At 38.0% G+C, this 57,671-nt stretch carries 54 protein-coding genes, 1 tRNA gene and 2 pseudogenes (2 of these 57 only partly in view); 44 read left to right on the top strand and 13 right to left on the bottom strand.

Features of this window, described 5'->3' with window-relative positions:
• The 11 genes from A3223_RS03795 to A3223_RS03750 form a co-directional block, all read left to right on the top strand.
• Positions 1–470 carry the end of a formate dehydrogenase subunit gamma gene (locus tag A3223_RS03795; RefSeq protein WP_021090567.1) on the top strand. It extends 478 nt beyond the left edge of the window, so 470 of the gene's 948 nt are visible here — the last part of the coding sequence; its start codon lies off the left edge, out of view; the stop codon is at positions 468–470.
• Positions 471–620: 150 nt separating this feature from the next.
• Positions 621–1,223, top strand: coding sequence for a sulfurtransferase-like selenium metabolism protein YedF (gene yedF / locus A3223_RS03790; RefSeq protein ID WP_084109074.1), 603 nt, complete (start codon positions 621–623; stop codon positions 1,221–1,223).
• Entirely contained in the window at positions 1,220–2,242 is a 1,023-nt protein-coding gene (gene selD, locus A3223_RS03785; RefSeq protein ID WP_374057430.1) for a selenide, water dikinase SelD, read from the top strand. The genes yedF and selD overlap by 4 nt, the downstream gene beginning before the upstream one ends.
• Positions 2,243–2,544: 302 nt before the next feature.
• The gene (locus A3223_RS09910; protein WP_002949057.1) at positions 2,545–2,712 is read left to right on the top strand and encodes a hypothetical protein; all 168 of its coding nucleotides are present in this window, start codon (positions 2,545–2,547) and stop codon (positions 2,710–2,712) included.
• Positions 2,713–2,721: 9 nt separating this feature from the next.
• Positions 2,722–4,269, top strand: coding sequence for a disulfide bond formation protein B (locus A3223_RS03780; RefSeq protein WP_084109071.1), 1,548 nt, complete (start codon positions 2,722–2,724; stop codon positions 4,267–4,269).
• Positions 4,270–4,433: 164 nt separating this feature from the next.
• Complete coding sequence (locus A3223_RS03775; RefSeq protein ID WP_084109068.1) at positions 4,434–5,063, top strand: NAD(P)H-dependent oxidoreductase; 630 nt, start codon at positions 4,434–4,436, stop codon at positions 5,061–5,063.
• A gap of 146 nt (positions 5,064–5,209) precedes the next feature.
• Positions 5,210–9,304, top strand: a complete 4,095-nt coding sequence (locus tag A3223_RS03770) for a diguanylate cyclase domain-containing protein (RefSeq protein ID WP_084109066.1) — start codon at positions 5,210–5,212, stop codon at positions 9,302–9,304.
• Positions 9,304–10,170 carry an ATP phosphoribosyltransferase regulatory subunit gene (locus A3223_RS03765; RefSeq protein ID WP_084109063.1) on the top strand — a complete coding sequence of 289 codons (867 nt, stop codon included), beginning with the start codon at positions 9,304–9,306 and terminating at the stop codon, positions 10,168–10,170. The genes A3223_RS03770 and A3223_RS03765 overlap by 1 nt, the downstream gene beginning before the upstream one ends.
• A gap of 2 nt (positions 10,171–10,172) precedes the next feature.
• Complete coding sequence (locus A3223_RS03760; protein WP_084041659.1) at positions 10,173–11,423, top strand: adenylosuccinate synthase; 1,251 nt, start codon at positions 10,173–10,175, stop codon at positions 11,421–11,423.
• Entirely contained in the window at positions 11,420–11,842 is a 423-nt protein-coding gene (locus A3223_RS03755; RefSeq protein ID WP_084109060.1) for a flagellar export protein FliJ, read from the top strand. Before A3223_RS03760 ends, A3223_RS03755 begins: the two co-directional genes overlap by 4 nt.
• Positions 11,842–12,405, top strand: coding sequence for a MotE family protein (locus A3223_RS03750; RefSeq protein ID WP_084109057.1), 564 nt, complete (start codon positions 11,842–11,844; stop codon positions 12,403–12,405). Before A3223_RS03755 ends, A3223_RS03750 begins: the two co-directional genes overlap by 1 nt.
• A gap of 120 nt (positions 12,406–12,525) precedes the next feature.
• On the opposite strand, the gene A3223_RS03745 is transcribed toward A3223_RS03750, so the two are convergent.
• Positions 12,526–13,527 carry a TerC/Alx family metal homeostasis membrane protein gene (locus A3223_RS03745; RefSeq protein ID WP_084109054.1) on the bottom strand — a complete coding sequence of 334 codons (1,002 nt, stop codon included), beginning with the start codon at positions 13,525–13,527 and terminating at the stop codon, positions 12,526–12,528.
• A 17-nt stretch (positions 13,528–13,544) separates the two neighbouring features.
• A complete protein-coding gene (locus tag A3223_RS03740) occupies positions 13,545–14,744 on the bottom strand; it encodes a molybdopterin molybdotransferase MoeA (RefSeq protein WP_084109051.1) in 1,200 nt (399 codons plus the stop codon).
• Positions 14,745–14,879: 135 nt separating this feature from the next.
• Between A3223_RS03740 and yedE the strand changes: the two genes are divergently transcribed.
• Complete coding sequence (yedE, locus tag A3223_RS03735) at positions 14,880–15,938, top strand: YedE family putative selenium transporter (protein ID WP_084109048.1); 1,059 nt, start codon at positions 14,880–14,882, stop codon at positions 15,936–15,938.
• A 29-nt stretch (positions 15,939–15,967) separates the two neighbouring features.
• Here the strand turns inward: yedE and A3223_RS03730 are convergent, their stop codons facing one another.
• Positions 15,968–16,333, bottom strand: a complete 366-nt coding sequence (locus tag A3223_RS03730) for an ATP-binding cassette domain-containing protein (RefSeq protein WP_180378690.1) — start codon at positions 16,331–16,333, stop codon at positions 15,968–15,970.
• A 136-nt stretch (positions 16,334–16,469) separates the two neighbouring features.
• On the bottom strand, positions 16,470–17,300 hold the full coding sequence (locus tag A3223_RS03725) for a peptidylprolyl isomerase (protein WP_084109042.1): 831 nt from the start codon (positions 17,298–17,300) through the stop codon (positions 16,470–16,472).
• Positions 17,301–17,370: 70 nt separating this feature from the next.
• On the opposite strand from A3223_RS03725, the gene gltX reads away from it, so the two are divergent.
• From gltX to A3223_RS03695, 6 genes are all read left to right on the top strand, one after another.
• Positions 17,371–18,750 (top strand): glutamate--tRNA ligase, encoded by a 1,380-nt coding sequence (gene gltX, locus A3223_RS03720; protein WP_084109284.1) that lies wholly within the window; start codon positions 17,371–17,373, stop codon positions 18,748–18,750.
• Complete coding sequence (locus A3223_RS03715; protein ID WP_084109039.1) at positions 18,747–20,000, top strand: malic enzyme-like NAD(P)-binding protein; 1,254 nt, start codon at positions 18,747–18,749, stop codon at positions 19,998–20,000. The genes gltX and A3223_RS03715 overlap by 4 nt, the downstream gene beginning before the upstream one ends.
• Positions 20,001–20,089: 89 nt before the next feature.
• Complete coding sequence (upp, locus tag A3223_RS03710) at positions 20,090–20,716, top strand: uracil phosphoribosyltransferase (protein ID WP_004317747.1); 627 nt, start codon at positions 20,090–20,092, stop codon at positions 20,714–20,716.
• A 9-nt stretch (positions 20,717–20,725) separates the two neighbouring features.
• Positions 20,726–21,232 carry a ribonuclease domain-containing protein gene (locus A3223_RS03705; RefSeq protein ID WP_084109036.1) on the top strand — a complete coding sequence of 169 codons (507 nt, stop codon included), beginning with the start codon at positions 20,726–20,728 and terminating at the stop codon, positions 21,230–21,232.
• Positions 21,229–21,501 (top strand): barstar family protein, encoded by a 273-nt coding sequence (locus A3223_RS03700; protein ID WP_084109033.1) that lies wholly within the window; start codon positions 21,229–21,231, stop codon positions 21,499–21,501. The genes A3223_RS03705 and A3223_RS03700 overlap by 4 nt, the downstream gene beginning before the upstream one ends.
• Positions 21,498–22,178 carry an MqnA/MqnD/SBP family protein gene (locus A3223_RS03695; protein WP_084109030.1) on the top strand — a complete coding sequence of 227 codons (681 nt, stop codon included), beginning with the start codon at positions 21,498–21,500 and terminating at the stop codon, positions 22,176–22,178. Before A3223_RS03700 ends, A3223_RS03695 begins: the two co-directional genes overlap by 4 nt.
• A 39-nt stretch (positions 22,179–22,217) precedes the next feature.
• Here A3223_RS03695 and A3223_RS03690 read toward each other — a convergent pair whose 3' ends face one another.
• From A3223_RS03690 to A3223_RS03680, 3 genes are all read right to left on the bottom strand, one after another.
• Positions 22,218–22,850, bottom strand: coding sequence for a DUF6803 family protein (locus A3223_RS03690; protein WP_084109026.1), 633 nt, complete (start codon positions 22,848–22,850; stop codon positions 22,218–22,220).
• Positions 22,851–22,931: 81 nt separating this feature from the next.
• Positions 22,932–23,645, bottom strand: coding sequence for a TorD/DmsD family molecular chaperone (locus A3223_RS03685; protein ID WP_084109023.1), 714 nt, complete (start codon positions 23,643–23,645; stop codon positions 22,932–22,934).
• Positions 23,638–25,311 carry a 4Fe-4S binding protein gene (locus A3223_RS03680; RefSeq protein ID WP_084109020.1) on the bottom strand — a complete coding sequence of 558 codons (1,674 nt, stop codon included), beginning with the start codon at positions 25,309–25,311 and terminating at the stop codon, positions 23,638–23,640. The genes A3223_RS03685 and A3223_RS03680 overlap by 8 nt, the downstream gene beginning before the upstream one ends.
• A 154-nt stretch (positions 25,312–25,465) precedes the next feature.
• Here A3223_RS03680 and selA point away from each other — a divergent pair, with 154 nt between their 5' ends.
• From selA to A3223_RS03600, 16 genes and pseudogenes are all read left to right on the top strand, one after another.
• Positions 25,466–26,791, top strand: coding sequence for an L-seryl-tRNA(Sec) selenium transferase (selA, locus tag A3223_RS03675; RefSeq protein ID WP_084109017.1), 1,326 nt, complete (start codon positions 25,466–25,468; stop codon positions 26,789–26,791).
• Positions 26,788–28,608, top strand: a complete 1,821-nt coding sequence (gene selB, locus A3223_RS03670) for a selenocysteine-specific translation elongation factor (RefSeq protein WP_084109014.1) — start codon at positions 26,788–26,790, stop codon at positions 28,606–28,608. The genes selA and selB overlap by 4 nt, the downstream gene beginning before the upstream one ends.
• A 53-nt stretch (positions 28,609–28,661) precedes the next feature.
• Positions 28,662–29,402 carry a thioredoxin domain-containing protein gene (locus tag A3223_RS03665; protein WP_084109011.1) on the top strand — a complete coding sequence of 247 codons (741 nt, stop codon included), beginning with the start codon at positions 28,662–28,664 and terminating at the stop codon, positions 29,400–29,402.
• A gap of 302 nt (positions 29,403–29,704) precedes the next feature.
• Positions 29,705–29,911 (top strand): twin-arginine translocation signal domain-containing protein, encoded by a 207-nt coding sequence (locus A3223_RS03660; RefSeq protein ID WP_009294906.1) that lies wholly within the window; start codon positions 29,705–29,707, stop codon positions 29,909–29,911.
• Between the two features lie 11 nt (positions 29,912–29,922).
• A pseudogene (locus A3223_RS09995) lies at positions 29,923–30,183 on the top strand (hypothetical protein); the annotation flags it as partial.
• A 60-nt stretch (positions 30,184–30,243) separates the two neighbouring features.
• Complete coding sequence (locus A3223_RS03650; protein ID WP_374057433.1) at positions 30,244–32,898, top strand: formate dehydrogenase subunit alpha; 2,655 nt, start codon at positions 30,244–30,246, stop codon at positions 32,896–32,898.
• An 11-nt stretch (positions 32,899–32,909) separates the two neighbouring features.
• A complete protein-coding gene (gene fdh3B / locus A3223_RS03645; RefSeq protein ID WP_084109006.1) occupies positions 32,910–33,470 on the top strand; it encodes a formate dehydrogenase FDH3 subunit beta in 561 nt (186 codons plus the stop codon).
• Positions 33,471–33,738: 268 nt separating this feature from the next.
• The gene (locus A3223_RS03640) at positions 33,739–35,679 is read left to right on the top strand and encodes an FTR1 family iron permease (RefSeq protein WP_084109003.1); all 1,941 of its coding nucleotides are present in this window, start codon (positions 33,739–33,741) and stop codon (positions 35,677–35,679) included.
• Between the two features lie 20 nt (positions 35,680–35,699).
• Entirely contained in the window at positions 35,700–36,221 is a 522-nt protein-coding gene (locus tag A3223_RS03635; RefSeq protein WP_084041674.1) for an iron transporter, read from the top strand.
• Positions 36,222–36,271: 50 nt separating this feature from the next.
• Positions 36,272–37,651, top strand: coding sequence for a Fe-S-containing protein (locus A3223_RS03630; RefSeq protein ID WP_084109000.1), 1,380 nt, complete (start codon positions 36,272–36,274; stop codon positions 37,649–37,651).
• Positions 37,648–38,940: an ABC transporter permease gene (locus A3223_RS03625; RefSeq protein WP_084108997.1), complete on the top strand. Its 1,293-nt coding sequence runs from the start codon at positions 37,648–37,650 to the stop codon at positions 38,938–38,940. Before A3223_RS03630 ends, A3223_RS03625 begins: the two co-directional genes overlap by 4 nt.
• Positions 38,927–40,069, top strand: a complete 1,143-nt coding sequence (locus A3223_RS03620) for an ABC transporter permease (protein WP_084108994.1) — start codon at positions 38,927–38,929, stop codon at positions 40,067–40,069. Before A3223_RS03625 ends, A3223_RS03620 begins: the two co-directional genes overlap by 14 nt.
• Before the next feature lies 1 nt (position 40,070).
• A complete protein-coding gene (locus A3223_RS03615; RefSeq protein WP_054196145.1) occupies positions 40,071–40,760 on the top strand; it encodes an ABC transporter ATP-binding protein in 690 nt (229 codons plus the stop codon).
• A complete protein-coding gene (locus A3223_RS03610; RefSeq protein WP_084108991.1) occupies positions 40,750–41,244 on the top strand; it encodes a TlpA family protein disulfide reductase in 495 nt (164 codons plus the stop codon). Before A3223_RS03615 ends, A3223_RS03610 begins: the two co-directional genes overlap by 11 nt.
• An 8-nt stretch (positions 41,245–41,252) precedes the next feature.
• Positions 41,253–41,831 carry a hypothetical protein gene (locus tag A3223_RS03605; protein ID WP_084108988.1) on the top strand — a complete coding sequence of 193 codons (579 nt, stop codon included), beginning with the start codon at positions 41,253–41,255 and terminating at the stop codon, positions 41,829–41,831.
• Between the two features lie 31 nt (positions 41,832–41,862).
• Positions 41,863–43,115: pseudogene (locus A3223_RS03600) on the top strand (DUF2920 family protein).
• Positions 43,116–43,168: 53 nt separating this feature from the next.
• Here A3223_RS03600 and A3223_RS03595 read toward each other — a convergent pair.
• The 6 genes from A3223_RS03595 to der all read right to left on the bottom strand — a co-directional run bounded on the left by A3223_RS03595 (position 43,169) and on the right by der (position 50,503).
• Positions 43,169–45,538: a tetratricopeptide repeat protein gene (locus A3223_RS03595; RefSeq protein ID WP_084108985.1), complete on the bottom strand. Its 2,370-nt coding sequence runs from the start codon at positions 45,536–45,538 to the stop codon at positions 43,169–43,171.
• A complete protein-coding gene (gene serS / locus A3223_RS03590; protein ID WP_084108982.1) occupies positions 45,538–46,782 on the bottom strand; it encodes a serine--tRNA ligase in 1,245 nt (414 codons plus the stop codon). Before serS ends, A3223_RS03595 begins: the two co-directional genes overlap by 1 nt.
• A gap of 9 nt (positions 46,783–46,791) precedes the next feature.
• The gene (locus tag A3223_RS03585; RefSeq protein ID WP_021090475.1) at positions 46,792–47,232 is read right to left on the bottom strand and encodes a hypothetical protein; all 441 of its coding nucleotides are present in this window, start codon (positions 47,230–47,232) and stop codon (positions 46,792–46,794) included.
• Between the two features lie 12 nt (positions 47,233–47,244).
• Positions 47,245–48,207: a tryptophan--tRNA ligase gene (gene trpS / locus A3223_RS03580; protein ID WP_084108979.1), complete on the bottom strand. Its 963-nt coding sequence runs from the start codon at positions 48,205–48,207 to the stop codon at positions 47,245–47,247.
• A 405-nt stretch (positions 48,208–48,612) separates the two neighbouring features.
• Positions 48,613–49,134, bottom strand: coding sequence for a shikimate kinase (locus A3223_RS03575; RefSeq protein WP_084108976.1), 522 nt, complete (start codon positions 49,132–49,134; stop codon positions 48,613–48,615).
• A complete protein-coding gene (gene der, locus A3223_RS03570) occupies positions 49,115–50,503 on the bottom strand; it encodes a ribosome biogenesis GTPase Der (protein WP_084108973.1) in 1,389 nt (462 codons plus the stop codon). The genes A3223_RS03575 and der overlap by 20 nt, the downstream gene beginning before the upstream one ends.
• Before the next feature lie 152 nt (positions 50,504–50,655).
• Between der and A3223_RS03565 the strand changes: the two genes are divergently transcribed.
• The 10 genes from A3223_RS03565 to A3223_RS03520 all read left to right on the top strand — a co-directional run.
• A complete protein-coding gene (locus A3223_RS03565) occupies positions 50,656–51,546 on the top strand; it encodes a DMT family transporter (RefSeq protein ID WP_072593874.1) in 891 nt (296 codons plus the stop codon).
• A gap of 10 nt (positions 51,547–51,556) precedes the next feature.
• Entirely contained in the window at positions 51,557–52,363 is an 807-nt protein-coding gene (gene kdsA, locus A3223_RS03560; RefSeq protein WP_084108970.1) for a 3-deoxy-8-phosphooctulonate synthase, read from the top strand.
• Complete coding sequence (locus A3223_RS03555) at positions 52,353–52,682, top strand: DMT family transporter (RefSeq protein ID WP_084109283.1); 330 nt, start codon at positions 52,353–52,355, stop codon at positions 52,680–52,682. The genes kdsA and A3223_RS03555 overlap by 11 nt, the downstream gene beginning before the upstream one ends.
• Positions 52,679–53,002: a DMT family transporter gene (locus A3223_RS03550; protein WP_084108968.1), complete on the top strand. Its 324-nt coding sequence runs from the start codon at positions 52,679–52,681 to the stop codon at positions 53,000–53,002. Before A3223_RS03555 ends, A3223_RS03550 begins: the two co-directional genes overlap by 4 nt.
• A 10-nt stretch (positions 53,003–53,012) precedes the next feature.
• Positions 53,013–53,483 (top strand): 6,7-dimethyl-8-ribityllumazine synthase, encoded by a 471-nt coding sequence (gene ribH / locus A3223_RS03545; RefSeq protein ID WP_084108965.1) that lies wholly within the window; start codon positions 53,013–53,015, stop codon positions 53,481–53,483.
• Position 53,484: 1 nt separating this feature from the next.
• The gene (gene nusB, locus A3223_RS03540) at positions 53,485–53,880 is read left to right on the top strand and encodes a transcription antitermination factor NusB (protein ID WP_084108961.1); all 396 of its coding nucleotides are present in this window, start codon (positions 53,485–53,487) and stop codon (positions 53,878–53,880) included.
• The gene (gene pyrF, locus A3223_RS03535) at positions 53,877–54,557 is read left to right on the top strand and encodes an orotidine-5'-phosphate decarboxylase (RefSeq protein ID WP_084108958.1); all 681 of its coding nucleotides are present in this window, start codon (positions 53,877–53,879) and stop codon (positions 54,555–54,557) included. Before nusB ends, pyrF begins: the two co-directional genes overlap by 4 nt.
• Positions 54,558–54,706: 149 nt before the next feature.
• The gene (locus A3223_RS03530) at positions 54,707–54,886 is read left to right on the top strand and encodes a Pathogenicity locus (RefSeq protein ID WP_257639237.1); all 180 of its coding nucleotides are present in this window, start codon (positions 54,707–54,709) and stop codon (positions 54,884–54,886) included.
• Between the two features lie 107 nt (positions 54,887–54,993).
• A tRNA-Ser gene (locus tag A3223_RS03525) sits at positions 54,994–55,084 on the top strand.
• A 495-nt stretch (positions 55,085–55,579) separates the two neighbouring features.
• Positions 55,580–57,671, top strand: partial view of a retention module-containing protein gene (locus A3223_RS03520; RefSeq protein ID WP_084108955.1) — the beginning only. Its footprint extends 2,936 nt past the window's final position; 2,092 of the gene's 5,028 nt are visible here — the first part of the coding sequence; the start codon lies at positions 55,580–55,582; its stop codon lies off the right edge, out of view.

The following is a 57,671-nucleotide window of genomic DNA, read 5'->3' as shown; positions in this document are numbered from 1 at the left end:
CAAAGAGAATGCTTCCAGCAATTTATGATATCAGATGGATGATGATAGTTGGTGGCTATTTATCAAAGAAAAAGAGACCTGTTCCGGCTGGTAAATTTAATGCTGGTCAAAAAGCATGGTACTGGATTGCTATCCCTGGTGGTATCGTTATGATAATTACTGGCGCGATTATGTATTTTACGGACTTCAAAGAGCCAGCGGTTGCTTCTTGGTTTGGTCTTACACAAATTGATCTTTTAAGATACAGCGTAATTATCCATAACTGTCTTGGCATTGCATGTGCAGTATTTTTCTTAGTTCATATTTATATGGCAGCTATTGCTATTCATGGTGCTATTTGGTCGATGATTACTGGATATAAAGAGGAAGAAGAAGTTTATGTTCTTCATCACTACTGGTATCAAGAGCTTGTTAGAGAGAATAAAATTCCAGTATCTGATTATGAAAAGTCTTACACAAATTTAAAATAATTAACTTTACTCTGACCTTGCTAGTAAGCGAGGTCAAAGCTCTCTTTTATCTCAAATTTATACATTAAAATTTTTAAAATAATTAATATTTTTTTGGCTATAATCCAAACTAGTTTCAAGGTTTGAAATACTAATTACAAAGGAAAAACAATGACAAGAACAATTAATTGCAGAAATTTAGAGTGCCCAAAACCAGTCATCATGACTAAAAACGCACTTGAGGGTTTAAATGAGGGAGAGAGCCTAGAGATCATCGTAAATGCCCTAGCTCCAAAAGAAAATATCTCAAGATTTTTAAAAAATCAAAATATAGAATTTAGCCTAGAAAGCAACGGTAATGAGACTAAAATTTTAGCTACAAAAGGTAAAAATGCGCTTGAGTTTACAAATTTTGATGAGTTTATCTGCGACATAACACCAAAAAATAATAAAGTACTCTATCTGAATGAAGAGCGCGCGGGAAGTGGCGAAGTGGGAATAAATTTACTATCAAAATTCTTAGGAGCATTTCTTCAAGTTGAGAAAAAACCAAAGATAATAATCTGCGTAAATAACGCTGTAAAGATGACAACAAACCGCTCACACCCAAGCTTTAAGCCGCTTAAAGATCTTGAAGCTGCTGGTGTTAAAATTTTAAGCTGCGGAAGCTGCTTGGAGGCTTATAAGCTAGTAAGTGATCTTGCGATTGGCGAAATTTCAAATGCTTATGAGATCATCGACATACTCTCAACTCACGAGCAGATCAAACTATGATCTACCACGACAAAAAGCTTACGCAGTTCGTTAGAGCTGCTGGCTGAGCTGCTAAGCTTGACCCGTCGGGTCTACACAAAACGATTAGTAGTTTAAATTTATCTCATCCAAATCTGCTCTCAAGCACAAATTCTAACGAGGATGCGAGTGTCTTTAAAATTTCAAGTGATCTTGCACTTGTTCAAACGCTTGACTTTATAACGCCTGTGGTAAATGATCCTTTTATTTACGGTCAAATCGCTGCTGCAAATAGCCTAAGCGACGTCTTTGCAATGGGTGGTGAGGTGATAAATGCTCTAAACATCGTAGGCTTTGATAGTTGTAACTTGGCACCTGAAATTTTAGGTGAAATTTTGCAAGGCGGAGCCGATAAAGTAAAAGAGTGTGGTGGCATTATAGTTGGCGGGCATACGATCGAGACACAGCAGATGTATTATGGGCTTAGCGTTACTGGAAGGGTACATCCTGATAAATTTTGGGCAAATAATACAGCTATAAATGGCAATGTTTTGATACTTACAAAGCCCCTTGGAAGCGGCATTTTAAGCACAGCAATAAAGGCTGATTTATTAAGCATGGAGCAGATAAAAGAGGCTGCAACTATCATGGCACAGCTAAATTTTTATGCATTAAAAGCACTTGATGGCATCAAAGTCTACGGCGCTACTGATGTGACTGGATTTGGCTTTTTGGGGCATTTAAGCGAAATGCTAAATGAAAAGATCAGTTTTGAAATTTATGAAAAAAACGTGCCAATCATTGCAAGCGCAAAGGAATTTGCAGATATGGGCATTATTCCAGAAGGAAGCTATAAAAACCGCGAATTTGCAAAGCATTTTGTAGATAAAGAAGCTGACATTTTACTATTTGACGCACAAACTTCTGGTGGGCTTTTGCTCGCAGTTGGCGAAAAGGACGCGATGCTTGCAGTAAAACGCTTAAAAGAAGTAGGTTATGAGCACTCAGTGGTAGTTGGTATGGCTATAAGTAAAGGCAAATTTGGCATAAATTTGCGCTAATATACTTTAAATTTTAGCTTGTAAAGACTTGGTTTTTAAATTTGAGATAGTTTGAAGTAAGCCAAAGGCAAGCTATAAATTTAGCCAAATTTGCTCTTTCCAAATTCTTAAAAATAAAATTTAATAAAATAGCAAATTTACTTTTTATCTTACTTTTAAAAAGATACATTTTTTCGTACTTTATAGTAGTAAAATTTAAAATAATCTGCAAGACATTATCAATAATATTTTAAATTTAAGTAAAAATATAAAATAATTAAATTAAAATGACAATCTAATATTAATGATACAAAGGAGATAAAATGGAGTTTTTATCGTTTCTCTTTCTGGCTATAGCCGTTTTTATAGCTTGGAAAAAGCCTGAAAAAGAGGGTTTGGCATTTGGTGCATTTGCCGTGGGGACGGCGATTTGTTTTATTATGTTTTTCATCGCCAGCTGGACGTCCCTGCTGCCTTACGCGGCGTACTAGGAGGGCTAGATGAGTTTTTTTAACGAAAAAAATTTTGACTTTGTTATGGCCACCGCGGTCTTGCTCGTGCTTGCTATCCCAGTCGGTATCGCAAACATTTATCTTGGCTACGTTATCGGCGAGGGCCCTTGCACGCTTTGCTGGTGGGAGCGCATAGATATGGTCGTGGTCGGCGTTGCTGGTATCTTGATACTGCGCTACGGACTAAAAGCTCGCTACATAGCCGCCGTGCTTTTTGGCGCTGCGTATGGTATTTTCATGACGCTTAGGCATGCGAGCTTTAGTTTATATAGAGACGTAGGTATGGGCTTTGGCGGCGATATATTCGGTGCGCACACCTATACGTGGGGCATTTTGGTGTACTGGGTCGTGGTCGTGGCAATGGGACTCATGATGCTTTTTGCCAAAGATAAGGTCGTCTCGAGCGATATCGCACGCGCTGATACCAGGATCAAGTCTCTTAACGCGTATTCAAAATTTGTGATAGCTTTGAGCCTATTTGTCATTCTATCAAATGCCGTTCAGGCGCTCATCTCGGCAGGTATCCCGCCGTATAGCGGCAAGGGCGATCCAGAGCGCATCAGCCTAAACAACACTTGGACAGCGGGCGTTTGGAAAAGATTTGAAAAGCCGTTTTCATTCACCGGCGCAAACGTCGTCGAAGATCCGTTTATAGCGGGCGAGCCAAAAGATATAAGCGTCAAATTTAACTCCGATCCAAGCGGCGGCGCGTTTACGGACGTGAAGCCCGCGCTTAGCGTGAAAAACAGCTTCCCGCTCCCTTTTGAGACAAAAGGAATTTTCGGCAAAGGCGTAACGAGCGGACTAGCGTATAACGCTAAAAACGATACTTTCGGCATCTCAAACACCGAAGGCGGCGTTTATTTTACGGACGCGAATTTTAAAGAGATCGCTCATGCTATCATCGACAAACCAAACGGTCGCAATATCAAAAAGGCTGTCGCATCGACCTTTGTCGGCGACATGCTGGTAACTACAGGCTTTAACAAAACGACATTTGCCGTTAAGCCTGTCCAAAAAGTAGACGCGTATCACGAGTGGAGATATTTTAGAGAGAGCACCGGCGGGCTCGAGTCTGCGTGGAAGTTCGACCGCCCGGCACTTTTAACTATAAGGGCGAAAAAACAATACGTCCTAACGCTCGCAAAAGATCCGCAAAGCACCTATATGTATATGATCACGGTGCCAAACGAGCGCGCTAAGAACTTGATTCTCATCAAAGTCGATAGTAAAGATAAGATGCTGAGTGGCGAAACTATCGTGACGTCAGCCCTCGCGCTAAAAGATAAACGCGATCTAAAAGACTACTATGTCACGGCTGGCGACGTCGCGGGCGGTAAATTTTTGGCCTACTCCAAAAACTACAACACCTTACTCGTGATCGACCTTGCGGACGCGAAGGTAGTCGATGCCTATGCGATGCCGCAAATCGGCGACATCTCCGGACTAGCGGTAAAGGGCGGTAGCATCTACGCTCTAGCGCATAAGGACGGCAAAGTAAACGTAGTAGAGCTAAATAACCCTCTGGGTGAGTAAATTTAGCCCAAACCAACGTAAATTCGTCCGCGTAAAGCGGGCGAATTTGAGATGACTCATAGATAAATTTTAACTGCAAGTCGGCGTCTTTGCGCCGGCTGCTAAATTCCTTTTAATTTACCTAACCGCTTTATAATGTTAAAAAATTTAACAAAGGAGATATGATGAACTATCTTGAAATTTTAAAATTTCGTCACGCGTGCAAAATTTTTGATGAGAACAAAAAGATCGGTGCTGGAGAGTTTGATTTTATACTAGAAGCTGGTAGATTAAGCCCTAGTTCAACCGGTCTTGAGCAGTGGGATATCTTAGTCGTTCAAAATAAAGAGCTTAGAGAAAAAATAAAAGCTCTTTCATGGAATCAAGCGCAAATCACATCTTGCTCGCATTTAGTTGTCGTTTTAGCTAAGATCAAAGAGGTGAAATTTGGAAGCACATACGTTAATAAAATGATCGCTAGAAATACCAATAAAGATCCTGAAGCCATTGCTGCAAGGCAAAAATTTTATCACGACTTTTTGCTAGCAAATTTTAAAAATGATGATGAGCTAACATTTCAGTGGTCACATGAACAATGCATGATAATCGCCACAAATATGATGAATGCAGCTGCAAGTTTGGGCATTGATAGTTGCCCAATAGAAGGCTTTGACAGACACGCTTTAAATAAACTTTTGGGGCTTGATGAGAGCTTTCAAAGAGTGGCTATTATGGTGCCATTTGGCTACCGCCTAAATCCACAACCAAAAAAACTTCGTAGAGAAATTTCTGATATCGTTACTTGGATTTGTTAAGATATTTGAGCCAAATTTTAAATAAATTTTTGGCTCGATTTTAAATAAATCAATAAATTCTAAATAAATACTTATCTTTATAAACCCAAATCAAGTAAAAATGGGATAAAATCAGAGCCAAAACCTAAACTAACGAGGTGTCTATCGTGCTTGATAAACAAAAAACCAGCCTTCAAATAGTAAAAATGTTTTATACAAAGGCTATTTTACTTCTACTCTCATTTATATTTTTAGCATTATTTGTAGTTTGTGCCGGTACGAACGATATAAAGTATGATCTTAGCTCAACTAATTCAAATATAAAATCATCAATCTCAAATAGCTTTTTTATAATAAAAAATGATCTATTTTTAAAATCAAAAATGGTTGAAGCAGGTCTTAGTGATATGCTATTTGATAAAAATTCAACAAAAAACGATCTTTATATAGCTTTTTATGTTTTTGATAAAAATAGAAATTTACTCTATTCAAAGAGATTTTTAGGTGCTGATGACATAGCCGAAAAGGATCTATCGTGGCTTAGTTTAAACGAGACAGATGCTGGGAAATTTACAGTATCGGATCGAGTTTATAAAAACAGTCGTTTTAGAGACATTTATGCATCTTATGGACTAAAAAATGGAGGCAGCATTTTAGTTCAAATTGATATAAAATTTTTGCAAAACTACACCAATGTAGATTACGATGATAAAAGCAAAACTTATGCTTATCTAGTAGATAAATATGGAAATTTATCAAGAGATGAGTTTTATAAAAAATTTGATGAATCGATGTTTTTGCCTTATGTGAGTCTTGGCGACGAGTTTAAAGAGGATAAAATAATATTTTCTTTAAGTCATATGAGCTTTTATCTCATAAGCTATATGCCAGAGTATAAAATTTTTGTTATTACTGCTTCAACGAAGCATTTTCATATCTTTATGCAGCTTGTTTTATTTTGGCTATCGATCTTTTGTTTTATATCTTCTTTGATTTTATGGGTTAGAGATGTGAAATTTATAAAAAATAGAATAATGCCAGCTTTAAAAGAGGTAAGAGATACTTTGGATGGCGATGAATACGAGATAAGACGAAGTTTAAATGTAACAGAATTTGAAGATATAAAAAATGGAATAAACAAGCTAAAGATAGAAACCAAAAAAGCAACTGATGGGCTAGAAGAATACAAAAGTAGATTTGGCTATATTTTTGAGCAAAGCTTTTTGAAAATAGTAGTTTATGATGCTTATAGCGGCGATATTATTGATGCTAGTAATGCATTTTTATCTTCTGTTGGCTACACAAAAGATGAGATTATAGAGCTAAATTTAAATGATTTAATAGATGACGATTTTGCATTGTTTATGCAAATGAAACAAGATGCTCAAAATAGCGATATGAGTTTTAAAATCAAGCTAAAAACAAAAGATGGCGGCACTAAAGAGGGATTTTTACAAGAGTCGCAGATCGAACTAAGGGATTCTAGGCTAAATTTTATGCTTATACACGAGCTTGACGATGGAAAATTTACGAAAAAGGATAACGAAGCAATAAATGATTATTCGTTTTTATCGCCAAATGTAATATCAGAAGCTTTAAGCAGCGATCCATTTTCTATCGTAAGAAGTACACAAAATATCGATAGTGTCTTTAAAGTCCCGCAAGATAAGAAGCTTATAAATTTAAAAGATCTAATAAGCCCTGAAAGTTTAGATGAGTTTGCTGTAAATGTTTCTAATGAATCTAAAAAATTCTTTGAAAATGGCGGCAAAAATAGCGAAATCAATCTCGTAGCCAATATGCAAACAAATGAAAACAACAAAACGCCATTTAAAATAAAAGTAAAATTTATAGATAATGGTGCTGATAAAGAGCGAAAGATCATATACTTTTTTAATGACTTAAGTGATATAGCGAAGTTGCAAGAAAAATATGATGCTGAATTAAAATATTTTCAAGGCATACTTTGGGCAAGCCAAGCGCTTGTCTTTTCATGGGATAAAAAAAGCGACACCCTTTATATCCCAAATGCTATCGCTAAGTCGCTCGGATATGCATTAAATGGGGATATGAGTATAAATTTTGAACGTGCAAAAACTATATTTGTAGATGAATTTGTAAGCTTTAAGGACTTTTTTGACCTTATAAAAAAAGGTGAAGTATATGATGGCGAAGTGCGTTTTTATAGGGCTGATAAAGAGATTATTTATGTTAGGATTAGAGCAAAAGCAATAGCTTTTTATGATGGTGAAGTAAGTGTCATAAAGGGCACAATGCAAGATCTTAGTGTGCAAAATAGCTTTTTTTCTTATCAAGACCTTTTAGCAAAAATTTTCTCATACGCAAAAGAGCAAATTATTATGCTTGATGATGAGTTTAGGATCATAGATGCTAATGACGCTTTTTTCGATACGCTTGATATTTCTAGAGATAAAAATTTTATAGAGAAAATTTACTCAAAAGATATAATAAATTTTAAAAACGGACTAAAAGATATTAAAGATGAAATTTTAAATTCACTTAAAATAACTGGCTTTTGGCAAGGTCTTATTCATGATGTTCGAAGCAAAAATAGACTCGAAGTCATAAGTATAAGCAAGCTTTTAAACGCGTTTGGCGATCAAGAGGGATATATTTTGTTAGCTTCAAGCGCAAATGATGATTGCTACAATAAAGAATATCTTGAATTTATCGCGTATCACGATACGCTAACTGGACTACCAAATAGATTTTTACTTTTTAATAAGCTAGAAAATCTACTAAAACAAGCGAAAAAAAGCTTAAAAATAGCAGCTTTTTATGTCGATTTTGATAATTTTAAATCGATAAATGACGGATACGGACATCAAGTAGGTGATAAAATCCTAATAGAAATTTCAAAAAAAATAGATGAAATTTTTCCAAAACAAGGAATATTTGCAAGAATAGGCGGAGACGAGTTTATAGGTGCTATGCCTTATGAAAATTTGGGAGAAATTTACGAAACTGCTGAAAACATCTTAAGAGTGGGTCAGAGTAAAATTTCTATTGATGATGATGAAAAAAAACTTAGCGTAAGTATTGGTATTAGCTTAAGTGGCGATGCACTTAGTGTTGATGATCTAATTGAAAGAGCTGATTGGGCTATGTATCAAGCAAAGCTTAATGGAAAAAATAAATATTATGTATTTAATTCAAAAAAAGATACGTATTTTAAAAATGAATATAGAGATGACTCAAAGATCATTGAAGCTATCGATGCTGGCGAGATGTTTTTACTATATCAGCCTGAGATTGATATAAAAAGCGGGGAAGTTAGCAGCTTTGAGGCATTTATTAGATGGAAAAATGGCGATAAGATATTAAGGCCATCAGACTTCTTACCGCTTGCAAAAGGCTCAAAAGCAGTTGTTGCTATCGCACTATTTACACTAAAAGATGCTTTAAAAGCTAGGGCTGTATGGCTAAAAGAGGGAATAAATGCAAAAGTTAGAGTAAATTTGTGCATTAAAAAGCTAATGACTTCTGAGTTTTTTGAGAAATTTAAAAAGCTTTTAGAAGATGAGCAGCTAGATGCAAATGGGCTAATCATAGATATTGTTGACTCCGCAAGTGGCGTAAATTTAGATGATGTTGTTAGATATATCGATGCTTATAAGGAACTAGGCGTTAGCTTTTCGCTTGATGATTTTGCATCTTATTCAGGCTCGGTAGAAGCTTTAGGCATGTTAAAAACAAATAGATTTAATATAGATAAAAGATTTTGCAAACAGATTTTTGATTCAGTAGAAGCACTAAAGACCATACGCATGATAAAGTATGTATCAGATACATTTGATTTTGATGTCATGATAAAAAATTTAGAAGATAAAAGCATGCTTGAAATTTTTGTTGGATTTGGCTTTAGTAGATTTCAAGGACGGCTTTTTGCGCCAGAGCTTAGTCTGGATGATGTGCTCAAATTTAAATTTGCTCTATCATCTCCGCTAAATGTAAGAAATTTTCAAGATGATGAGAACTACAATATGCTTTGCAAAATAGTAGGCGTAAAAGAGCTTATGATTCGTTTGATAAATTTGCTTAAATGCGATGAAAAAGTAAGCGAAAAATTAAAAATCGAAATAGCAAATCAAGTAGATGATATCAGAACAATAAATGAAAAATTAGCTGAAATTTTAGATACGATTCTTGTAAAAATAGACAAAGAGAACGTAATAAATTTAGCTAATGAGGCAATTTTATTATGTGATAATGATCTAAATTTGAGTGGAGCGAATAAATAATGAATGAAAATGCTTTAAATGTTTATGAGCATGAAATCCCAAATGGAAGCAAGCTATACTTTGCTAGTAGCGCAAAGCTAAAGAGGCAGATTGAACAAAAAGCTAGTGAAATTTTAGAAAATGAAGGCTTTAGCGAGATCGTAACACCATTTTTCTCATATCACCAGCATTTAAGTGTAGATGCTACAAATCTTTTACGTTTTAGCGATAGTCTAAATCACGAAATAAGCCTAAGAGCTGATAGCACGGTAGATACTGTAAGGATCGTGCTTAGAAGGCTAAAGGCAAACGAATCAAAAAGATGGTTTTATATCCAGCCAGTCTTTCGCTATCCAAGTCAAGAAATTTATCAAATCGGAGCTGAGCTAATCGATGAAAATGATGTTTTAAAAAGCATAAATATCGTAGCAAAGCTTCTTAATGAGCTAAAAATGGATACATTTTTGCAAGTGAGCAATATACAAATTCCAAGAGTGATTTGTGAAATTTTGAGTGTGCCTATTGAAATTTTTGAAAATGGGCAAATGGAGAAAATTTTATCTCAAAATGTTCCATGGCTAAGCGCTCTTGCTCTTTTAAAGTCTGTTGATGAACTGGATAAAGTGATTAAAATTTCTCCAAGCAAACTAAAAGAACCGCTTGAAAATTTGAGAAATTTAGCCAGCGCTTTAGAATATAAAAATTTAAGAATAGTTCCGCTATATTACTCGAAAATGAGATATTACGATAGTTTATTTTTTAGATTTTTAAGAAATAACAGCATAATAGCAAGTGGTGGCAGCTACGAAATAGACGGAAAAATAAATAGTGGTTTTGCTGTTTATACAGATGCATTGATAGAAGAAAAAATTAATTTAAGGAAGTAAGAATGAGAAAGGCTGATTTAGTAGTTGGAGTTCAATGGGGTGATGAGGGCAAAGGCAAGATAGTTGATATGCTAGGACTAAACTATGACATGATCTGTCGCTCACAGGGCGGCCATAATGCCGGCCATACGATCTGGGTTGATGGTGTTAGATACGCACTTCACCTTGTTCCAAGCGGAATTTTGCATAAAAATATCATAAATATCATTGGCAATGGCGTTGTTGTTTGTCCAGAAGTGTTAATCACTGAAATGGCTCAGTTTGAAAATTTGGAGGGAAGGCTTTATATTAGCGATAAAGCACATTTAAATCTAAGCTACCATAGTCAAATCGATCAAGCAAAAGAGAGACTAAAAGGTGAAAAAGCAATCGGTACGACTGGAAAAGGCATCGGACCAACTTATGCTGATAAAATAAGTAGAAGTGGCCACAGAGTAGGCGAGCTACTTGAGCCAGAGCGTTTATGCGATGCTTTAATGCATGACTTTGAGACAAACAAATGTGTATTTGACGCACTTGGCGTAAAAATTCCTAATGAGAACGAATTACTTGAAGAGCTAAAAAGATATAAAGAGGTTTTAGCTCCATTTATCGCAAATACTACAAACCTAGTATGGAAGGCGCTTGATGAAAATAAAAAGGTATTACTTGAAGGCGCTCAGGGCACGCTTTTAGATATTGACCATGGTACATATCCATATGTAACTAGCTCAAATACCATAAGTGCAGGTGCTTGCACAGGTCTTGGGCTAAATCCAAAAGAAATCGGTGAAGTAATAGGTGTCATAAAGGCATATACGACTCGTGTTGGCTTTGGCCCTTTTCCAACAGAAGATAAAGGCACGAGTGGCGATAAGATGTGCGATATCGGCAAGGAATTTGGCACAACAACAGGTCGCCGCAGACGTTGTGGCTGGTTTGACGCTGTGAGTGTAAAATATGCTTCAAGACTCGATGGCGTCGATACTTATGCGCTTATGAAGCTTGATGTACTTGATGGATTTGAAGTGGTAAAAATTTGCAAAGCTTATCAATATAATGGCGAAACTATCGATTATATGCCAACAGATCTTGAAAATGCAACTCCTATCTATGAAGAACTTGCAGGCTGGGATAGCGTAAAAGGCATAAGCAAATATGAAGATCTGCCAGCAAATGCAAGAGCTTATATCGAGCGAATAGAAGAGCTAACTGGCGTAAAGATCGGCTATATCTCAACAAGCCCCGAAAGAAGCGATACGATCATTAGATGAAAAGCAAATTTACCTCTATCGTCCGTGTAAAAAAACAAGAGATGGATAAGGTAGAGGCAAAGCTTGCCGTTGCTAGGCTTAATGTAAGAAATTTTGAAGAAAATTTAGTACATTTAAGAGCAAGGCTTGAGGAGTTTTGCTTGCCAAAAAGTGGCAATATAGGCGAACTAAAGGAAAATTTAGAGTTTATAAAGATAGCAAGGCAAGAATTAAATGCCTGCAAAGAGAGCCTTGAAATAGCTAAAAAAGAGGTTTCGCATTACGAACATAAATATAAAAATGCAAATTTAGAGTACGAAAAGATGAAATATCTAGAAAAAGAAGAGTTTAAAAAAGAGATAAAACGCATACAAAAAGCCGAAGCGCTTGCGCTTGATGAGTTTGCGGTGATGAAATTTACAGCTAAGAGCGAGTTGTGATGAGAGCGGTTTTATTACTCTTAACTATTTTAAATTTTGCATTTTGTTTTGAGGTACCAGTTGATTGTACGCAAATTTTCGAAGCTAGAAAAGAAGAAATTTCAAAGGAACTTGAGATTATAGATGAACAGCGCCAAGCTTTAGAGGTATTTCGCGCAAGCTCAGCAGCAGCCTATGAAGAAAATAATAAAAAGCTTGCCAAAAAAGAAGCTGATCTAAATGCGACAATGAAAGTAATCGAGCAAAAACGTAAAGAGATCGATGAAGTGGTCGCCAAAAATGAGAAAATTTTAAAAGAGCTTCGCACAATGACTAGTGATAAAGTCAATGAGTCGTATTCTAAGATGAAAGATGGCGCGGCAGCTGAGGTGCTCTCTAAAATGCCTAGATCAAACGCAGCCACCATACTTTATGCTCTTGATGCTAAAAAGATATCAACCATCATGGCGAAAATGGATCCAAAAGTGGCATCCGAGATCACCACTTTGCTTCAAAAAGGGCCACCATTTGCTGATGAAAAAGGTGATATGCCAACTCCAGCCGGTAGCATAAATATACAGTAATCAATCTTTTACACAAGCAAGTAAAATTTTAAAGAATTTAGACACCAAAATATAAAGCACCTGCTTATAAATTTTTAATTTTAAGCTCACCTAACTTTAGCTTGTATACTTTTGTGGTAGTTATTTTTTAACCAAACCTACTACGACCCCAACTCCAAGAATGGCTAGAATGATAAAAAGGCTAATTTGTGCAGAAATTTCAAAACCATGATGAAAGATATGAGCAGTCGCATTTACGGCTAGCTTTACTGCGATAAAAAATAAAAGTACGATCACAGAAATTTCTAAATATTTTAAAAAATTTTTGAGTGCTTCAAGCACAAAATAAAGCGTTCTTAGCCCAAGTATCGCAAATATCATCGCTGAATAAACAATCACAAGATCTTTGCTCACAGCAATGACAGCTGGAACGCTATCAAAAGCAAATATCACATCGCTTAGCTCAATCACGCAAAGACACAAGAATAACGGTGTTGCTATCCAAGTGGCTTTTAGCCTTAAAATTTGATCGTTAAGAGTAGTTTTTTGACTATCTGAAATTTGTTTAGAAATTTCGCTAAATTTAACAAAAAAACTATGTCCAAAAAGCTGTGGCAAAACCGGAAAAAAGCGATAAACTGCCCTATAAGCTATGTGGTTTGAATAATCTTTTATATCTTCATCACAGTTATCTTTTTTTATCATCATTACGGCACTATATGCGACTATTGCCGCAAATATTAGCTCCATCCAAGGTGAGATAGCAAAAAGCATCGTACCTACGGCTACAAAGATGAGCCTAAATATCATAGCTCCTATAACGCCAAAATAAAGCACTCTGTGGCGATAAATTTCAGGTATCTTAAACCATGAAAAAATCGCCATCATCACAAAAAGATTATCTACTGAGAGCGACTTTTCTAGCGCATATCCTGCAAAATAAAGACTTGCTATTTCGCTGCCTCGCTCAAAATATAAATATATGCCAAAAAGTACCGAAACTCCTATCCAAAAGATAGACCAAATACCGGCTTGTTTTAGTGAAATTTTCTCATCATGCTTATGAGCAAAAAGATCTATTCCAAAGGCAAGTGATGTCATTAGCAGAAAAACTATAATTGTTTGAATTTCTGACGTGTTCAACTTTTATCCTTAAAATTTTAGTAAGGCATCATCAAGACTTCTACTATCTCGCCTTTTTTAAGAATTTCTTTATCCATTGGGATCATTAAAAGTGCAGCTTTGTTTGTTAAATTATTTACGATTGCTGAACTGCCAAGCTTTTTGCCATTTAGATTTACAAAATTTTTTCCTTCACGATTTTCTAAATTTACAGCCGTAAATTCTAAAAATGGTGAACGCTTTTTATAGTCTTCGTCCATTATTGCCGTGATCTTTGGCTCTTCTTGACCAAACCACGCATTTATTAAGACCCTTACGTAAAGCACACACATAACCATTGCCGAGTACGGAAATCCTGGCAGTGCAAAGATATATTTATCGCCTGACTTTGCCACTCTGATGTGACGGCCCGGTTTTATGGCAGCACCTTCGATGATAAGACTAAAATTTTCATTTAAAGCGCCTTTTACAAAGTCGTAATCACCCATGCTTATGCCACCAGTCGTCACTAATATATCAGCTGATTTTAGTGCGTTTATGATCGCTTTTTCGACAAGCTCGGCCTTATCTCTTACGATCTCGCAAAGGACCGGCTCTGCACCCATTTTGCGTATCTGCATAGCGATGCCTACGTGATTTGAGCTGTGAATTTGCGCTGGATTTTCTAATGGCTCGCCAAGGTCTTTTATCTCGCTGCCAGTCGCTAGTATCGCAACTCTTGGACGGATAAAGACGCTTATGTGAAAGTGGCCAAGCTCTGCTAGAAGTGCGATTTCAGCGTAGCTTAGACGTGTGCCTTTTTTGATCAAAATTTCACCTTTTTTGTAGCTTTCTCCTACTTCGCGCACGGCAAAACCCTTTGGCACGCTTTTTTTAATGAGTATTTTTGATCCGACAACCTCGACATTTTCTACCGGCACAAGTGTGTCAGTGCCTTCGCTCATTAGTGAGCCAGTGAAAGTTTTTACACATTTACTACCCTCTATGACTAGTCCTTTGTCGCTTCCAGCAGGCAGGTCTGTGATGAGCTCAAGCTCGCTTAGGCCATCTTTAAAGGCAAAAGCGTATCCGTCCATTGCTGAAACTGGCTTTGCTGGGTAATTTTCGGCGGCTGTCACATCGTAGGCGATATTTCTATCAAGTGCGTCCGTGATGGCTACTTTTTCGACCTTTTCCCATGCATTTATTGTATCTTTTAAAATTTTTAGGCTATCTGCGTAACTCATAAAATCTTTCATTTTTATCCCTTTTATGAAATTTTTGCATATTTTATCTACTTTGCTCTTAAAAAAATTAATCTTTGTTTTATTTAATGATTATTAAAATGTCGTTTAAGAAATCAGTTTGATTTTACCCTATACACAGGAATATTCATGAATAAAACAGTGCTTTACATCATTGCAGGTGCAAGCCTTGGCATTCTTGGCCCAGTGCTTGTTTATTTTGGTAACCCAGCAAATATGGGTGTTTGCGCGGCTTGCTTTTTAAGAGATAGCGTAGGTGCTTTTGGCTTTCATCAAGCCAAAGTGGTACAGTATCTAAGGCCTGAAATTTTAGGGCTTATCATCGGAGGCTTTTTAGCAAGCATGCTTTGGAGCAGAAATTTTACTCCAGTATCTGGCAGTGCGGCTTTTTCTAGATTTTTCTTAGGCGTGTTTGCTATGATTGGTTGTCTTATCTTTTTGGGTTGTCCATGGAGAGCGTTTTTGCGCCTTGGCGGCGGAGATATGACTGCTATTGCTGGTCTTGTCGGTCTATTTGCTGGCGTTTTTGTTGGACGATTTTTCAAGAAAAATGGTTACGTCATACCTGAAAATGATGTCACAACAAAACCAGTTGCGTTTTTGCCATTAATCATTGCTATTTTGCTTTTAATAGCCCTTGTCTTTGGTTTAAAACTTGGCGATAATGGTGCATTATTTAGCTCAGAAAAAGGCCCAGGTTCACAGCATGCAAATATCTTTATCTCACTTATTTGTGCCATTGTTATTGGCATTTTTATGCAAAGAAGTAAATTTTGCTCAGTTGGAGCGATTAGTAAAGTTTTTGAGCGCGATCTTTCAATGTTTTATGGCATTGTATCTATCATCGTTTTTGCAAGTATCACAAATTTAGCTCTTGGACAATATAAATTTGGCTTTGAGGCTCAACCTATCGCTCATAATGACGTCCTTTGGAATTTCCTTGGCATGAGCTTGGCTGGTCTTTGCTTTAGTCTAAGTTATGGCTGCCCAGGCAAACATTTAGTGCAAATGGGAGCTGGAAATTTAAGCTCAGCTGTATTTGTTTTAGGCATGGGGGCAGGCGCTGCGATAAGCCATAACTTCATACTTGCAAGCTCTGGAGCTGGCATCACTCCTTACGCTCCATATGCCGTAGCGATCGGCTTTATCTATGCTATTTATGTCGGAGTTTTTACTAAAAAAGCATAATATAAATTTGGCTGCCTTTGCAGTCAAATTTACTCACTTTTTATATCTATCACCTCATCAAAAAGTTCAAAAAGCTCACGTTGATGTGTGATCATCATCACGCCAAGTTCCTTAAAATCGCTCTTTAAATTTTTCAAAATTTTAGCTGCTGAAGTATTATCAAGTGCCGAGGTTGCCTCGTCTAAGAATAAAAATTTAGGCTTTGCAAGATAGACTCTGGCAAAATTTAGCCTCTGAGCCTCGCCTTCACTCATGATCTTAGGATAGTCTAAAATTTCATCTAAATTTTTAAATTTGTTAAGGCCAACTCTGGCTAAAATTTTATAAATTTCACTATCATTTTGCTCATTTTTGTTCGGATAGGAGATGAGTTCTCTTAGGCTAGATCTAACCAAATATGGCTTTTGGGATAAGATTTGTTGCTTTTAGGTAGCTTATGCTAAAGCTAAAATGTATATTTATGGGAGTTAAAATTGAAAAAAGTTTAATTCTATTGAGAGGATTTAGCCGCCAAATGACGGCTAAGAGAAGTTATCTTAAAATTTGAATCTTTGCTTTTGCGCGGAGTTTGTCAAAATAATCAGCCATAAGTTTTTCTTGCTCACCTTGATAAAGCTCGTTTATAACATTATCCTTAACGTCTGCAAAGCTTGGAGTGTATGAGCCTATTTTTTCCTTTACATAAAACATATCAAAACTATCAGCGCCTTGTAGTATTTGGGTAAATTCTCCATTATTTGTACCAGCTATGATGGCAGCTAGTCTTGGATCTATGCTCTGATAGTCTAGGCTAAGCTCTTGTGTTCGTACGCTGTTAAGTAGTGATGGACTTGTTTTTTGAGCTTCTAGCTCTTCTGGATTCTTTGCCTTATAAAGGACCACTTTAGCAGCGCTAAAGACCTTAAATTTATCAGGATTAGCATCAAAATACATCTTTGCTTTTTGCTCATTTACATTTTTACCAGCTTCAGCCAAGATGCTTTTATAAAGCTTTTCTTGAAGCATCTTTTTTTCTATGTTGTTTTTAAACTCCAAAAAGTCCATGCCTTGAGCTTGGATAGAGCTTCTAAACTGCGAATTTGTCATGCCATTTTGCTTTGCGATCGATTCGATTCTATCGTTTAGCTCAAATGGCGTTACACTAATGTTTAAATTTTTTATCTGAGCATCTTCGAGCCTATCTCTTATGAGTAAATTTAAAGCATCTTGTTCGCTAGCTCTTAGCTGTTCTTTCAAGCTATAAACTTCATAAAGCGTGATTGGTTCGTTCTCTACAATAGCTGCGATACCGTTTATCATCTGAGCCGAATATAAATTTAAAGCACTTAGCATGCCAGCAGCCAAAAAGAGCAATTTTTTCATAATAAAACCTTTATTTAAGTATTTAGTAAATATAATTTTGGGCAATTATAACATAAAAATAAGGCACAAAATGATAGTTACTAGATTTGCTCCGTCGCCTACTGGATACCTACATATAGGCGGACTTAGGACAGCCCTTTATAATTATTTATATGCAAGAGCTAATAATGGAAAATTTTTACTTCGTATCGAAGATACTGACCTAAAACGAAACTCAGAAGAGGCCACGCAAGCCATAAAAGAGGCATTTGCTTGGTGTAAGCTTGATCACGACGGCGAAGTGACATATCAGTCAAAGAGGTTTGATCTTTACAAAGAGTATGTTAAAAAATTACTTGAAGAAGGCAAAGCATATAAATGCTATATGAGCAAGGATGAGCTTGAGGAGCTTAGAGCCAGCCAAGAGGCTAGAAAAGAGCGCCCAAAATATGATAATAGATATAGAGATTTTACTGGCACGCCTCCAGCTGGCATCGAGCCAGTCATCCGTATAAAAGCCCCGCTTAGCGGCGAGATCGTCATACATGATGGCATAAAGGGCGAGGTTAAATTTAAGGTTGAAGATATCTTAGATGACTTCATCATCGCAAGAAGCGACGGCACACCAACTTATAACTTCACGGTTGTGATAGATGACGCACTAATGGGCGTAACAGACGTCATCCGTGGTGACGATCACCTCTCAAATACTCCAAAACAGATCGTTCTTTACGAGGCACTTGGCTTTAAGGTACCAAAATTTTATCACGTCGCTATGATAAACGGAGAGGATGGTAAAAAGCTTAGCAAAAGACACGGCGCAACTGACGTTATGGAGTATAAAAAGATGGGCTACCTGCCTGAAGCGCTCTTAAATTTTCTCGTTCGTCTTGGCTGGAGCCACGGCGATGATGAGATTTTTACTATTGAGGATATGCTTAAATACTTCAATCCAAACGATATCAACAAAAGCTCAAGCACTTACAACGCTCAAAAGCTTGACTGGCTAAATTCTCACTACATTAAGACCCTGCCTTACGAGAGACTAGCTCACGATATGCTCGAGTTTGGCGTTGATTTTAAGGCTTTGGTAAAGGGCGAGCTACTGCTAAATTCGCTCCGTGAGAGATCAAAGACATTAATTGAAATGGCAAATAGCGCAAACGCGATCATCAACGCTCCAAAAAGCTACGATGAGAAAGCTTGGGCTAAATTTATAAATGAAAATAGCAAAGAAATTTTGGCTAAATTCGCTCAAATTTTAGACCGTGACCTCGACGTGAAGGGCTATGAGGAGCTAACTAATAAATTTTTAGAGCAAAATGGCTTAAAGCTAAAAGACCTAGCTCAGGCTCTAAGGATAGCGCTAACTGGCTCAAGTGTTAGCCCAAGCATATTTGAAGTGCTTGAAGTAGTGGGCAGTAGCGAGACGAAAAATAGAATACAAAATTTATTAAAGGAAGAGAAATGACACATGTAACTAAAGAAGAAGCACTAAACTACCACATAGGCGGTAAGATCGAGATAAAGGTAAAGACGCCTTGCGAGACATCAAGAGACCTTTCAATGGCCTATACACCAGGCGTTGCTGAGCCTTGTAAAGAGATAGAAGCTGATAATGAACTAGCTTATAAATATACAAATAAAGCAAATTTAGTAGCTGTCATCACCGATGGCACGGCTGTACTAGGCCTAGGCGATATCGGTGCGATCGCTGGTAAGCCAGTTATGGAAGGAAAGTCAGTCTTATTTAAAAAATTTGCAAACGTGGATGCCTTTGACATCGAGCTAGATGAGCACGATCCTGATAAGATCGTTGAGATTTGCAAGGCTCTAGCTCCGACATTTGGTGGTATAAATTTAGAAGATATCCGTGCTCCAAAGTGCTTTGAGATAGAAAGAAAGCTTCAAGAAGCAGTCGATATCCCTGTAATGCACGACGATCAGCACGGCACAGCGATGATAACAAGCGCTGGTATGATAAATGCGATGGAAATTTCTGGCAAAGATATATCTAAGATAAAAATCGTAGTTAGTGGCGCTGGTGCAGCTGGCATTGCATGCGCGAAGATGTATAAAGCGCTTGGTGCAAAACATATCGTTATGATAGATAGCAAAGGTGTCATTCACTCAAAAAGAACAGACCTAACGCCTGAAAAGATAGAGTTTGCGCTTGAAACTGAGGATAGAACTTTGGCTGATGCGATGAGGGGTGCTGATATGTTTTTAGGTCTTTCTAAGCCTGGTGTGCTTACAAAAGAGATGGTTGCGTCAATGAATAAAGAACCTATCATCTTTGCTTTGGCAAACCCAGTGCCTGAAATTTATCCAGAGGATGTTGAGGCTGTAAGAAGTGACGTTATGATGGGTACAGGCAGAAGCGACTATCCTAACCAAGTAAATAACGTTTTAGGTTTTCCTTTTATCTTTAGAGGCGCGCTTGACGTTAGAGCTAAAAAGATCACTGAAAATATGAAAATGGCTGCAGCTAGAGCGCTTGCGCAGCTTGCAAAAGAGCCAGTACCAGCTGAAGTTTTAAAAGCAAGTGGCGTTAGCGAGCTAAAATTTGGCAAAGAATACATCATCCCAAAACCATTTGACAAACGTGTGCTAACAGCAGTCGCTCCAGCAGTTGCAAAAGCTGCTGTTGAAGATGGCGTAGCGAGAGTAAAAGATTTTGATGTTGAGGCTTATAAAGCCAAACTTGCAAAAGGTTTTTAATCAAATTTAGCCCAAATATGGGCTAAATTCTTCTCTTGGCATTTTGTAAAAGACAAACCTTGTAAAAACAGTAAATTTAAGGACAAAAAATGCAAAACGTAAAGCTCATCTCGCACCCACTGATCGAGCATAAATTAACCATTCTACGTGATAAAAACACCCAACCTTTTCAGTTTCGTATGCTAGTTGATGAGATCAGTTATCTTATGATCTTTGAGGCGACTAGAAATTTAAAGGTAAAAGATGTCAAAGTCCAAACCCCAGTTGCGGTAGCAGATGCAAAAAGGCTTACTACAAAGGTGATGATATGTCCTATTTTAAGGGCTGCTCTTGGTATGCTTGATAGTGTTTTTACCATCATCCCAGATGCGAGTGTGGGCTTTTTGGGTTTTCAGCGAAACGAAGAGACCGCTCAGGCTGAGTTTTTCTACGCAAAGCTTCCAAAAGACGCAAAAGAGCGCATGGCGATCATCATCGATCCTATGTTTGCAACTGGCGGCACGGCGATAGATGCGGTCAAATTCTTGCGTGAAAAGGGCGTTAAGGAGATCAAATTTATCTCTATCATCGCTGCACCTGAGGGGCTAAAGAGATTTAGCGAAATTTACCCAGACGTCGAGGTCTATACGGCATCGATCGATGAGAAACTAAATGAGAAAAACTACATCGTACCAGGTCTTGGTGATGCTGGCGATAGAGTTTTTAACACGCTTTAAGGGCAAAATTTGAATAAAAGACTTTTGCCAGCTTTAGTTGCCTTTGTCATTGCTATCATCATCGGTACTTTATTTTTTTCAAAAGATGGCGGCGAGGCAAACAAAAACGCTCAAATTTTACTTGAGCAACTAAACAAAGAGGGACAAAAGAGCCAGAGCATTACAGAAAATGGCTCGTACACCTCAAAAGATGAGGTCGCTCTTTATATCTATAAATTTAACAAGCTACCAAAGAATTTCATAACCAAAAAAGAGGCACTTGATCTTGGCTGGAATGCAAAAAGCGGAAATTTATGGCAGATAAGTGGTGGCAAAAGTATCGGCGGAGATAGATTTTCAAACAGAGAAAAGAGGCTGCCAGATGCTGATGGTAGAAAGTGGTTTGAGTGCGATGTAAATTATAATGGTGGCAGGCGCGGTGCTGAGAGAATTTTATACTCAAACGACGGGCTTATCTACTACACACCCGATCACTACGAGCATTTTTATCTGCTTTATGAGAAGAGGATGCAATGAAAAGTGTGATCTTAGATGCCAAAGAGATGGTTGAAAAAGAAAAAATGCATGAGTATTTTACAAAAAAATTTGGCCTGCCAGAGTACTACGGCAAAAATTTAGACGCACTCTTTGACTGTCTTTGCGAGATAAATGAGCCAACATTTATAAAGCTAAAAAATGAAAATTTTTTGGATAGTGGCACAAAAGAGAGCTTGATTCAGCTATTTCATGACGTTTGTAACGAAAATGATCTAGTTAAATTTGAGTTTGTAAAAGATGAAAAATGATATTTGGAAAGATTGATTATCTAAATTTACTTCCATTTCACGTTTTTTTAAAATCAGCTCCACTAAGCTCTCAGATAAAAAAGGCGATCGAGTTTAAAAAAGGCGTGCCAAGCAAGCTAAATAGGGCACTAAATGCCAGAAAGATCGACGCTGCGGTGATCTCAAGTATAGCTAGTAAAAAGGCAAATTTAAAGAAGCTAAATTTTGGAATAGTCGCCAAAAACGATGTAAAAAGCGTGCTTGTGCGCAAAAACTCAGCCCCAAAGCCAGATCCTGCCTCTGCTAGCTCAAACGCCCTAGCTAAGGTGCTTCGTCTAAATGGCGAGGTGATCATAGGCGACAGGGCACTAAAGGCATACCTAAGCGAGGGCAAAGAGTGCTTTTACGACCTTGGTAACATTTGGCACGAAAAGACAAATTTGCCATTTGTTTTTGGTAGATTTTCATATGTAAAAAATGGCTCGTTTTACAAAAGACTGGTTGCAAAATTTCTACAAAAAAATGTAAAAATTCCAAATTATATATTAGCTCAGTATGCCAAAAGCCGCGCCATAAGCGAGCAAGATATCAAGTGGTATTTGAAATTTATAAGCTACAAAATAGGCCCAAAAGAGCAAAAATCACTCAGAAAATTTTTTAAAGAAAATAGACTATTAAAAGCAGCAAAAAAGAATTAAATCTAAAGCTGCTTAGCAACTTCCAAGAAACTTTTAAATTTAGTGATGCATATGCATATTAGTTGAGTTATCATCGCTCATATTTTGCATCATCATATTCATATGCATCTCACCCATATTTTGCATCATCTTGTGGTGATCGTGCATTGGCATATCTGCTGGCATGTTCATTGGCATATTCATATGCATACCCATCTCACCGTTTTCAGCCTTGTAGCCTGTTATGGTAGGATCAACCATGCCAAATATCATTGCGACGTGTGCGACGATCAAGGCAAATATGAGTAGGAAAAAGTGAAGCTTTAGCTTTGCCTTTTCGCTTGCGTTTTTGTAGATCAAATTTAGCTCTAAAAGCGCGATGCCAAGAAGTGGTATGACGCTGATGAGATATGAGTAGACAGCGATGACATCGGCATATCCACGCCATTTTATACTTGGATAAATTTTTGCCATAAAATAGATCACAAGAGCTGTAAAATAGACCCCAAGCACTATGCCAGCAAATTTGCCAACAGCCTTATAGCCAGCATTTTTACCGCTATCCATGTGATACATAGTGAGAAACTCCATCGCCACTAAAAGCTCCGTAAGCCCCACAGGTATCACCATGAAGAAGATTAGATTGTAAGGTTGATTGAGCGATAAAAGCTCCATGTAGTGTGTCATTACCATTGTAAGTCCTTTGTAAAAAATTTAAAGAAGATTAACGCCAAATTGCTAATAATTATAAAATATCAAGATAACAAATTTAAGCTAGTCTTTAAACTCGTGTGAGATGACTGGAGAAAATTCTTCCCAATGAAGTTTGGTTTTGATTGTTGGCATCTTGCTTTGAAATGGCTCTTTCTTAAGTGCTGCCATGGCGACACTATCGCCTTTTGGCTTAGCCGGTGCTTCTACGTTTAGTATAGAGCGTTCAAGATCGATGAAATCTTTTAAAATAATAATATATGATTTAAAGAAATTTGCCTCTTTGTAAGCTGAAAGTAGCTGAGAAAACTCATCTACAAATAAATTTAAAGTTTCAGAAAATAGCTTATTGCTAATATTTTTTGCATCATCAAACTCATCTTTTAAAAATGTAGCCATCGCTAAAAATATAAATCCAACGTAGTCCTCGCTGTCTTTGCAAAGCTCGCTATCACGTCTATATGGGCTTAGTTTTAAACATTCAATAACCCTAAGCCTAGCTGCTCCGTTATCTCTGCCCTCTTCATAAAATGAAGCGCTTAAGGGGATATTTGTAAAGCCAAAAAGAACATCATTTTGTTCTTTTGAAAATTCTTCAAAGCTAAATTTATCTAAATTTTTAAATGCAGCATCACTATCCTCGCTTAAAGGATTTGCGCTTAAGTATCTTAACTGCTCTTTCCATCTTGAAAATTTCTCATCATTTGTGTAAAAAAACATAGGATATGCTAGAAATTCGTAAAAATACGATCTTGCTTTTATGATGTTTTTATCCATTTAATAAATCCTCTTTCATCGCGTTTATTTGGGCTTGAACCATTAGTTTGGCTTTGCAGTCAGCACAGCAGTAAAGTGCTTTTATCTTGACCCTATCGTTGCCAAATCTTGGTTGCATTATAGTTGCGATCTTTTCGACTGCTTTTTTAGTCGCAAACTCTTTTCCGCACTCAACACAGGCAAAAAGCTCATCTCGTGCCAGCTCATTATATGTAAAAAACTCAGGCTTAAGAGAAATTTTTCCAACTTCAAGGCTTATGGTATCTTTTTCAGCACAGCTTAGTTCGCAGTATCCGCAAGCTGTGCAGACGCTTGGATTAAATAAAATAGAATTTGTCTTTTTATCAGCCACTAGCGCGCTTACGTTACAAGCGCCAACGCAACTTAGACAAAGTGTACAGCTATCAGTGTTTATCTTGACATCGCCATATCTTATCATCTCGCCGCTTTTTACCACGCCAAGATCTTCGCTACCTACTAAAAACTCGAGCCTTTTTGCAAAAATTTCTCTTTTTGGCAAGGCATATTCGTTTATCGTGTGTTGTGAGTCAGCTATAAATTTTGCCTTTTTGAGCGATTCTTCAAGTTCATTTTTATCTTTAGCGTGATAGATCGCCGTCTCTTTAAATTTAAGCTCATAAATTTGATTTAAGATGCTAATGGCGTCTTTTTCGCCTTTGCCAAGGCTCTTGCTAAATAAAATTACACTTGCGCCACTTTCTTGAAGAAGTGTCAAAAAGTGCGTTTGGCTTAGAAAATGTGCAGCTGAGATAGCAAAAGGTAAGACATTTTCTGGTAGGCTAACGCTAAGATCTTCTAAATTTATCTCTTCTGGCACAATGAGTGCAATCTTGCCTTTATAAAGCTTTGCCACAGCAGCAAATGAGCTCTGAGGCATTAGCGTGTAGTCGAGCGCGCCACTAGGGCATACGCTGATACAGTTTCCGCAGTTTGTGCAATCTATCTGCGAAAAGACAAGGTGCTTTGTTTCATCCTCTTTTAATATCGCAACCGTTGGGCAAACTTCGGCACAACGTCCACAAATTTCATTTCTTCGTTCGTGATATTGACAGATCGAAGAGTCATATTGAGTTAGGCTTTTGTACTTAAATTTTGGAGTTTTTTCATTTAACATTTTAAGCACAGCTTCATCTTCTAGCCCAGCTATTTCATAACAGCCGCTTTGCTTTAGCATATAATCCCTTGCATTTTCAACCAAGAAAAAGTCGCAATCGACCTCAAATTCGTCATTTGCTCTAAGTATCAAAACACTAAGCTCGCCAGCTGCACCATAAATAAATTTCACTTCAAAATGCGTTAATTCAATGACTTTATAGCCATTTTCTTTTAATAAATTTGCTAGCTCCTCACGGCCTGAGTTGCTTACTATTACGACGTTTTTTCCGACTTCTTTTTCGTAATCAACATCCTTTGCCATGTCAAATGCAGTTGCTCTTGCCTCGTAGAGCAAAAGTGTATTTTTAGCTTTTTCTAAGACGCTTGCAGTTGTATTTTTTAGATAAAAATTTATCTCAGGTGCGATAATGTTTGCTTTAAGCTTTGGCGAGTTAGAAACTAAATATTCTTCCTTTTCGTTATTTATTTCTATCTGTTCATTTAGCATCAAAGTATCGTCAAAATCGTTATAAAAGCCAAATTCTTTCATAATTTCTCCTATTATCAAGAATAGGCTTATTTTAATATTAATGGGATTAATGGACTCTGAATTTTATATGTTCCTTTTTGCTCTAAGGTTTAATTTATAATATTTTTTATGTTAAAATCACGGCTTGGTAAAACTAACTTACTAGGAGCACAAATTGAGCGATTTAAGAAATATCCCACAAGTCGATAAGATCATAAAAAATGAAGCATTTTCGGGGCTTGATGTGAGTTTAGTCACAATGCTAGCAAGACAAATTTTAGACGAAGTAAGGGCTAAAATTTTAAATGAAAACGCAAACTTTAGTAGTGAAGAAATAATAAATTTGATCCTAAATGAGTACTATAAATTTAACAAATCAACTCTTCAAAGAGTTCTAAATTTAACCGGTATTACTATCCACACAAATCTTGCTAGAAGTGTAATAGATAAAGAAATTTTAAACCGAGCGACGCCAGTTATCACAGGATATTCTAACCTTGAATATAACCTAGAAACGGGCAGTCGTGGCAACAGATATGACTATATAGGCTCACTCATAGCAAGAGCATTTGGCTTTGAAGATGCTATCGTCGTAAATAACAACGCAAGCGCTGTATTTTTGGTGCTAAATACCTTTGCAAAGGGTAGGGAGGTAGTCGTTAGTAGAGGCGAGCTAGTCGAGATAGGCGGTAGTTTTAGAGTGCCAGAGGTGATGGCAAATGCAGGCTGCATCTTAAAAGAGGTCGGCACAACAAATAAAACTAGACTAAAAGACTACGAGTCGGCGATTTGTGAAGATACTGCAATGCTTGTAAAAGCGCACCGCTCAAATTTTGACATAGTTGGTTTTAGCGAAGAAGCCACGGCAAATGAACTAAGTAAGCTAGCACGTGAGCAAAATTTGATAGACTATTTTGATCTTGGCAGCGGTTTTTACGGAAATTTGCCGTTTAATCTTGACAAAAATGAGCCAGATTTAAAGCACTTAAGAGACGTTTCGCTAGTTAGCTTTAGCGGCGACAAGCTACTTGGCACGGTGCAGTGTGGCATCATTGTCGGCAAAAAAGAGCTCATCGCAAAGCTTAGAAAAAACCAGCTTTTAAGAATGCTTCGTGTTGATAAGGTGATCATCTCACTTTTGGCTGAGAGCATAAAAGCTTATCTAAACAAAGAATTTGAGCTAATCACAACACAAAAACTGCTTCACAAAAGTGTAAAAGAGCTTGAAAATTTAGCAAATTTTATAAATAAGAATCTAAAAACATCGCTAGAAATCGTTCGCACACAAACCTTTGTAGGAGGCGGTGCGATGCCAAATAAAAAAATTCCAAGCGTGGCTTTGGCGGTTAGTGGAGATGCAGTTTTAAATGAGCAGAAATTTAGGCAAAAAAAGGTGATCGGCCGCATAGAAAATGATAAATTTTTACTTGATTTAAGAACACTTTTAGATGACGATGTAAATGAACTAATAAAAATAATAAATGAAACGGAAGAAAAATGAGTCTAATAATAGGAACAGCAGGGCATATCGACCACGGAAAAACCGCGCTTATAAAGGAACTAAACGGCTTTGAGGGGGACAATCTTGAAGAGGAGAAAAAGCGTGGCATAACGATCGATCTAAGCTTTTCAAATTTAAGTAAAAATGATGAAAATATCGCATTTATCGACGTGCCAGGGCATGAAAATCTCATAAAAACGATGATAAGTGGTGCGTATGGCTTTGACGCGTGCTTATTTGTAGTGGCGGCAAATGACGGCCTTATGCCTCAAAGCTTGGAGCACCTTGAAATTTTAAATCTTCTTGGTGTGAAGTCTTTGATCGTGGCACTTACAAAGTGTGACCTCGTAGATGAAGCGACTATAAATTTAAGAAAAAAAGAGATAAGAGATGAAATTTCTAAATTTAAAAACCTACAAATTTTAGAAATTTTTGCCGTTAGTATAAAGGATAGGGCAAGCATTGACGAGCTTAGAAACTACCTCTTTACGCTAAGAGCTAAAAAGCGCGATGAAGACGGTGTTTTTAGATACTACATCGATAGGGTTTTTAGCCTAAAAGGTATCGGAAATGTCGTAACTGGCACCGTTATAGAGGGAAGCGTTAGTAAAAACGAGAAGCTTTTTAACTACGATGCTGGCAAAGAGGTGCTAGTAAGAAGTGTGCAAAGCCACGATAAATTCGTTGATAGCGCAGGGGTTAGCAGCCGAGTGGCGCTAAATCTAACTGGCATTGAGCTTAATGAACTAAAAAAAGGTCAACTACTTAGTAAAAAGGGCTATTTTAGAGGATTTAGAGAGGTTGATGCGGTCGTAACTGCTAAAAATCTCATTCACTCGCAAAGCGTAACCTTTTGCGTAGGAGCTAAAAATGTGCCTGCAAAGGTGCTAATACTAAGCCAAAAAGATGATAGCTACTTTGTTACCTTTAAATTTCAAAGCGATATGTTTTTGAAATTTGACGAGGCCTTTGTGCTTATCTCAGATGCGCGCGTGATAGGAGGTGGCAAGGTGTTAAATCCTGTGCTTGAGCCACTAAAAAAGGCTGGTAAAATTCTCTTTTTAGCTGCACTTTTAAAGCATGATTTTGTTGGAGCATTTTCTATACTTAAAGAAGCCCACAAAAATGGCTTTGGCATCATCTCTTCTTATCAAAGGTTTGGACTAAGTCACGAAGAGGCCGTAAATGTAGCTAAAAAAGTCTCAAACGTCTTTGTTGATGAAAAAGCTTTAAATATCTACGATCTAAGCGCGGTTGAGCGGATAAAGTCTGTGGTTAAATTTATGATAGAGAAAAATGAATTTGCTGTTTTCTCAGCTCAAAGTATAAGCTTAAAGCTTGCTTGGGCTAGCCAAAATTTAGCTCAAAAAGCACTTGATGAGCTTGAAAGTATAAACTTAATCTCTAAAAATGATGGCGTCTATACAAAAAAAGGTATTGATATAAGCAAACTAAAAGTAAGGCTTGAAGAGAAAATTTATGAAATTTTAGAAAGCGGAAAGCTAGCTCCAACGGCACCTTATAATATATATGATGAGCTGGAAATAGATAGGCTAAGTGGCGATAATGCCCTTAAAAAACTAACTGCAATGGGTAGAGTTGTAAGGCTGGAGCATAACCTTTTCATCACCAGAAATTCGCTAAAAATGGCACTTGATAAGCTAAGAGAGATCATCAAAAATCAAGGCTTTGTAAATGTCACAAACGCCAAGGATGCACTAAATTTAAGTAGAAAATATGTAATCGCTTATCTTGAGCAACTTGATCTTGAGAGTGACATAATGAAGCAAGGAAATGATAGAGTCTTTCGTGGTTAGCATTCATTTACAAAAAGCAAATATAATCCGCCAAATTTTTAAAAAGGAAAAAAATGAAAAAAGTGGTTTTGGCCTCAATATTAGCGGCAACTAGCCTAATGGCAGCAAGCGATAAGCAAATAGAAGATTTTTACTCAGAAGTTTTTAAAAATCAAAATATCGATGGTGTTAATGTAAAAGTCGTAGAACGCACTAAAATTTTAGATGATATAGAAAAAGTAAGCTTAAAATTTAGCAAAGGAGATATGTCTCAAGAAGATGTGACTTTTATTAAGGGCGATCTTATGTTTCCTGATGTTGTAAATTTAAAGGAGCAGAAGTCTTATTTGGCTGAAGAAAAAAAGGTAATCGCAGAAAAAGCAGCACTTGATTTAGTAAAATCACTAGCTAAAATTTATAAAAATGAAGACAAGGCAAATGTTGTAACTCTTGGTAATGATAGCAAAAAGCCAACTATTATCATGTTTTCAGATCCTGAATGCCCATATTGCAGAGCCGAGCTAGCAAAGATCGAAACGACATTAAAAGACAATAATGTTGAAATCATCCTAACTCCAGTGCATGAACTATCGTCTTTGCAAAAAAGTGCTTTGATCTATAAAGATATAAAAAATGCAAAAAGTGATAGCGATAAGGTTAAAATTTTAAGAAAGTATTTTTCTGAAGATTATAACGTGGATGAAAAAAATGTTAGTAAAGAAGAGAGCGACAAGATCGATACTTTACGTAAAAAATATTTCTCAGCTGGCGTTAGATCAGTGCCATTTATCATAAACAAAAGTGATCTGAAATAATCTTTTCTAGGGAGCTCTCCCTAGAATTTATACTTTAAATTAGCCTTTCTCTCAAAATTCATAAAAGTTAAAATATTAAATATATTTTCTTATATTTTTAACAATAACTTAACATATTTAATTAAAGCTTTATATTTACTTTGATTATCTTGCAATTATGCTAAATTTGCAGAGTTTAAATCTAGGCTATAAAAAGCCCTGAAATAGGCCTTGCAATATTTTAGAATTTCTAAAGTTGCAAATTGTGAAGACCAATCAAACCAAATTCTCAAATTTTTAAGTTTGAGAGCTAAGGAGAAAAAATGCAAGGATCAAGAAGAGATTTTCTAAAAAAATCTCTAAAAGTCGGTGCTGCCGGCGGTGTACTAGCAGTCTCAGCCGTAGCAAAAGTGACTAGTGACGACTTAGCTCCTGATGACAATGGTGTCGTCGTTGGCAAGTCAAACAAAAAAGAGGTGCTTTATAAAAAAAGCAAGAACTGGGAAACCTACTATAAAATCGCTTACTAAGGGAGAAAACCATGAGTGATGCACGTATAGGAAGACGTTCATTTTTAAAGCTAGCCGCACTTGGTGCTGGAAGCACAATGGCTTTTGGAGAAAATGAAACGATAAGAAAAGCAAGTGATGAGGAGATAAAAAATCCTTTCCCTGGCTCAAAAAAGGTTAGAACGATTTGTTCTATTTGCTCAGCAGGCTGTGGTATCGAGGCTGAGGTAAAAGATGGTGTTTGGGTTCGTCAAGATATGGCGATGCATCATCCGATATCTCAGGGCTCACACTGCTCAAAAGGTATCGATCAGATCGACCTTACACACAGCAAACAACGCATCAAATATCCTATGAAAAAAGTTGATGGTAAATGGCAAAGAATTTCATGGGATCAAGCTGTAAATGAGATCGGCGATAAGATGCTTCAGATCCGCAAAGAAGATGGCCCTGATAGTGTTGTTTTCTTAGGATCTGCGAAATTTAACAATGAGCAAGCATATTACTTTAGAAAATTTTGTGCATTTTGGGGTACAAACAGTAACGATCACGTAGCAAGAATTTGACATAGCGCAACAGTCGCCGGTGTGGCGAATACTTGGGGTTATGGCGCGATGACAAACCACTTTGGAGATATGGCTGCGAACTCAAAATGTATATTTATCATTGGAGCAAACCCAGCTGTGGCAAACCCAGTTGGTGGCATGAAGCACACTTTACAAGCAAAAGATAGAAACAATGCAAAAGTAATTGTAGCTGATCCAAATTTTACAAAGACAGCTGCACATGCTGATCTTTATTTGAGACAAAGATCAGGAACTGATATTGCACTTGTTTATGGTCTTATTCACATTATTCTCAAAAATGGCTGGGAAGATAAAGAATTTATAGAAAATAGAACTTACGGTATTGATGAGATAAGAAAAGAGGCTGAGCACTGGACACCAGAGGTTACATCTGATGTTACTGGAGTACCAGTTGATAAGCTACTAAAAGCTGCAGACATTCTAGCTCACACAAAACCAGGTACTGTTGTTTGGGCACTTGGCATCACTCAACACTCAGTTGGTACATCAAATACAAGAATTTTACCTATCCTTCAACTAATTCTAGGAAATATGGGTAAAGCAGGCGGCGGCTGTAATATCATTCGTGGTCACGACAATGTTCAAGGCTCAACTGATATGTGTAACCTTTCAGACAGCTTGCCAATGTATTATGGCTTAACTGATGCAGCATGGAAATATTACTGCAAAGGCTGGGGCGTTGATTATGACGAATTTATTAAACGCTTTGCAGTCTCAACAAAAGAGCCAAAACAAGGCGGTACTCCTGTTAAAAACACAGTCTTTGAAGAGTATTATTACCACGATCCTAAACATCCAGAAGATAGAAACTGGAGAAACGAAAAAGGCTGGTCACTTTCAAAATGGTGGCAAGGCGTCTTGAAAGAGGAGAATACATTTAGTAGTGGTGCATTAAGAGTTCTTTGGGTTCAAGGAACTGGTCTGACATCTATGGCGCACTTGGCTAAAATCCAAGAAGCAGCTTCAAAACTAGATATGATCGTTGTAGCTGAGCCATTTGTAAATGAAATTTCTATCCTTTCAGACAGAAAAGATGGTGTTTATATCTTGCCAGTAGCGACTGCATTTGAAAATGAAGGTCACTTAAGTGCAACAAACCGCTCTGGTCAATGGAGAACAAAAGTTGTTGATCCACTTTATGAGAGCAAGGGCGATCACGAAGTGATGTTCTTGTTTGCTAAGAAATTTGGCTTTTACGATGAATACGTAAAAGGCATGAAAATGGGTATCGTAGATCGTGAAATAAAACAAGTAAAAGATGATTTTGTATGGCCTGATGATGCGACAAATGAGATAGCAAGGATTGGAAATTCTATAGGTTATGGTGGTAGAACAGCCGAGATGTTTAGACGCCATCAAGCAAACTGGGATAAATTTGACCCAGATACGCTAATAGGTATTGGTGGTGAAGTTAAAGGCGAATACTACGGTAAACCATGGCCAGCATGGGATGAAAAACACCCTGGAACACCAATACTATATGATATGAGCAAGCCTTATGCAGAGGGTGGTTCAGGCTTTAGAAATCGCTTTGGTCTAGAGCATAATGGCGTTAGTCAGCTAGCTAGCGAAGAGACAACGCTTGTTGGCTCAGCTATAAAAGGTGGCTATCCACAAATCACAAAAGAGAATATAGAAAAAGTCTTAGGTATAACTCTAACTGAAGAAGAGAAAGCTAAGATGGGACCAAGCTGGAGTATGGATTATAGTGGTATTATCTTTGAAAAATGCCGCGAAAAAGGTGTTGTTCCTTATGGTAATGCAAGGGCAAGAGCTATCGTTTGGGAATTCCTCGATCCTATTCCAAAACATAGAGAGCCTGTTCACTCACCACGCTGGGATCTTGTTCAAAAGTATCCGACATTTGAAGATCAAGCTAGAAATTTCCGTGTTTCTACTAAGTTTAAGTCAGAGCAACAAGCAAAAGATTGGTCGAAAGAGTTCCCTATCGTATTTAGTACGCAACGTGTCGTAAACTTAAGTGGTGCTGGTATGATCGAAAGAACCAGTAAATATCTATCAGCTATTACGCCAGAGATGTTTGCTAATGTTAATCCAGAGCTAGCTTTAAAATACGGCATAAAAGACCGCGATATGATGTGGATTCACAGCCCACAAGGCACAAAGATCAAAGTAAGATGCTATCACAGCCAGATGGTAACTCCAGATAGAATTTGTATGCCATACAACTTCGCTGGTATTATGCAAGGCGTTGATCTTTCAGCTCGCTATCCAGAGGGCACTAAGCCTTATGTTATCGGCGAGAGCTTTAACACAGTTACTAACTATGGATTTGACCCAGTTACTCAAATTTCAGAGTTTAACGCAGGTCTTTGCCGTATAGAAAAAGCTGAAGAAAATACATTTAAAACATCGTTTTTCCATGAATATGGCGAGAGAGACGCCATGGGTAAAGAGTAAGGAGGAATAAAATGGCAAGAATGAAATTTTTCGTAGATACTGATAGATGTATTAGTTGTTATGGTTGCCAAGTTGCTTGCTCTTCTGCTCATGAACTTCCAGTGGGAATTTATAGAAGAAAGGTTATTACACTTCACGATGGTATCGAAGGTAAAGAGGTTTCAACTACTATTGCATGCCAACACTGTACTGATGCACCTTGTGAACAAGTTTGCCCAGTTGATTGCTTCTACATTAGAGCCGATGGCATCGTACTTCATGATAAAAATAAGTGTATAGGTTGTGGATACTGCTTATATGCTTGTCCATTTGGCGCGCCACAGTTCCCTAAAGATGGCGCATTTGGCGTAAAAGGCGTAATGGACAAATGTACAATGTGTGCAGGCGGCCCAGAGCCAACAAATTCACACGAGGAGAGAGAGCTTTACGGTCAAAATAGAATGGCCGAAGGAAAAGTGCCTATGTGTGCGGCTGTTTGTGCTACAAATGCACTTTTAGTTGGAGATGCGGCTGAAGTATCAAATGTATATCGCAAACGCGTTATGCTAAGAAATACTGGGCTAAATGCCTAACAAGAAGGAGAGCATTTGCTCTCCTTTAAATTTTAGAATCTAAACTTAAAACCTTTTTATTTTTTATAAGACTACTATTCTTATATTCAAAAGATAAATTTTAAATTTACATTAGAAAATTTCTAAAATCATTTAAAATTGGCTATTTGAAGACAAATTTCTCTTTATTATCTCAATTTGCTCTATTTTATGATAATCGTTTTTATTTTAATCAAAGTAAAACCTTGGTAATATTCGCTTCAAAAAAATCTCACAGGTGGTTTATTTAATGAATAAATTCTTAAAATTTATGCTAATTATGTTGTTGCCTATTTGGCTTATAGCAAAAAATGAGGATTACGAGCAGGTCGCAGCTCAGATAAAAGAGTCGCTACAAAAAGTAATAACAGAGTATAGAGCGGGCAATGTTGAACAAGCAGTCAGTGATACTCAAAATGCTTATTTTGGCTTATTTGAAGATGTCGAAGCTGGCATCAGAATAAATTTAGGTCAAAAAAAAGCTTACTCTATGGAGAAGCAATTTGGCGAGATCAGAAAGGCGATAAAAGCAGGCGAAGCGCCAGATGATGTGCAAAAAAGAATAGATCAGATCAATAGCGAGATCGCTGAAGTTCTACCAGTTATCTTAAAAGGGCATAGACTAGTTGGTGAGTATTCAGACAGCCCAGCTCAAGCTGCTACAACTGATTATGATACTTCTAAATTTATCCCTGAGTGGAAAGTGGCATTTGCAAATTTATCAGCTGATCTAGATAAAGCAATAGCAAGCTATGAGAGCGATAAGCAAGATGATGCCAAAAGTGCTATTCAAGATGCTAAATTTACAGATTACAGAAATACTCAACTTGAAATCGCTATTCGCCAGCATATAGAAAATGGTAAAAGCATAGATGCTGATATCCAAAGAAAGATGGGCGAAGCGATCAGCGGCATCACAAATGGTATAAGCAAAGATGATTTTAAAACTAAGCTAGATGAGATCAAGAAACTAGCATATGAGGCAATCTCAAAACTCCCAGCAGATACTGCAAAACTAGCAAAAGTTGATATGAGTGATGTAGAAGCAGCTTCTGAAGAAGATAGTGGTGCAGATTATACCAAAGTCGTTCAAAACATAAACGACAAAATTCAAGCTGCTATCACACTTTATAAAAATGGTGATGTAAAAAAAGCTATGGGCGATATCCAAGACATCTACTTTGATGAGTTTGAAGGTAGCGGTATGGAGAATAAAGTAGGCGCAATAGATGTAAATTTAAAAACAGCTATTGAAGCTACATTTGGCAATCTTGTAGCCCTTATGAAATCAGGTGTAGACGAAAAAACTCTTCAAGAAAGCGCAAGCAAGATGTCATCTCAGCTAGCAGCCGCACTTGAAAAAACTAGCGGTTCAAGCTCACCTTGGACGCTATTTATCTGGGCGCTAACTATAATCTTAAGAGAGGGCTTTGAAGCTCTTATCATCGTTGCAGCCGTCGTTGCATACCTTGTAAAAACTGGCAATGCTAAAGCGATGGGCAAAGTTGTTTATAGCTCAGTTGGCGTGGCTGTCATCTTAAGCTTTGTTATGGCGTGGATCATGAACGTCATCTTTGGCGAGGCAGCAGGTCAAAAAAGAGAGCTTATGGAAGGCATCACGATGCTTGTTGCAGTGGGACTTCTATTTTACGTTGGCTTCTGGCTTCTTTCAAATGCTGGCGCTAAAAAATGGAACGACTACATCAAATCACATGTATCTGAGTCTATCTCAAGTGGCTCGAGCACAGCGCTTTGGTGGACTGTATTTTTAGCGGTATTTAGAGAGGGTGCTGAAACTGTACTATTTTATCAGGCGCTTATTTTTGGAGCTAAAGATTCAGCTGGTTACTCGATGATTGCAGCTGGCTTTGTGATAGGACTTATCGTTCTTTTAATAGTCTATTTCTTATTTAAAATTTTTGCTGTTAAAATTCCTATTAAACCATTTTTTATATTTACGTCAGCTATTATCTTTTATATGTCGATCGTCTTTGTTGGCAAGGGTGTTGGCGAACTAGTTGAGGGCAAAATTTTCATCCCAACTATCATAAAAGGACTTAGCTTCCCTGACTGGATGAGAGACTGGCTAGGACTTCAGCCATATTATGAGAGCTTAGTACCTCAAATCATTATGGTGCTTGCCTTAATTATAGGCATCGTTATCATGAAATCAAAACAAAATAAAAACTAATCTTATTTAAAGGAGAGGAAATGAATAAAATTCTTAGTTCAGCTCTAGCACTTAGCCTAGCAGCTGGTTTTGCACTTGCTGGAGAGCACCCAATCGGCGAGCCTGTAGAGGCTAATGGTATGGAGATAGCTGCAGTTTATTTGCAACCAATCGACATGGAACCAAAGGGTATTGACCTAGCTCCAAGCCTAGCTGATTTTCACCTAGAAGCTGACATACACGCTATTGCTGGTAATAAAAACGGCTTTGGCGAAGGTGAGTGGATCCCATACCTAAAGATTAACTACGAGCTAAAAAACCTTGATAACGGCAAAGTTAAAAAAGGTACCTTTATGCCAATGGTTGCAAGCGATGGCCCACACTATGGTGCTAACGTAAAAATGGATACAGGCGTAGGCAACTATGAGCTTAAATTCCACATCGACAATCCAGAAAAACAAGGTTTTGGTCGCCACGCTGATAAAGAGAGCGGTGTTGGTAAATGGTTTGAGCCTTTCACAACAACTTATAAATTTCAATGGACAGGTGGTCCTGTTAAATAATCACCAGGGGCGTTCTCGCCCCTTTTAAAAAATTCTCACAGGGTTTAGTTATGTCAATTTATTTCTATCAGGTCTTTTTAGCCCTCCTTGGATTTACGCTTTTTGCTGCCTTAAATAACAAGGATAAAAGTTTAAAAACACTCTTTTTACCGTCACTTTTTGGAGTTATAGCTGGCGTATTTATTTTTAAAGTCGTTCGTCACGCACTTATAGATGATCAGTTTAAAATTTTCATTGATTCAGCGACGCTAGTTTTTCTACTAATTAGCATTTTATGGATATTTCTTGAGCTTAAGATAGCAAAAATTGTAACGTTTTTTATTTTAGGCATCGGCTTTGGCTTTGGCTATAGTTCAAGCAGTGTGTTATTCCCGCTATTTGGTGGTGAGCTACTAGATACGCTTTCGGTTATTAGCTTCTTTCTAATGATATTTGCAATGATTTTGCTCGTATTTTTATTCTTTTTTATTTCGAATTTAAAATCTAGCATTTCTCCATTAATAGCTAAAATTTTAGCCCTTATCACTTTAGTTTTCTTGCTAATCGATAGGAGCTCTCAGACAGCACTTGAGCTTTTGCGTGCTGGGGCTTTAAAAATAAGTAGTGAGTTAAACTCTCAGATTCTATCTGTTAGTGCAAAAGGTATTTACGTATCAGAATTTGGTACTTATTTTTATATCTTTGTGATCTTACTTTTATGCATCACCGCGCTTTTCTTTATGCCAAAAAGTATTGATAAAAATAAATTTGGTTCTATCAAATACCGCTTTACAAAAGCCATTAGAGAAAATATTTCTGATAATGCAAAATTTGCATTTTGTAGTATTTTGATAGCACTTGGATTTTCGCTCTATTATGATCTTTACGCATCTCGTCCACCTGAAATTTCAGAGCCAGTCTTGGTTGAGCCAGTGGGAGATAAATTTATATTTGATGTTGATATGCTAAAAGATAATGAACTTCACAGATTTGCCTATATAACAGATGAGGGCAAGCAGATAAGGTTTTTCTTACTAAACCGCTTTAGCGACCGTGTATCGCCTGTTATCGTCTTTGATTCTTGTATGATATGTGGCGATATGGGCTATATAAAGAGAGGCAATGACCTTATTTGCATCTCTTGTAATGTTAGAATTTTCTTGCCATCAGTTGGCAAAGAAGGTGGTTGCAATCCGATACCAATGCCATTTATCTTCGATGGCAAAAATATCATAGTTGATTATAAAACTATTACAGATGGAGCAAATTTCTTTAGTAAGGTTGTCGAAAAAATGGTGCTTGACCCAGTTAGTCGCAAAAAGGTGAGCAACCTTGAGTCAAGATCATATTTATACTATGGACGCACATATTTCTTTGAAAATAACGAAACTCAGGCGAAATTTGAAGCAAATCCAGAAAAATATGTAGAAACAAATGGAACGTTAAAATGAAAAATATGCAACTAAGAATGATAAAAAGCTCAATCACGGGCTCAAAGGTGCAAAAGACGATGGCCTTTATCACCATACTACTAGCTGCTCTTTTGATAGCTTGCATGCTAAACATTACGCTAAAAATCGGCGATCAAGTAGCAACCGAGCTTAGAGGATATGGCTCAAATATCGTCGTTTTGCCACGAGGTGAGAGCTTAAGCATTGAGATCGAGGGTAAAAATTTCACCCCACTAAAATCACAAAATTTACTCCCAGAGGCTGATATATACAAGATAAAAGAGATCTTTTGGAGAAATAATATCGTTGCTTTTGCGCCGTTTTTAGAGGCAAAAGTTAAAGATGAAAAAGGAATTGAATTTGCCTTTGAAGGAACCTATTTTGATAAAAATATCGGACTAAAAGATGAGCCAGAATTTAGCACAGGCGTTAAGAGCTTGTATGGATTTTGGGGCGTTGAGGGCGCTTGGCCAAAAGATGAAAGTATGGATGAAATTTTAGTTGGCGAAGAACTTTCTAAGGCTAAAAATTTAAAAGTTGGCGACAAGCTTAGCCTTACTGGCAAAAACGGCACAAAAGAGGTTAAAATAGTTGGAATTTTAAAAGGAGCTAGTGACGAGACGCATAAGCTAGTTGGCTCACTTAAACTTGCTGGCGATCTCTCAGGACACGCTGGATCATATACAAAAGCTGAAGTCTCAGCCATGACGATCCCAGAAAATGACCTATCGCTAAAAGCAAGAAGAAATTTAGACAATCTTGATAGCGCAGAGTACGATAAATGGTACTGCTCAGCCTATGCAGGATCAATCGCATTTCAGATAGAAGAAAATTTACCAAACGTTAGCGCAAAGGCAAGCCTTCAAGTAAGTGATGCGGAGAGTAATATCGTAAAGAAAATCCAAAGCCTAATGGGCATCGTTAGCATCATCGCTCTTGTGGTTTCAGCCATCGGCATAACATCGCTAATGACAAGTGAAATTTACCGCCGTAAAAAAGAGATCGGCCTTTTAAAAGCCATAGGTGCTAGTAACTTTGAAATTTACGCCCTTTTTGCTAGCGAGAGCCTTGTGGTAGCCTTTTTTGCAGGTATCACGGGAGCATTTTTAGGATACGCACTAAGCTACGTGATGTCTTACATCATCTTCTCTCACGGCATAGGCATAGCGTGGATCGTGCTACCTATAAGCGTGGCATTTGCCTTGCTTATCTCAGTCGTTGGCTCGCTAATGCCAATGAGAAACGTCATAAATTTACTACCTGCGGAGGTGCTATATGACCGCAAATAGCAAATTCTTTTACAATACAATTTATAAAAGTTTAAAAAATGGCTCATCAAGAGTCATGGTCATCGTGATCTCTATCTTGCTTGGAGCATGCGTGTGTGCTGCATTTGTTAATGTCTATCTTGACATTGACTCTAAAGTCTCACGTGAGCTAAAAACTTATGGCGCAAATATGATCTTTGCTCCAAAAGATATGGCGACAAGTGATGATATGAGTGAAAAAACTTACAATGAAATGATCGCCAAAGTACCAAAAGATAAGCTTCTTGGTGAGAGCGGTTATCTCTTTGCTCAGGCAAATATCGGTCCAACAAATGCTATCGTCATGGGAACAAAATTTAGCAATCTAAAAAAAGTTAAACCATTTTTAGATGTTAGAGATGGAACGATGATAAATGTTGATTTTGACGATAAAAATGTGCTAATAGGCGTCGATCTAGCTCGTCAGGCTGGCTTTAAAGCAGGCGATGATATAGAAATTCGTGCCATTGGCTCAAATGAGAGTATAAATGTAAAGATAAAAGGCGTAGTCGCAAGTGGCGACAAAGAGGATGCGCTTTTGATCACATCACTATCTTTGGCTCAAAAAATTTCAAATAAAGCTGGCAAAATAAACTATGCTGAAGCTGTTGTGCTTGGTAACTTTGATGAGATAACATCGCTCGCAAAGACTATAAGCAATGAAGAAATAGCTGCAAAACCAGTGGCAAAGGTCTCAAAGTCTGAGGGCTATATCTTGGAGAAAATAAAGCTATTAATGGCACTTGTTAGCCTTGTTATTTTGCTCATTACATCAATGTGCGTAAATACAACGCTTAGTGCTATCTTGCTCTCTCGCTCAAAGGAGATCGCACTTCTTAGAGCCATAGGTGCAAGCAAAAAGGATGTACTAAAGCTATTTGGCTTTGAGACATTTGTGACAGCGCTCATCTCAGCATTAGTTGGTGCATTTTTAGGATATTTACTAGCTCAAATTTTAGGTTATGCGATATTTGATTCTAGTATTGATTTTAGAATTTTAAGCATCCCAGTAGCTGTGATAATATCGCTTTTATTTGCAGCGATCGCAGCATTTTATCCGATCAAACGGGCACTTAATAATAAAATGGCAGATACATTAAGAGGAGAATGATATGCAAAATGCACTAGAATTAAAAAATATTTGTAAAATTTTTGGCGATGTTAAAGCACTTGATGATATAAATTTTGAGGTTAAAAAAGGTGAGTGGGTCAGCGTCATGGGGCCAAGTGGTAGTGGTAAGAGTACGCTTGTAAATATCCTTTCTCTAATGGATACTCCAAGTAGTGGTACTTATATGCTCGGTGGCGATGATGCGAGCAATCTAAATGCTGATGATACACTTAAATTTAGACGCGAGAAGATCGGTCTTATTTTTCAGCAGTTTCACTTAGTGCCATATCTTAGCGCACTTGAAAATGTGATGATCGCTCAGTACTATCACAGCTCAGTTGATGAAGAGGACGCTAAAAAGGCACTTGAGGCAGTTGGTCTTTCTCACAGGCTAACACACAGACCAAGTCAGCTAAGTGGTGGTGAGCAACAACGCCTTTGTATCGCACGCTCGCTCATAAACGATCCTGAAATTTTAATAGCAGATGAGCCAACTGGTAACCTTGATGAAGCAAATGAAAGAGTTATACTTGATCTATTTTGCAAGCTAAGAAAAGATGGCAAGACGATACTTCTAGTAACTCACAACCCTGATCTTGGCGAGTATGGCGATAAGATCGTATATCTAAGACACGGTAAGCTAGAGAAAATTCGCACTATTGAAAACCCAAAGGTGCCAAATGAGATATAAAATTTTATTTTTATGTCTAGTCTCAGCCCTAGTTATGGGCTGCGTCAAGCAGTATGAGAAGCATCACATCACTCTAAATGACTCAAGCGGCATTGATACGCAGTTTTTTCCAACAGAAAAGCGCCTAAAGATAGGCGATAAACCATATATGCTATTTTTCTTTGGCACTGACTGCGGAGTATGCAAGGCCGCTATACCTGATCTAAATACGCTTGAAAAAGAGTATGGTAAAGAGGTCCAATTCATTGGTGTTTTAGGACCTAGTAAAGGCTTTGATAAAGATATTGAGCTTTTAAAAGAGCACAACATCACCTTTAAAACGACGAGCGACAAGGTTTCAGTCGATTACTTTAGCAAGGCAGTTGGCGGCGTCATGGGCGTGCCAGTTATCTATTTTTTTGATAAAGATGGTAAGATGCGATCAAAATTTATCGGTCTTACACCAAAAAGTGTACTTGAAAGTGCTATAAGAACGCTCTTGTAGGAGTGAATATGAAAAATTTCTTTTTATTTGTCTTAGTGGTTTTTTTTGTTGGATGTGCTAACAGCACTCCAAATATCTCGGTCAAAACGAGCGAGCCTATTTTTTTTACGCTTAATGAATCAAATAAAAGTGTTTATGTAAATTTTAAAAATAGTGCGACTGGACAAGATGTAAATGCTGAAATTTTAAACGAGTTTGCAAAGGCTGGCTTTAGAAACGAACCAAATATCAAAAATGCCGACTTCATCATCCTTGGCGATGTGCAAAGCTTTTCTAGGATAATAAAAAGAGATCCTAGATTTTCGATGGGCATGGGATATGGCTTTGGCAGACCAAGCTTTGGCTTTGGCTACTCGATGTTTTTCCCATTTGGCTATTACGATGATGATGACTTTAGCACGAATAGCTATACTTATCACATGCAAGTAAGCGTGCTAGTGCGTCCAAAAAATGGTGGCGAAAAGGCGACAAATATCTCGCTCATGCAAGCTGGCAATGTCTATTCGCCAAGCTACATCTGGCCATTTTTCAAAGAGCGCCTAGCAAAACAGATCGTTAGCTTTTTTTATAACGTCTCACAAAGGTAGAGAAATTTAGCAAACTTTAAAAGGAGTTAAGATGCTAGTTGATGGAAGCTACGAAATTTTATCTTGTGATGATGTGGAGCTTGGCATAAAAAGAAGCTCTGCTTGATCTTTTTATGCCTGTTATGACGATGTAAAGGAGGCAAAAGCTCTTTTAGTCATCATTCCTGGACTTGGAGCAGACTCTGACTTTGGATATAGAACTCATCTCATGCGAACCATGGCAGAGAACTATGATGTGGCGTGTATCGGTGTGGATTATCACTGCATAGGCAACCGCCCACAGCTTGGGGCGAAATTTGGACTTGATGATATAGACCGCGAAATCTTAACAAGAGAGCTGTCAAGCATAGGTATAAATTTACCAATCGATCTAAAAACTATTGACTGCCATGAGAAGGTTGATTTGCTACTTAAATTTCTCAGCAAAGAGATTACTATTAGAAAAGAGAGCGGTCTTTTGCCGGCTGATTTTAGACTAAATGCTAGCATTACGATGGTACCAACAAAAAATGAATACCAAAATTTTGGCGTTATGCAAGCATTAGATGTGCTAAACGCCGTTCTTTATACAAAAAAATATATAAATAATGCCAAATTTGAACATCTGCCAGTGATAATGGTAGGCAGCTCACATGGTGGATATCTGGCACATATGTGCGCTAAGATCGCTCCATGGCTAGTTGATGCGGTGATAGATAATAGCTCATATGCTATATTTTTGTGGCGGCTTATCGGTTTTGGTAAAGAGATCGATTTTACTAACTATTTTTGTTTTGGCACTGGCACTTTGTATCAAAATTTATATCTTTATTTTTTTGATAAGACATACTGGACACTTAATGAAAAATCACCATATTATTTTATTGACGCAAGAGAAGAGATAAGAAACATCCTAAATTTAGATCATTTAACTGTTCAAAGTAGCTATAAAAAGCCAATTTACGTGAGCTATCACTGTATAAACGATAAAGAAACAGCCCCCGCAAAGGATAAAACTGAGCTTTACGAGGCTCTTAAGAAGCTAAAATTTGACGCAACTTTGCATATGATAAAAGATGGGAGCGAGGTTGATTGTAAATTTATAAAGTCTCTAACTCACGGCATGGGGATGTCTTATAAACTACTTTTGCAAAGAGAGCTTCCTGGCGTTATGAAGAAAATTTTGTCTAAAAAGGATAAAAAGATGGGATCGATGAAAAATGTATAGAGTATAAGTGTGGTGATTTGCTTTATAAATTTAGTGAAGTATCAGATCAGATAAGGCTTGAAGTTACTAATATTTAAATTTAGAGCCGTTTTATCTAAAGCTAGGCTTTTAAAGACCTAGCTTTAAATTTTTAGTTGTCTATCATAAAATCATAAAATTCGTTGTTGTATTCTACGTTTCCAACTTTGCTGTATTGTATAAGAGCTGCTTTTATGTTATCGATTTGCTGATACATAAAGCCAAGGGCGGCTCTGTTTTCAACAGCACTTGGATCATTTAGCTTTGTAAGCTCCAAAAGTGCGATAGCATTTGTTATTTTATTCGCTCCAGTGGCTGCTACACTCGCTAAAAAGAGCGTCCCAGCATCATTTATCTTAAACTCGTCTATGACCTCATTATAAAGCTTATAGCTCTCATCAAAGTCATTTGTAAAGATATCCACGTAGGCTAGAGTTTGGATCAAATTTATATTTTTTGGCGCGCTCTTTAGCTCGGCTCTTAGCTTATCGCGCTCCCTTGTTAGCAGGCCTGAGATCTGAAGCAGCTTGATGTATTGCTTTTTGATGATGTCAGCGCCGTGGTAGAAGGCATTTGAGTCGAGATTTTTATCGATGAAGTAAATTTGTATCGCTTTTGCATACTCTTTGACGTTTTGATCTTTGTTTTTAGAGATGAAATTTAAGATATTTGCGATGATGTCGTTTGGCAAGATTTTCATAAGCTCATCAGCCTTTTTTGACATTAGCTCATCGTTGTTTGAGATTTTAGCGATGATGATATCAAAGGCTAAATTTAGCGTCGTAGGCTCTTTTGGCTCTTCAAGCCACCTTATCATCGCACTTTGGTTGCCGCTTATTAGGCTTAGAAGCGAGGCATATAAATTTACAGGCTTTAGGCTCTTGTCGTTTTCTAAATTTTCGCCGATCTCTTCAACTAGTTTTGGATTTAAATTTCTATTTATATCCATGCAGATCGCGCCAAAGATGCCAGAGAGGTGGTTATTTACATCCTGATGGTAGCTTGCTATAAAGTGCTTTGCAGCAAGGCTAAAATTCCCAAGCTGAGCGTAGCTTAGAGCTAGGTTATACTGCAAGATCGAGTGGTTTGGATAGGCCTTAGCAAGCTCTTCAAAGTCCTTGTTTGCCTCTTTTAAGCGGTAGTTAAGTGCCTTTGCGATGGCTTCGCTAAGTTTTGCATTTACTTTTGAAGCAGCTGCACTTTGGCTAAGATAGTCATTTGCTGCTGAAGTATCGTCTAAAAAGACGCTAACGCCGCCTTTTCTTATCTGCTCGATACTCTGTTTTGCATCAAAGACCTTGTAGGGTGCGAAGTAAAAAAGCGTCTCATAGCGCCTTGTTCTATCAAAAAACATATCGTCGCTAAAGTGTGCTTGAGCTAGGCTGACATCAAAAAGATCAGGCTTTAGTATCGTTTTTATCTTGTAAATTTTGCTTGGCAAAGAAGCATTGTAGTCGTAAACATCTTTTATAAATGCTGCTGCATCGCCATAGTCAGAAGTTTTTAGATCAATTAGCGCCTCAGTCATCTTGATAAGATCGATATTTGGCGTGTTTTTAGAAGCTTTTGTTAGATAATCCCTTGCCTTGTCGTATTTGCCAAGTCTTGCATAGAGCTGTGCTAGCGTGAAGTCGGCCTTAAACGCCTTTTGCCCTTCAAGCTTAGCTATTGCTCTCTCATCATCTCCAAGAAGTGATAAAATTTTTGCACTTAAATATGCATATTCATTTTTATAATCTGCGGTATTTGGATGAGAAAGTGCTTGAAGCGCCTCGTAATAGTTGCCTTTATAATAATTTATAAGTGCATAGTAATAGCTATAAAGTGGCGAGTTGTTTTCATACTGCAAAAATGAGTCAGCAAGTCCTATATAGTAGTTAAAATTTTTAGTGTTATTTAGCTCGAGTGAGCAAACAGCAGCGTTTATGGCACTAACTGCTGTGTTTTCTCTATCAGTTATAGCTTTATTAAAAGATACGATCGCCTCATCACATCTTTCTTGTTTCATCTGCGAAACACCGAGGTTGTAGTTTGAAAGTGACTGGTTATAAACAGCTATGTTTTCATAAATTTTTAACGCTTCAAATTTATTGCCACGCTCGTAGAGCTGATTGGCTTTATTTATCATTTCATCGATCTTTGAAGCGCCAAAATTTTGCGTTTGGTAGTTGTTTTCTATATTTTTTACGATACTTGCAGTATCTATGTTCTCTTTTTTGTCTTTCTTTAGCAAGATAACTAGCAAAACCACTATCAAGATAATAAGCACTAGAGCGACCACGCCTGCTATTATAAAGAGCTTTTTATTGCTCTTTTTTACAGGGATTGGCTCTGGGATGCTTTCATCTTGTAGCACACCCTCATTTGCGATACTCTCAAGCGAGACGATCTCTTCAGGTGCTTCGGCTTTTGCCTCTTCAGGCGCTTCTTGCTCTGCTTGCTCGCCAGGTGGTTTTAAAACTACAACCTCTTCTTCAGCCACTACATATACCTTTTAAGAACTTCTGGAATTTCGATAGTACCATCTGCCTTTTGGTAGTTTTCCATGATGGCAATAAGAGTCCTACCCACAGCTAGACTTGAGCCATTTAGTGTATTTACAAGCATATTTTTCTTGCCATCTTTAAAACGGATTTTTGCACGCCTTGCTTGAAAATCACGAGTATTGGAAATAGAGCTAATCTCTCTATATTTACCTTGACCAGGTAGCCAAACCTCAAGGTCTATCGTCTTTGCCGCGCTAAAACCAAGATCGCCACTGCAAAGAAGCATATGACGGTGAGGAAGTCCAAGGCTAGTTAGTAGATCGCTTGCGCACGATACCATCTCATTTAGCACGTCTTCGCTTTGATCAGGCTTTGTGATGCTTACCAGCTCAACCTTTTCAAACTGGTGCTGGCGGATCATTCCCCTCGTGTCACGTCCTGCTGAGCCTGCCTCTTGGCGGAAGCATGCTGAGTAGCAAGTCATCTTTATAGGCAGCTGCTCGGCTTCAATGATCGTGTCATTGTATAAATTTGTCACAGGCACTTCGCTGGTTGGGATGAGATAAAGGTCCTCGTCGCGCACTTTGTAAAGGTCCTCTTCAAATTTAGGCAGCTGGCCAGTACCAAAAAGCGTGTTTGAGCTTACTAGATAAGGGACATTTACAAGCTCAAAGCCACGTGAGCTGTTAAAGTCGATCATGTAATTAACAAGCGCTCTACTAAGCCTTGCTCCCATGCCGCGAAGCACGGTAAAGCGAGATCCTGAGAGCTTTGCACCTCTTTCAAAGTCAAGCCAGCCAAGGCTCTCGCCTAGCTCCCAGTGCTCTTTTGGTGTAAAGCTAAATTTAGTCGGCTCAAGTACCGTTTTAATGCAGACATTATCGTCCTCGTCCTTGCCAAATGGCACGTCATCGTCGGTGATATTTGGCACGCTAAACGAAATTTGCTCAAGCTTTTCTTCATATTGTTTAACGATCTCATCAGCGTCAGCAAGCGCAGCTTTGTTTAAATTTAGCTCATTTTTTAGCTCACTCACGTCTTCACCAGCTCTTGCTTTTATACCAAGCTCTTTGCTCTTTGCGTTTTGGATCGCTTGGAAATTTTCAAGTGCTTTGCGCTTTTGTTTTAGTTCATTAAAAGTTTGTAAAAGCTCGTCAAGTAGTCCAGCTTTTACATTTTTGCCCTCAAGCTTTTTTACAAATTCATCGTAATTTGTCTCGAGTAGTTTTAAATTTATCATCCTATATCCTTAAACCATAAACATAACTTTTGCAAAAAGTACGATAAAAACTGCCGCTGTTAGCGCAAATGGATGTATGTTGCCAAGTGGGCTAGGGCGTTTAAATATAAATTTGCAGCTCAAATTTGTTATAACTGCAGCTACGATTAGCATCGCTAAGAAAAATTTGATCATAAAAATGATTTGTAAATTTGTCTCAAAGTAGCCTCCAGCCTTTGATCCGACCCAGTTACTCATCATCATGCCTCCAGTTAATACCAAAAGCAAGATACAAAGTGGCATTATCTTAATAGCAACTGAACCGATAGCTTGTTTTGCCTTTTGAGCAAGCTCAGGTGGCATTTTTTTACAAGCTGCCTTAAAAATGATTACATCAAAAAAGAGGTAACCAACAAAGATGATTGCACAAAAAAGATGAACTATCTGTGCGTATGGATATAAATTTTGCATATTTTTCCTTTATTAATAAATTCCGACTGCTTCACGAACTTTTTTTATTGTTGTTTGAGCAACATTACTTGCCTTTTTGGCTCCTATTTCTAAAATTCCAGACACTTCGTCAGGATTATTTTGATAATGCTCAAATTTCTCTCTCGCATCTTTAAAATAGTCCCAAATAAGCTCATTTAGATAAGCTTTAAAGTGCCCATGACCCTCGCCACCACGCTCATATCTAGCTTGAAGCTCTTTTTGCTCACTCTCGTCTAAGAAAAGTTTGGCGATATTATAGACGTTGCAGTTTTGCCACTGTTTTGGCTCTTCAAGCGGTGTGCCGTCTGTCACGATGCTAGAAATTTGCTTTTTAAGCGTTTTAGCGTCAGCAAAGATATCGATTGTATTGCCATAGCTTTTGCTCATCTTTTCGCCGTTTGTGCCAGGCACGGTGGCGACATTTTCATCGATCTTCGCCTCAGGCAATGTAAAAATTTCTCCATGTTCGTTGTTAAATTTTATCGCGATATCACGTGCGATCTCTACGTGCTGGATCTGATCCTTGCCTACGGGTACGACCTGCGCATTATAAAGCAAAATGTCAGCTGCCATCAAAACTGGATAGCTAAAGAGTCCGTGGTGCGAACTAAGACCCTTTGCGACCTTGTCTTTATAACTATGTGCGCGCTCAAGAAGCCCCATAGGCGTATGCTGGCTTAGCACCCAGTAAAGCTCAAGCACGTCTTTAACGTCACTTTGCACCCAAAATATGCTTTTATTTGGATCGATCCCAAGTGCCAAAAACGCACACGCAGCCTCAAAAGTATTTTGCTTTAGGGCTTTGGCCTCGCTAAGGCTCGTCATCGCGTGGTAGTTTGCTATAAACATAAACATCTCATTTTGCTCTTGCATATCAACCATCTGCTTTATCGAGGCAAAGTAGTTGCCAAGGTGTAATTTGCCGGAGGGTTGGAGGCCGGTTAATACTCTCATCTTATCCTTTCAAATTTTGGCTTTTTCTCGTGAGCGCTTTTGATAGAGATTTGAAATTTTAAGCTTTTGGCAGACTATGTGTCTAGCCTCGGCTTAAAATTTCTACACAACTATCAAAATCATCTCGCGATACTTCGCCAAAAATACTTTTTAAATTTTAACGTTACATTAGAGTTTTTGTATCTAATCTAATCTTAAAATTTAGCTTAGCAGGTTAAATGTCTAGTTTTGATTAAAATTTTGACAGCGCAATATTTAAATTTTTCTCAAACACTTCGCTAAAATTTCTAACTACAAAACGTTAAATTTAGCTCAAACATTTCAAATTTTAACATCACGCCAGATAGCCATCTAGCCTGATCTTGAAATTTATCGTTGCAAGCAGTATTTCGCACCACTTTACAACTAAATCTTTAAAAGCATCCTTATCTCTTTTACGATTTGCTTTGGAGTTTTACCCTCGACTTCGACGATGTAATCAGCCTTTTTCTCATAAAGCTCCTCTCGCTCCAGATGTAACGCCTCGGCTCTTTTTAGATCACTTAAAAGTGGACGTTTGGCAAGTTTTTTCTCGCTATTTTTACTATTTTTTAGTCTTTGCATGATCGCATCAAAACTAGCTTTTAGATAGATCACGGTGCCAATTTTCTTTAAATTTTTAACCTTCGCAAAGCCTCCGCCGGTTGAGATGATTGCATTTTTGACATTTGTTGCTAGAAATTTAGCCAGATCCTTTTCAAGCTGCCTAAAATGCTCCTCTCCGTACTCTTCAAAGATAGCTTTTATCTTCATATTTTGTGAGCTCTCCAGTAAGTCGTCGCAGTCAAGGTTCATCGTCCTTAAAGTCTTGCTAAGCGCCCTTGCGGTCGTGCCTTTGCCAACGCCCATAAATCCTATCAAAACGATATTATTGTTCTTTGTTTTCATCGCTCTCTCCACGTTTTTTAGGGATTAGCACGATAGGTACGCCAGTTAGATTAAAGCTCTCTCTAAGTTTGTTTGTTAGGTAGCGTTTGTAGCTAAAGTGCAAGCATTTTGGGCGGTTCATTATGAGCGCTATCATGATCGGCGCTGTCTTAAACTGTACTGCGTAGTAAATTTTCACAACTCTGCCTTTATCTCGTGGCAGAGGGTGTGCCTTGGTCGCTTCACCGATCACTTCATTTAGCTTTGAAGTTTGGATTTTTTGAGTGTAGTTTTTATAAATTTCAACTATGAGCGGGTAAATTTTATGCACTCTTTTGCCGCCAAGTGCCGAAACACTGATGATCGGCGCGTATGCTAGAAATTTAAATCTATCCTTTATCTCTTTACAGAGTTCGTCAAATTCTTCGCTACTTTTATCCCATTTGTTTAGCACGATGATGACGCCGAGCTCAAATTTTGAAGCGATGCCAGCGATACGCTCGTCAAGCTCAGTTAATGGCTCAGAGCTATCAAGCACAAGTAGCGCTACGTCCGTCTCTTCTAAAATTTTCTCAGTTCTATTTAACGCGTATCTCTCGATGCCCTCGATCTTGCCACGCTTTCTAATACCAGCAGTATCGACAAACTCAAAAACTCTGCCATCATGCTCGTAAATTTCATTAACTGGATCTATCGTAGTGCCTGCCACGTCGCTAACGACGGCGCGACTCTCTTTTACAAGCGCGTTTAGAAGTGAGCTTTTGCCGACATTTACGCGGCCTATGATGCCAACTCTTATGTTTTTGCTCTCATAGTCTATCTCGTCGCTTAGCTCGCCCTCGTCGTTGTAGTTTTCTAAAAAATCATCAAAATCTTCGCTCGTATCGGCCTTTATCTGCACTTTGTTTTCTAAGTGCTTTGCTAGCCACATACTTAGCTCATCAATACCGGTGTTGTGGCTTACGGAAATTCCAAAGGAATTTTTCGCACCAAAGCTTATAAATTCCCATTCCCTTTGCTCATCTTTTTTGCTGTCGATTTTGTTGATGACTAGAGCGATTGGTAAATTTAGCTTGCTAAGCTCGTAAAAAATGGCTCTATCATCGTCATCTGGCATCATCTTACCATCGACCATGTATAAGATGACGTCTGAATATCTAGCCTCTGCCAAGGTCTTCGCTTTTACGTTTTTAAAAAGCTCGCTGCTATCATCAAGGCCACCACTATCGATTAAAATGCACTCTTTGCCCTCAACCTCGATCTTAGCTTTGTTCGTATCTCTTGTCGTGCCACTAACATCGCTTGTTATAGCGATACGACGACCAGCTAAGCGGTTAAAAAGTGAGCTTTTGCCGACATTTGGCTTGCCTACTAATATTACTTTTTGCAAATTTTGTCCTTTTCGTGATGGTTGATTATACAAATTTTTGACTTATATAAAGTATAAAAATTTGCTTAAAAGCGCCAAAATAAAAGAAAAAATCAACCAAAATTTAAGCCACTTTTCATTAAAATGGCTACTTTAAATTTAAAGGTCTTGTGATGTTAAAAAGGTTTTATATTTCGCATCTTGGTATTTTTTATATGCTTTTTGCTTGCTTTATGTTTGCCGTTACTGGCGCATTTGCAAAGTATCTTAGCAAAGATATGCCATCTATCGAAGTTGTATTTTTTAGAAATTTAATAGGCCTTTTTATCGTCATTTATGCCATTTATAGATTTCCATTTAAGCAAGCTGGTGGACACTTTTTTTTGCTAATGTTTCGTGGCTTTGTCGGTACAGTGGCACTTTTTGCCTTTTTTTATAATGTCGCTCATGTAAATTTGGCCACAGCCTTTACATTTCAAAAGACAAATCCAATCTTTACGGCTATCCTTGCAGCCTTTATTTTCAAAGAGCGTCTAAGCTCACTTGGCTGGTTTGCTGTATTTTTGGGATTTGGTGGAATTTTGCTTGTTATCCAGCCAAATTTAGGCATAAGCAAGACTGATATTATCGGTGTTTGGAGCGGCCTTGGTGCGGCGATCGCATACACAAGTGTAAAGGAGCTAAACAAGAGTTACGGCACGAATGTTATCGTGCTAAGTTTTATGCTTTGGGGCTCGTTTTTGCCACTTATTTGCATGGGTTTGGCAGAATTTTTCACCTACGAGCCACTTGATTTTTTGTTTTCAAAATTTAGCATGCCAAGCTGGTATAACGTTGTTTTTATCTTGCTAATGGGGCTTAGTGGATATTTTTTTCAGTCGTACATGACAAAGGCATTTGCGGTTGGTAAAAAGGCTGGAGTGATCGCCGCGGTTAGCTACGCAGACGTTATTTTCACGCTTATAATTGGCTATTTTATGGGTGATGTATTGCCAAATCAAACGGCACTTTTAGGCATCTTACTAGTAATAGTGAGCGGAATTTTAGTTGTGAAAGAAAAATAAAGGAGAAAAAATGATACTAATAGCAGGGCCTTGCGTCATAGAAAGCGAGCAGCTCGTTTTTGACGTGGCAAAAAGGCTAGTTAAATTTAACGAAGATAAGCGGATAGATTTTTATTTCAAATCAAGCTTTGACAAGGCAAATCGCACGAGTATAAGCTCGTTTCGCGGGCCCGGACTTGAAAAAGGGTGCGAAATTTTAGCCAAGGTAAAAAAGGAATTCGGTTTTAAAATTTTAACCGATATCCACGAGAGCTACCAGGCTGGGCCTGTTGGCGAAGTGGCCGACGTGCTGCAAATTCCGGCGTTTTTGTGCCGCCAAACCGATCTGCTAGTGGCCGCGGCTAAGACAAAAGCGGTGGTAAATATCAAAAAAGGGCAGTTTTTAGCCGCCTCTGCGATGAAGCACTCGGTAAAAAAAGTGCTAGAAACAAGGGGCATTAGCAGCGATGGATACGAGGTCGCTAAACAAAACGGCGTGTGGCTAACTGAGCGAGGCAGCACCTTTGGTTACGGAAACTTAGTCGTAGATATGCGAAATTTGGTGCTAATGCGCGAATTTGCGCCCGTGATTTTCGACGCGACGCACAGCGTGCAGATGCCAAGCGCTCTTGGCGAAAAAAGCGGCGGAGACGCGAGATTCGTGCCGTATCTAGCACGAGCTGCGGCGGCTGCGGGCGTGGACGGATTTTTTTACGAGACGCACGTAAATCCTTGCGAGGCGCTTTGCGACGGACCGAATATGCTAAAATTGGACGAACTAGACGCGAATATCGCTCAAATTTTTAAGATAAAGCAGGCTCTTGGCGATGCAAACTAAGGGCTTTTTGTGGGTGCTAGACGGCGCGGTCGCCGAGTGCGGCTGGGCGTACGGGCTAAAACACGCCCAAGATGCCGTAGGATTCGCGATTACTACCGCGTTAGTCTGCGTTAGCTTTGTGTCATTTATAAAGGCTTTAAAATATATCCCCGTTAGCGTCGCATATACCGTATTCGTAGGACTTGGAGCATTTTTTATCGTGATTGCCGAAAGCGTTAGCGAATACGGCTCAAGCGGCCAGACGCCAGATGCTTTGCGGCTATTTTTCATAGCGACGCTGATCGCTGGCGTACTGGGGCTAAAAAGGCTGAAATCTTGATGCACGTTTTAGCTCTTTTGGCGGCCGGGTGTTGCGAGGTTTTGGGCGTGTTTTTTCTAACGAAATTTCAAAAAAGCGTCGGCGTGAAAAAGGCGGCAAATTTTTTGATTTTAACCGCAAATTTCGCCCTTTCGCTCTGGCTTTTGAGCTACGCGATGCAGGCGATGGCGATGTCTGTGGCGTACGCGATTTGGACGGGTATCGGAGCGGTCGGAGCCGTGGGCGTCGGAGTGATTTTTAACGGCGAAAAAATGAGCGCGCAAAAGGCGTTTTATCTATCGCTAATAACGCTAAGCGCGGTAATGTTAAAGATAATTTAAAGGAGAAACCATGAAAATAATCGAAGGAAATTTGGCTTTAAAAGGCGGCGAAAAGGTCGCCATAGTGGGCGCTAGATTTAATCATATCATCACCGATAGGCTGGTGGAGGGCGCGAGGGATGCGTTTTTACGTCACGGCGGCGACGAGGCGAATTTGAGCCTCATTTTGGTGCCGGGCGCATTTGAGATACCGATGGCGCTTGAAAAGGCGCTAGCTAGCGGTAAATTTGACGCGGTTTGCTGCGTGGGAGCGGTGATCCGCGGCTCTACGCCTCACTTTGACTACGTGAGCGCCGAGACCACCAAGGGCATCGCAAACGTCACGCTAAAATACGGCAAACCGGTGACCTTTGGCGTGCTAACGGTCGATAGCATCGAGCAAGCCATCGAGAGAGCGGGCTCAAAAGCCGGAAACAAGGGCTTTGAAGCGATGACGAGCGTGATAGAGATGCTAAACTTATATAAAAATTTGGAGGCGTGAAATGGCGACTCGTCATCAGGTTAGGCAGGCCGTCGTTTCGCTGCTCTACTCAAATGAGATAAATCCGGTAACCACTGCATTTGAAGAGGAATTTCTAGAAGAGAAAAAGATAAGAAATGAGCGCAAACATGAGGCGCAGCAGACTTTTAAAGAGGTGCTCGCAAATAAAGAAAAACTAGATGAAATTTTAAGGCCATATCTTAAAGACGGCGATTTTAGCAAAGTTGGCGTAACCGAACTAGCAATCCTTAGACTTGGACTTTATGAGATGAAATTTAGCCAAACAGATAAAGCAGTCATCATAAACGAAGCGATCGAGCTTGCGAAAGAACTTGGAAGCGATCAGGCACCAAAATTTATAAACGGTGTACTTGATAGGCTAAAGGCAGATCTGTGAGGCTCTGTGTCGCACTTGATATGGCTAGTCGCGAAGAGAATTTAGCCCTTGCTCGCGAGCTAAAAGGGCTTGATCTTTGGCTAAAAGTGGGGCTTAGAAGCTATCTTAGGGATGGGGCAAAATTTATAGAAGAGTTAAAAGAACTTGGAAATTTTAAAATTTTCCTCGATCTAAAGCTCTATGATATCCCAAATACGATGGCGGATGCGGCCGAAGTCGTCTCAAAAATCGGCGTAGATATGATAAATGTGCATGCTAGCGCTGGTGAACGCGCGATGAATACAGTTATGGATAGGCTAGTTGGTCTTGGAAGCCGTCCTTTGGTGCTCGCAGTATCGGCACTTACTAGCTTTAGTGAGAGCGAGTTTGACGCTGTTTATAACGATACGATCGCAAGAGCTGTTAGAAAATTTAGCCAGATGAGTTTTGAAGCAGGACTTGATGGAATGGTCTGTTCTGTTTTTGAAAGTAAGCTCATCAAAGATGTAACAAATGAGAAATTTATCACCCTTTGCCCTGGTGTTAGGCCTTTTGGCGAGAGCGCTGGAGATCAAAAAAGAGTAGCAAACTTAGTGAGTGCAAAGCAAGAAGATAGCGACTTTATCGTTGTTGGTAGGCCGATTTACGAAAATGCAAATCCAAGAGAAATTTGTGAACGAATTTTGGAGCAAATTTAAAATTTGAACTTGTGTGAAGTGGTTTTTAACTAAGCTTTTTTACAAAATGTTGCGTGAAGATGACATCAAAGCGAAGTGAGGAGCTAAATTTGAGTGATTTTAAGAAAATCCTCTTGTTGGCTGAGCGGCTAAAGCGTATCTACTAGCACTTGGTTAAGGATATCGCTTTACTAAATGGCGCGGATCATAGCAAGATGTTCGAGTGCACAAAGGCGTTTGGTCGCGGTAGCGATAGGCGTTTTTATATGTTTTATCGTATGATTTGCTACTACGCCAATACGCCGCACCCAGACAAAGCCAAGCTAAAATGGTGGCTTTTGAAGGACTAAATTTATAAATTTTTGTTTTAGATTTTCTATCTGAGGTCTGCAATTGTGAAATGTAAATTTAAGCAAGATATCAGCGGCCTTCAATTATAATGCGATTTCTTTTTTATGGACAGATGGGTGAGTGGCTGAAACCACACCCCTGCTAAGGGTGCAGCTCTTAATCGGGGCTCGAGGGTTCAAATCCCTCTCTGTCCGCCACTGCTTATAAACAATCATAAATTTTTATTATCATTTCACATTATTTTTTGAATATCTTTAATATAAAATTAAATTATTTCTGCGTTAGAAAATTGCTTACCTAGTAAAAACTTAACTATAAGTTTGTAGATTTTAGACTGATGATTTATTTGAAATTTATAAGTAAAATTTTGTGGCGATCACATATTTTTTGAAAAATTATGATTTTTTTGGTTATATTGTTGTTTCAAACTAATTAAAAATATCTTAAATTAAGTTTTTATTATAAAAAGCATTATATTTTGCTTGATTAATTATATCGATAATCAAAAAACTATTTTTTTGATAAAAGCTCAGAATTCGCTTTTTACAAACTATTGACATTTGGAATTTATATATTTATTTAATATATTTTTTTCTTAAAAGATAAAATTTCTCATATAAAGTTATATCTTATAAAGATAGTATATAATCACGCAAAAATTTAAATAATACAAAAAGTAATAAGGAGTATTCTTGGCTAAAGAAGCTGGAGTAGTAAAATTTATTAGTGGCAAGGCGGTCGCTATCGATCAAAACGGAAATGAGAGAGAGCTAAAAGTAGGTGACATCCTTTATATGGGAGAGAGCATCAAGACAAGCGATGCAGCCGATAAAATAACAATTGTTTCAAATAATGGAAAAGAGATTACGATTGTAGGCAATGATACGCTTGCGTTAAATCAAAGCACCATAGGTGCGGAAGGTTTGGCAGATATTAGTGATTTGCAAAATGCTATTTTAAATGGTGGAGATCTAACAAAACTTGAAGAGACCGCAGCTGGTGGAAACACTGCTGCTGGTGGTGGAGATGGTGTTAGCTTGGGTGATGCTAAATTTGCTGAGGGTGGTCACTACTCAAACATTAATGCAACATATAGAAATTTAAGTGATACAAACAGAGCTTTTGCATCATACGATAGCCCAATAAGCGGATACAATGGTGGAGATGATACTATAATCCCAAGCAATCCTCTTGTAACTTTTATAAGCGATCTTAATAACGATGGTACTTTAAGCAGGGTTGAGCATGCACGTGATACAAATTTAAATACATCAAAAGTTCTTATTACAATTCCAAATGATGGCACAGTAAGGGCCGGAGATATACTAAATATCACTATAACTAAGCCAGATGGTAATACTGAAAATAAAACAATTCCTATCACTCCAACTATCATAAGCAATGGTTATCAGTTTGATGCTCCAATACAGACTGGTAAAATTTCAAAAGTTGATGCAACTATTACAAATTTTCAAGGAAATGTTAGTGGCAGAAGTGAAGATAGCGTAACTTCAAGTGGCTTTAGTGCTCCAGAGGTTAAATTTACAGAGGATAACGGTCCTGATAATAATCTATTAACATATACTGAAAATGCTAAAGATGGCAAATTAAATGAAACTCCAGTCCTTATAACTGTAAAAGATGTGATTGTCGGAGATGTGCTTCACATGACTTTAACAAAGCCTGATGGTACAACCGAGGTTAAAAGTGTACCTATAGATCAAAACATAATAGATAATGGATATAAGATAGATAATATGCCAGTTGAGCACGGTAAGCCTTCAAAAGTAGAAGCTTACGTAGCAGATAGCACAAATACGATGAGAAGTGCAGCTGCAAGCGACTCTACTACTCTTGATGTAAAACCGACTTTGAAATTTACTGAAGATACAGACGATAATATCTATCTATATGATAATGAAAATAAGCAAGATAACGACTTTAGAAGTACGACAGTAGAAATAACTTTACCAAAAGATGTAGTTATTGGCGATAAAATCGTTATAACTTATACTGATCCACTAACTAAGCAAGATACAACAAAAGAAATTTCTCTTACACAAGAGATGATTGATAATCAAAAAGTAAATACATCTCTTCCGATATTTCCAGATGTAAGAACATCAGCTAGTGTTCATGTGGTAGATAAAAACAATGTTCGAAAAAGTGAAGAGTCAGATCAAGATAGTGTAATGCCTATTGGCAGAAATTTAGAAATGACATTACCAGAAGAAAAGACTCTTCATGAAATTTCAAGACAAGAAAGTACTGATGATAATGAAGTAAATAAAACCACAGCAAGGATTACTCTGCCAAATAAAATTGATAATGGCGATAAGCTTACGCTAACTATTACTGGACCTGATCCTGATGATCCTGTAAATAATCCTTCTAAAACTTATACAAGAGAATTTACTATACATATGGATAGTAAAGGTGCTGTGACTAGTGTAACAGAAAACGGAACTTCTAATGTTTTAACACCGATAAAATCAGATTACAATAAATATACCATTGATGTTTCTGGTATACAGCTAAAGCATAAAGAAGATACGACTATTAAGGCTAAAATAACACATTCCAATTCTGACAGGCATACATCTATAAATGAGCCAGAAGTATCGGCCAGTTTAGAATATGTAAAAAAACCAGAAGTTATATTTGACGAAGCTAATGGTGCTAAGAGCATGAGTAGAGAGCAAGCTATGAGTGATCATGATCTTAATAGCACAACAGTCACTATAAAGCTTCCTAAAAATGCAGTAAGTGGAGATAAACTAACTG

Source organism: Campylobacter concisus, assembly GCF_002092855.1.
Classification (GTDB): domain Bacteria; phylum Campylobacterota; class Campylobacteria; order Campylobacterales; family Campylobacteraceae; genus Campylobacter_A; species Campylobacter_A concisus_AI.
The sequence above is the reverse complement of the archived record's forward strand: the minus strand, read 5'-3'. Positions and strand labels throughout refer to the sequence as shown.

Coding starts and splice junctions, on each gene's coding strand:
- A3223_RS03750 (WP_084109057.1), top strand. CDS start 11,842: ATGAGAGCGGTTTTATTACTCTTAACTATTTTAAATTTTGCATTTTGT.
- A3223_RS03680 (WP_084109020.1), bottom strand. CDS start 25,311: ATGAAAGAATTTGGCTTTTATAACGATTTTGACGATACTTTGATGCTA.
- A3223_RS03760 (WP_084041659.1), top strand. CDS start 10,173: ATGAGAAAGGCTGATTTAGTAGTTGGAGTTCAATGGGGTGATGAGGGC.
- ribH (WP_084108965.1), top strand. CDS start 53,013: ATGAAAATAATCGAAGGAAATTTGGCTTTAAAAGGCGGCGAAAAGGTC.
- A3223_RS03775 (WP_084109068.1), top strand. CDS start 4,434: ATGAACTATCTTGAAATTTTAAAATTTCGTCACGCGTGCAAAATTTTT.
- yedE (WP_084109048.1), top strand. CDS start 14,880: ATGAATAAAACAGTGCTTTACATCATTGCAGGTGCAAGCCTTGGCATT.
- gltX (WP_084109284.1), top strand. CDS start 17,371: ATGATAGTTACTAGATTTGCTCCGTCGCCTACTGGATACCTACATATA.
- A3223_RS03695 (WP_084109030.1), top strand. CDS start 21,498: ATGATATTTGGAAAGATTGATTATCTAAATTTACTTCCATTTCACGTT.
- A3223_RS03755 (WP_084109060.1), top strand. CDS start 11,420: ATGAAAAGCAAATTTACCTCTATCGTCCGTGTAAAAAAACAAGAGATG.
- fdh3B (WP_084109006.1), top strand. CDS start 32,910: ATGGCAAGAATGAAATTTTTCGTAGATACTGATAGATGTATTAGTTGT.
- A3223_RS03665 (WP_084109011.1), top strand. CDS start 28,662: ATGAAAAAAGTGGTTTTGGCCTCAATATTAGCGGCAACTAGCCTAATG.
- A3223_RS03660 (WP_009294906.1), top strand. CDS start 29,705: ATGCAAGGATCAAGAAGAGATTTTCTAAAAAAATCTCTAAAAGTCGGT.
- A3223_RS03605 (WP_084108988.1), top strand. CDS start 41,253: ATGAAAAATTTCTTTTTATTTGTCTTAGTGGTTTTTTTTGTTGGATGT.
- A3223_RS03635 (WP_084041674.1), top strand. CDS start 35,700: ATGAATAAAATTCTTAGTTCAGCTCTAGCACTTAGCCTAGCAGCTGGT.
- kdsA (WP_084108970.1), top strand. CDS start 51,557: ATGATACTAATAGCAGGGCCTTGCGTCATAGAAAGCGAGCAGCTCGTT.
- A3223_RS03725 (WP_084109042.1), bottom strand. CDS start 17,300: ATGAAAAAATTGCTCTTTTTGGCTGCTGGCATGCTAAGTGCTTTAAAT.
- A3223_RS03575 (WP_084108976.1), bottom strand. CDS start 49,134: ATGAAAACAAAGAACAATAATATCGTTTTGATAGGATTTATGGGCGTT.
- A3223_RS09910 (WP_002949057.1), top strand. CDS start 2,545: ATGGAGTTTTTATCGTTTCTCTTTCTGGCTATAGCCGTTTTTATAGCT.
- A3223_RS03625 (WP_084108997.1), top strand. CDS start 37,648: ATGAAAAATATGCAACTAAGAATGATAAAAAGCTCAATCACGGGCTCA.
- yedF (WP_084109074.1), top strand. CDS start 621: ATGACAAGAACAATTAATTGCAGAAATTTAGAGTGCCCAAAACCAGTC.
- nusB (WP_084108961.1), top strand. CDS start 53,485: ATGGCGACTCGTCATCAGGTTAGGCAGGCCGTCGTTTCGCTGCTCTAC.
- A3223_RS03620 (WP_084108994.1), top strand. CDS start 38,927: ATGACCGCAAATAGCAAATTCTTTTACAATACAATTTATAAAAGTTTA.
- A3223_RS03640 (WP_084109003.1), top strand. CDS start 33,739: ATGAATAAATTCTTAAAATTTATGCTAATTATGTTGTTGCCTATTTGG.
- A3223_RS03610 (WP_084108991.1), top strand. CDS start 40,750: ATGAGATATAAAATTTTATTTTTATGTCTAGTCTCAGCCCTAGTTATG.
- A3223_RS03740 (WP_084109051.1), bottom strand. CDS start 14,744: ATGAAAGATTTTATGAGTTACGCAGATAGCCTAAAAATTTTAAAAGAT.
- A3223_RS03765 (WP_084109063.1), top strand. CDS start 9,304: ATGAATGAAAATGCTTTAAATGTTTATGAGCATGAAATCCCAAATGGA.
- A3223_RS03565 (WP_072593874.1), top strand. CDS start 50,656: ATGTTAAAAAGGTTTTATATTTCGCATCTTGGTATTTTTTATATGCTT.
- trpS (WP_084108979.1), bottom strand. CDS start 48,207: ATGAGAGTATTAACCGGCCTCCAACCCTCCGGCAAATTACACCTTGGC.
- A3223_RS03690 (WP_084109026.1), bottom strand. CDS start 22,850: ATGGTAATGACACACTACATGGAGCTTTTATCGCTCAATCAACCTTAC.
- A3223_RS03555 (WP_084109283.1), top strand. CDS start 52,353: ATGCAAACTAAGGGCTTTTTGTGGGTGCTAGACGGCGCGGTCGCCGAG.
- serS (WP_084108982.1), bottom strand. CDS start 46,782: ATGATAAATTTAAAACTACTCGAGACAAATTACGATGAATTTGTAAAA.
- upp (WP_004317747.1), top strand. CDS start 20,090: ATGCAAAACGTAAAGCTCATCTCGCACCCACTGATCGAGCATAAATTA.
- A3223_RS03585 (WP_021090475.1), bottom strand. CDS start 47,232: ATGCAAAATTTATATCCATACGCACAGATAGTTCATCTTTTTTGTGCA.
- A3223_RS03715 (WP_084109039.1), top strand. CDS start 18,747: ATGACACATGTAACTAAAGAAGAAGCACTAAACTACCACATAGGCGGT.
- A3223_RS03700 (WP_084109033.1), top strand. CDS start 21,229: ATGAAAAGTGTGATCTTAGATGCCAAAGAGATGGTTGAAAAAGAAAAA.
- A3223_RS03780 (WP_084109071.1), top strand. CDS start 2,722: ATGAGTTTTTTTAACGAAAAAAATTTTGACTTTGTTATGGCCACCGCG.
- A3223_RS03630 (WP_084109000.1), top strand. CDS start 36,272: ATGTCAATTTATTTCTATCAGGTCTTTTTAGCCCTCCTTGGATTTACG.
- A3223_RS03685 (WP_084109023.1), bottom strand. CDS start 23,645: ATGGATAAAAACATCATAAAAGCAAGATCGTATTTTTACGAATTTCTA.
- selB (WP_084109014.1), top strand. CDS start 26,788: ATGAGTCTAATAATAGGAACAGCAGGGCATATCGACCACGGAAAAACC.
- A3223_RS03615 (WP_054196145.1), top strand. CDS start 40,071: ATGCAAAATGCACTAGAATTAAAAAATATTTGTAAAATTTTTGGCGAT.